General features: G+C 39.8%; 53 protein-coding genes and 4 pseudogenes. 14 read left to right on the top strand and 43 right to left on the bottom strand.

The window, feature by feature from the left end; translation table 11 throughout:
* Positions 1-459: 459 nt before the first annotated feature.
* The 8 genes from sufB to K6V43_RS05060 all read right to left on the bottom strand — a co-directional run bounded on the left by sufB (position 460) and on the right by K6V43_RS05060 (position 8,876).
* Entirely contained in the window at positions 460-1,875 is a 1,416-nt protein-coding gene (gene sufB, locus K6V43_RS05095) for a Fe-S cluster assembly protein SufB (protein WP_024397013.1), read from the bottom strand.
* A 179-nt stretch (positions 1,876-2,054) separates the two neighbouring features.
* Entirely contained in the window at positions 2,055-2,495 is a 441-nt protein-coding gene (gene sufU / locus K6V43_RS05090; RefSeq protein ID WP_024391402.1) for a Fe-S cluster assembly sulfur transfer protein SufU, read from the bottom strand.
* Positions 2,482-3,708 carry a cysteine desulfurase gene (locus K6V43_RS05085; RefSeq protein WP_222382046.1) on the bottom strand — a complete coding sequence of 409 codons (1,227 nt, stop codon included), beginning with the start codon at positions 3,706-3,708 and terminating at the stop codon, positions 2,482-2,484. The genes sufU and K6V43_RS05085 overlap by 14 nt, the downstream gene beginning before the upstream one ends.
* A 4-nt stretch (positions 3,709-3,712) precedes the next feature.
* Entirely contained in the window at positions 3,713-4,975 is a 1,263-nt protein-coding gene (sufD, locus tag K6V43_RS05080) for a Fe-S cluster assembly protein SufD (protein ID WP_222382044.1), read from the bottom strand.
* Between the two features lie 16 nt (positions 4,976-4,991).
* Positions 4,992-5,765 (bottom strand): Fe-S cluster assembly ATPase SufC, encoded by a 774-nt coding sequence (gene sufC / locus K6V43_RS05075; protein ID WP_044669162.1) that lies wholly within the window; start codon positions 5,763-5,765, stop codon positions 4,992-4,994.
* 173 nt (positions 5,766-5,938) lie between these two features.
* Positions 5,939-7,111, bottom strand: coding sequence for a glycosyltransferase family 4 protein (locus K6V43_RS05070; RefSeq protein WP_024404108.1), 1,173 nt, complete (start codon positions 7,109-7,111; stop codon positions 5,939-5,941).
* Positions 7,108-7,827 (bottom strand): adaptor protein MecA, encoded by a 720-nt coding sequence (gene mecA, locus K6V43_RS05065; protein ID WP_024404107.1) that lies wholly within the window; start codon positions 7,825-7,827, stop codon positions 7,108-7,110. The genes K6V43_RS05070 and mecA overlap by 4 nt, the downstream gene beginning before the upstream one ends.
* Positions 7,828-8,036: 209 nt before the next feature.
* Positions 8,037-8,876: an undecaprenyl-diphosphate phosphatase gene (locus K6V43_RS05060; RefSeq protein WP_222382047.1), complete on the bottom strand. Its 840-nt coding sequence runs from the start codon at positions 8,874-8,876 to the stop codon at positions 8,037-8,039.
* A 264-nt stretch (positions 8,877-9,140) separates the two neighbouring features.
* On the opposite strand from K6V43_RS05060, the gene K6V43_RS05055 reads away from it, so the two are divergent.
* Together K6V43_RS05055 and K6V43_RS05050 are read left to right on the top strand one after the other, a co-directional pair.
* A complete protein-coding gene (locus K6V43_RS05055) occupies positions 9,141-10,703 on the top strand; it encodes an ABC transporter substrate-binding protein/permease (RefSeq protein WP_222382041.1) in 1,563 nt (520 codons plus the stop codon).
* Entirely contained in the window at positions 10,696-11,439 is a 744-nt protein-coding gene (locus K6V43_RS05050; protein ID WP_024397007.1) for an amino acid ABC transporter ATP-binding protein, read from the top strand. Before K6V43_RS05055 ends, K6V43_RS05050 begins: the two co-directional genes overlap by 8 nt.
* A gap of 213 nt (positions 11,440-11,652) precedes the next feature.
* Here the strand turns inward: K6V43_RS05050 and K6V43_RS05045 are convergent, their stop codons facing one another.
* The 6 genes from K6V43_RS05045 to K6V43_RS05020 all read right to left on the bottom strand — a co-directional run bounded on the left by K6V43_RS05045 (position 11,653) and on the right by K6V43_RS05020 (position 18,168).
* Positions 11,653-11,862 (bottom strand): capsule biosynthesis transcriptional regulator, encoded by a 210-nt coding sequence (locus tag K6V43_RS05045; RefSeq protein WP_024391394.1) that lies wholly within the window; start codon positions 11,860-11,862, stop codon positions 11,653-11,655.
* 89 nt (positions 11,863-11,951) lie between these two features.
* Complete coding sequence (locus K6V43_RS05040) at positions 11,952-12,854, bottom strand: SPFH domain-containing protein (RefSeq protein WP_024397006.1); 903 nt, start codon at positions 12,852-12,854, stop codon at positions 11,952-11,954.
* Between the two features lie 9 nt (positions 12,855-12,863).
* Positions 12,864-14,114, bottom strand: coding sequence for a threonine ammonia-lyase IlvA (gene ilvA, locus K6V43_RS05035; RefSeq protein ID WP_222382039.1), 1,251 nt, complete (start codon positions 14,112-14,114; stop codon positions 12,864-12,866).
* Positions 14,115-14,833: 719 nt separating this feature from the next.
* On the bottom strand, positions 14,834-15,856 hold the full coding sequence (gene ilvC, locus K6V43_RS05030; protein WP_024391391.1) for a ketol-acid reductoisomerase: 1,023 nt from the start codon (positions 15,854-15,856) through the stop codon (positions 14,834-14,836).
* 139 nt (positions 15,857-15,995) lie between these two features.
* Positions 15,996-16,472, bottom strand: a complete 477-nt coding sequence (ilvN, locus tag K6V43_RS05025; RefSeq protein WP_024391390.1) for an acetolactate synthase small subunit — start codon at positions 16,470-16,472, stop codon at positions 15,996-15,998.
* Positions 16,465-18,168, bottom strand: a complete 1,704-nt coding sequence (locus K6V43_RS05020; RefSeq protein WP_222382038.1) for an acetolactate synthase large subunit — start codon at positions 18,166-18,168, stop codon at positions 16,465-16,467. The genes ilvN and K6V43_RS05020 overlap by 8 nt, the downstream gene beginning before the upstream one ends.
* Before the next feature lie 239 nt (positions 18,169-18,407).
* Between K6V43_RS05020 and K6V43_RS05015 the strand changes: the two genes are divergently transcribed.
* From K6V43_RS05015 to K6V43_RS04995, 5 genes are all read left to right on the top strand, one after another.
* On the top strand, positions 18,408-19,460 hold the full coding sequence (locus K6V43_RS05015; protein WP_172006954.1) for a bifunctional glycosyltransferase family 2/GtrA family protein: 1,053 nt from the start codon (positions 18,408-18,410) through the stop codon (positions 19,458-19,460).
* Positions 19,447-20,382: a phosphodiester glycosidase family protein gene (locus K6V43_RS05010; protein ID WP_222382036.1), complete on the top strand. Its 936-nt coding sequence runs from the start codon at positions 19,447-19,449 to the stop codon at positions 20,380-20,382. The genes K6V43_RS05015 and K6V43_RS05010 overlap by 14 nt, the downstream gene beginning before the upstream one ends.
* Positions 20,363-20,773: a hypothetical protein gene (locus K6V43_RS05005; RefSeq protein WP_222382034.1), complete on the top strand. Its 411-nt coding sequence runs from the start codon at positions 20,363-20,365 to the stop codon at positions 20,771-20,773. The genes K6V43_RS05010 and K6V43_RS05005 overlap by 20 nt, the downstream gene beginning before the upstream one ends.
* A 168-nt stretch (positions 20,774-20,941) precedes the next feature.
* Entirely contained in the window at positions 20,942-22,657 is a 1,716-nt protein-coding gene (ilvD, locus tag K6V43_RS05000) for a dihydroxy-acid dehydratase (protein ID WP_172024819.1), read from the top strand.
* 55 nt (positions 22,658-22,712) lie between these two features.
* Positions 22,713-23,108 (top strand): DUF6176 family protein, encoded by a 396-nt coding sequence (locus K6V43_RS04995; RefSeq protein WP_222382033.1) that lies wholly within the window; start codon positions 22,713-22,715, stop codon positions 23,106-23,108.
* Between the two features lie 34 nt (positions 23,109-23,142).
* On the opposite strand, the gene K6V43_RS04990 is transcribed toward K6V43_RS04995, so the two are convergent.
* The 3 genes from K6V43_RS04990 to K6V43_RS04980 all read right to left on the bottom strand — a co-directional run bounded on the left by K6V43_RS04990 (position 23,143) and on the right by K6V43_RS04980 (position 25,270).
* Positions 23,143-23,484: a metal-sulfur cluster assembly factor gene (locus K6V43_RS04990; RefSeq protein ID WP_222382032.1), complete on the bottom strand. Its 342-nt coding sequence runs from the start codon at positions 23,482-23,484 to the stop codon at positions 23,143-23,145.
* A gap of 90 nt (positions 23,485-23,574) precedes the next feature.
* Positions 23,575-24,024 (bottom strand): pyridoxamine 5'-phosphate oxidase family protein, encoded by a 450-nt coding sequence (locus tag K6V43_RS04985; RefSeq protein WP_002937365.1) that lies wholly within the window; start codon positions 24,022-24,024, stop codon positions 23,575-23,577.
* Between the two features lie 398 nt (positions 24,025-24,422).
* Positions 24,423-25,270, bottom strand: a protein-coding gene (locus K6V43_RS04980; protein WP_172016537.1) for an IS630 family transposase whose coding sequence is annotated in 2 segments (ribosomal slippage) — positions 24,423-24,967 and positions 24,967-25,270 — 849 coding nt in all. Because the reading frame shifts where the segments join, the coding sequence is not laid out codon by codon here.
* A 201-nt stretch (positions 25,271-25,471) separates the two neighbouring features.
* Between K6V43_RS04980 and K6V43_RS11490 the strand changes: the two genes are divergently transcribed.
* Entirely contained in the window at positions 25,472-25,633 is a 162-nt protein-coding gene (locus tag K6V43_RS11490; protein WP_261311778.1) for a hypothetical protein, read from the top strand.
* A gap of 145 nt (positions 25,634-25,778) precedes the next feature.
* Here K6V43_RS11490 and K6V43_RS04970 read toward each other — a convergent pair.
* The 8 genes and pseudogenes from K6V43_RS04970 to K6V43_RS04935 form a co-directional block, all read right to left on the bottom strand.
* Positions 25,779-26,812: pseudogene (locus K6V43_RS04970) on the bottom strand (ATP-binding protein); the annotation flags it as partial.
* A gap of 414 nt (positions 26,813-27,226) precedes the next feature.
* Entirely contained in the window at positions 27,227-27,619 is a 393-nt protein-coding gene (rpsI, locus tag K6V43_RS04965; RefSeq protein ID WP_002942223.1) for a 30S ribosomal protein S9, read from the bottom strand.
* Between the two features lie 19 nt (positions 27,620-27,638).
* The gene (gene rplM / locus K6V43_RS04960) at positions 27,639-28,085 is read right to left on the bottom strand and encodes a 50S ribosomal protein L13 (RefSeq protein WP_024381069.1); all 447 of its coding nucleotides are present in this window, start codon (positions 28,083-28,085) and stop codon (positions 27,639-27,641) included.
* 319 nt (positions 28,086-28,404) lie between these two features.
* Positions 28,405-29,274, bottom strand: coding sequence for a DegV family protein (locus K6V43_RS04955; RefSeq protein ID WP_222382031.1), 870 nt, complete (start codon positions 29,272-29,274; stop codon positions 28,405-28,407).
* Complete coding sequence (locus tag K6V43_RS04950; protein ID WP_222382029.1) at positions 29,271-29,792, bottom strand: NYN domain-containing protein; 522 nt, start codon at positions 29,790-29,792, stop codon at positions 29,271-29,273. Before K6V43_RS04950 ends, K6V43_RS04955 begins: the two co-directional genes overlap by 4 nt.
* Positions 29,793-30,521: a 23S rRNA (guanosine(2251)-2'-O)-methyltransferase RlmB gene (rlmB, locus tag K6V43_RS04945; protein ID WP_222382028.1), complete on the bottom strand. Its 729-nt coding sequence runs from the start codon at positions 30,519-30,521 to the stop codon at positions 29,793-29,795.
* A 51-nt stretch (positions 30,522-30,572) separates the two neighbouring features.
* Positions 30,573-30,791: pseudogene (locus K6V43_RS04940) on the bottom strand (transposase); the annotation flags it as partial.
* A 126-nt stretch (positions 30,792-30,917) separates the two neighbouring features.
* Positions 30,918-32,135 carry a PASTA domain-containing protein gene (locus K6V43_RS04935; RefSeq protein WP_222382027.1) on the bottom strand — a complete coding sequence of 406 codons (1,218 nt, stop codon included), beginning with the start codon at positions 32,133-32,135 and terminating at the stop codon, positions 30,918-30,920.
* A 193-nt stretch (positions 32,136-32,328) separates the two neighbouring features.
* On the opposite strand from K6V43_RS04935, the gene K6V43_RS04930 reads away from it, so the two are divergent.
* The gene (locus K6V43_RS04930; protein WP_222382026.1) at positions 32,329-32,718 is read left to right on the top strand and encodes a DUF1761 domain-containing protein; all 390 of its coding nucleotides are present in this window, start codon (positions 32,329-32,331) and stop codon (positions 32,716-32,718) included.
* Positions 32,719-32,740: 22 nt separating this feature from the next.
* Here K6V43_RS04930 and K6V43_RS04925 read toward each other — a convergent pair whose 3' ends face one another.
* Complete coding sequence (locus K6V43_RS04925; protein WP_222382025.1) at positions 32,741-34,732, bottom strand: KUP/HAK/KT family potassium transporter; 1,992 nt, start codon at positions 34,730-34,732, stop codon at positions 32,741-32,743.
* Positions 34,733-34,888: 156 nt separating this feature from the next.
* Here K6V43_RS04925 and K6V43_RS04920 point away from each other — a divergent pair, with 156 nt between their 5' ends.
* Together K6V43_RS04920 and K6V43_RS04915 are read left to right on the top strand one after the other, a co-directional pair.
* Entirely contained in the window at positions 34,889-35,848 is a 960-nt protein-coding gene (locus K6V43_RS04920) for an FUSC family protein (protein WP_222382024.1), read from the top strand.
* A 257-nt stretch (positions 35,849-36,105) separates the two neighbouring features.
* The gene (locus K6V43_RS04915; protein WP_222382023.1) at positions 36,106-36,693 is read left to right on the top strand and encodes a cadmium resistance transporter; all 588 of its coding nucleotides are present in this window, start codon (positions 36,106-36,108) and stop codon (positions 36,691-36,693) included.
* A gap of 73 nt (positions 36,694-36,766) precedes the next feature.
* Here the strand turns inward: K6V43_RS04915 and K6V43_RS04910 are convergent.
* From K6V43_RS04910 to K6V43_RS04875, 8 genes and pseudogenes are all read right to left on the bottom strand, one after another.
* Positions 36,767-36,902 (bottom strand): annotated as a pseudogene (locus K6V43_RS04910) (group II intron reverse transcriptase/maturase); the annotation flags it as partial.
* Between the two features lie 166 nt (positions 36,903-37,068).
* Complete coding sequence (locus K6V43_RS04905; RefSeq protein ID WP_024392618.1) at positions 37,069-38,199, bottom strand: ABC transporter ATP-binding protein; 1,131 nt, start codon at positions 38,197-38,199, stop codon at positions 37,069-37,071.
* Positions 38,200-38,308: 109 nt separating this feature from the next.
* Positions 38,309-39,163, bottom strand: a complete 855-nt coding sequence (locus K6V43_RS04900; protein ID WP_222382022.1) for a helix-turn-helix domain-containing protein — start codon at positions 39,161-39,163, stop codon at positions 38,309-38,311.
* A 298-nt stretch (positions 39,164-39,461) separates the two neighbouring features.
* Positions 39,462-39,650: a 50S ribosomal protein L28 gene (gene rpmB / locus K6V43_RS04895; protein WP_001140948.1), complete on the bottom strand. Its 189-nt coding sequence runs from the start codon at positions 39,648-39,650 to the stop codon at positions 39,462-39,464.
* A gap of 202 nt (positions 39,651-39,852) precedes the next feature.
* Entirely contained in the window at positions 39,853-40,491 is a 639-nt protein-coding gene (gene trmB / locus K6V43_RS04890; RefSeq protein WP_024392616.1) for a tRNA (guanosine(46)-N7)-methyltransferase TrmB, read from the bottom strand.
* A complete protein-coding gene (gene ccrZ / locus K6V43_RS04885) occupies positions 40,488-41,282 on the bottom strand; it encodes a cell cycle regulator CcrZ (protein ID WP_024404742.1) in 795 nt (264 codons plus the stop codon). The genes trmB and ccrZ overlap by 4 nt, the downstream gene beginning before the upstream one ends.
* Before the next feature lie 49 nt (positions 41,283-41,331).
* Positions 41,332-42,372 carry an ABC transporter permease gene (locus tag K6V43_RS04880; protein WP_222382021.1) on the bottom strand — a complete coding sequence of 347 codons (1,041 nt, stop codon included), beginning with the start codon at positions 42,370-42,372 and terminating at the stop codon, positions 41,332-41,334.
* On the bottom strand, positions 42,369-43,103 hold the full coding sequence (locus tag K6V43_RS04875) for an ABC transporter ATP-binding protein (RefSeq protein ID WP_172019571.1): 735 nt from the start codon (positions 43,101-43,103) through the stop codon (positions 42,369-42,371). The genes K6V43_RS04880 and K6V43_RS04875 overlap by 4 nt, the downstream gene beginning before the upstream one ends.
* A gap of 62 nt (positions 43,104-43,165) precedes the next feature.
* Here K6V43_RS04875 and K6V43_RS04870 point away from each other — a divergent pair, with 62 nt between their 5' ends.
* Positions 43,166-43,579 (top strand): HIT family protein, encoded by a 414-nt coding sequence (locus K6V43_RS04870; protein WP_024392613.1) that lies wholly within the window; start codon positions 43,166-43,168, stop codon positions 43,577-43,579.
* Between the two features lies 1 nt (position 43,580).
* On the top strand, positions 43,581-43,883 hold the full coding sequence (locus K6V43_RS04865; RefSeq protein ID WP_222382020.1) for a chemotaxis protein: 303 nt from the start codon (positions 43,581-43,583) through the stop codon (positions 43,881-43,883).
* Positions 43,884-44,024: 141 nt separating this feature from the next.
* On the opposite strand, the gene K6V43_RS04860 is transcribed toward K6V43_RS04865, so the two are convergent.
* The 9 genes from K6V43_RS04860 to K6V43_RS04820 form a co-directional block, all read right to left on the bottom strand.
* Complete coding sequence (locus tag K6V43_RS04860) at positions 44,025-45,197, bottom strand: LCP family protein (protein ID WP_222382019.1); 1,173 nt, start codon at positions 45,195-45,197, stop codon at positions 44,025-44,027.
* Positions 45,194-45,721 carry a GNAT family N-acetyltransferase gene (locus tag K6V43_RS04855; protein ID WP_172019572.1) on the bottom strand — a complete coding sequence of 176 codons (528 nt, stop codon included), beginning with the start codon at positions 45,719-45,721 and terminating at the stop codon, positions 45,194-45,196. Before K6V43_RS04855 ends, K6V43_RS04860 begins: the two co-directional genes overlap by 4 nt.
* The gene (gene tsaE / locus K6V43_RS04850) at positions 45,714-46,154 is read right to left on the bottom strand and encodes a tRNA (adenosine(37)-N6)-threonylcarbamoyltransferase complex ATPase subunit type 1 TsaE (RefSeq protein ID WP_172129881.1); all 441 of its coding nucleotides are present in this window, start codon (positions 46,152-46,154) and stop codon (positions 45,714-45,716) included. Before tsaE ends, K6V43_RS04855 begins: the two co-directional genes overlap by 8 nt.
* A 105-nt stretch (positions 46,155-46,259) precedes the next feature.
* Positions 46,260-47,924 (bottom strand): DAK2 domain-containing protein, encoded by a 1,665-nt coding sequence (locus K6V43_RS04845; RefSeq protein WP_222382016.1) that lies wholly within the window; start codon positions 47,922-47,924, stop codon positions 46,260-46,262.
* Positions 47,925-47,926: 2 nt separating this feature from the next.
* Positions 47,927-48,292, bottom strand: coding sequence for an Asp23/Gls24 family envelope stress response protein (locus K6V43_RS04840; RefSeq protein WP_024392607.1), 366 nt, complete (start codon positions 48,290-48,292; stop codon positions 47,927-47,929).
* 346 nt (positions 48,293-48,638) lie between these two features.
* Positions 48,639-51,290 carry a bifunctional acetaldehyde-CoA/alcohol dehydrogenase gene (gene adhE, locus K6V43_RS04835; protein ID WP_024392606.1) on the bottom strand — a complete coding sequence of 884 codons (2,652 nt, stop codon included), beginning with the start codon at positions 51,288-51,290 and terminating at the stop codon, positions 48,639-48,641.
* Positions 51,272-51,457 (bottom strand): hypothetical protein, encoded by a 186-nt coding sequence (locus tag K6V43_RS04830; RefSeq protein ID WP_222382013.1) that lies wholly within the window; start codon positions 51,455-51,457, stop codon positions 51,272-51,274. Before K6V43_RS04830 ends, adhE begins: the two co-directional genes overlap by 19 nt.
* Positions 51,458-51,493: 36 nt before the next feature.
* Positions 51,494-52,777, bottom strand: coding sequence for a histidine--tRNA ligase (hisS, locus tag K6V43_RS04825; protein ID WP_172007218.1), 1,284 nt, complete (start codon positions 52,775-52,777; stop codon positions 51,494-51,496).
* 112 nt (positions 52,778-52,889) lie between these two features.
* Positions 52,890-53,537: a hypothetical protein gene (locus K6V43_RS04820; RefSeq protein WP_261311777.1), complete on the bottom strand. Its 648-nt coding sequence runs from the start codon at positions 53,535-53,537 to the stop codon at positions 52,890-52,892.
* Between the two features lie 59 nt (positions 53,538-53,596).
* Between K6V43_RS04820 and K6V43_RS04815 the strand changes: the two are divergent.
* A pseudogene (locus K6V43_RS04815) lies at positions 53,597-54,225 on the top strand (helix-turn-helix domain-containing protein); the annotation flags it as partial.

The following is a 54,225-nucleotide window of genomic DNA, read 5'->3' as shown; positions in this document are numbered from 1 at the left end:
TTGAGGCTCACAAAAGGGAAAAATCGCTACTTAACGTGGCGATTTTTCTTTTTATAGGGTGCTAATCCGGTGATAGGACGGGAATAACTAACTATGGGAATGATTCGTCTAGTTTTGAGAAAACTTTCACATATCTTTTCATGAAAATGTAATCTGGTAGTATAACTTTTATGCAATCAGCCTTGTAATCTACAAGAGACGTGCCAATAATCAAAAGAAAAATACCTTAGAGAAACTGCAGTCACTCCTCATCTCCCACCTCGGTTGGAGAGAGTTCCTACGGGAACTCCTTACTACATATCATTTTCTTGCAGAAAATGACGAGCGTAGAAGGCACAGAATTGTTATAAGGTCATTAAGATTACAAAGAAGAGCGATTTCCATCGCTCCCTATTTCCAACGTCGGTTGGAGATTTTTTGGCAATTTAGCAAACTCATGTTTGCTAAATTGCCAAAAATCTAACCAACCGAGCCCTCCATTTCATAGGCAATCAGTCTGTTGAGTTCGACTGCGTATTCCATTGGGAGTTCTTTGGTGAATGGTTCGACAAAGCCCATGACAATCATCTCTGTGGCTTCTGATTCGGACAGGCCACGGCTCATGAGGTAGTAGAGCTGTTCTTCTGAGATTTTTGATACCTTGGCTTCGTGTTCGAGGGCCACCTGTGAATTGTGGATTTCATTGAATGGGATTGTATCTGATTTAGAAATTCCATCCATAATAATGGTATCACATTCAATGTGGCTAATCGACTTGGCTGAATTTTTTGCAAAGGTTACTTGGCCACGATAATTCACTTCCCCACCACCACGAGCAATAGATTTGGATACGATAGAAGATGAAGTCCGTGGTGCATTGTGGATCATCTTGGCACCGGTATCTTGGACCTGACCCTTATTGGCAAAGGCAATGGACAGCATGGTACCACGAGCTCCTTCGCCTTCCAAGTAAACCGCAGGGTATTTCATGGTCGTCTTAGCACCAAGGTTACCGTCAATCCACTCAACTGTAGCATTTTTCTCAGCACGGGCACGCTTGGTTACCAAATTATAAACGTTGTCAGACCAGTTTTGAATGGTCGTGTACCGCATATAGGCACCTTCATGGGCAATGATTTCCACAATGGCAGCGTGGAGGCTGGCCGTTGAGTAAGTCGGAGCGGTACAGCCTTCTACGTAGTGAACGCTTGCTCCTTCATCTACGATGATAAGGGTACGTTCAAACTGACCTGTTCCTTCATTGTTGATACGGAAGTAGGTTTGGAGTGGAATATCCAATTTAACCCCTTTTGGTACATAGATGAAGGTCCCGCCTGACCAAACCGCTGAGTTGAGGGCGGCTAGTTTATTGTCTGACGGTGGAACGAGTTTTCCAAAGTATTTTTTGAAAAGTTCAGGGTGTTCCTTAAGCGCTGTATCTGTATCTGTAAAGATAATGCCGTGCTTGTCGTACTCTTCCTTCATGTTGTGGTAAACCACTTCTGATTCATACTGGGCAGAAGCACCTGCCAGGTAAGCACGCTCAGCTTCTGGAATACCGATGCGTTCAAAGGTTTCCTTGATTTTGTCTGGTACATCATCCCAGCTACGTGCTGGCTTATCCGACGGTTTTTGATAGTAAACGATATCATCGAAATCTAGTTCGGATAGGTCGGCTCCCCAAGTCTGCATCGGCATTTTCTTGAAGGTTTCATAGGATTTCAAACGGAATTCCAACATCCATTCAGGCTCGCCTTTGATACGGGACATTTCACGAATAACTTCTTCGTTCAACCCCTTACCAGTCGAAGCCACCAGTTCCACGTTTTCATCATGGAATCCAAATTTGTATTCCCCAAGATCAATCGGGGTTGGTTCAATTCTTTCTTCTGACATAATATAAGATACTAAGCCCGTTATGAAAGCAAATGAAAAATAGAGAATCGATTTCGTGTGCAAACACACGAGGAGATTTATCTTTTTTCAAAAGCTTTTAGGGCGAGTTCAATTTCAATTCCAATCAGAAACTGAACAATCCTTTCTGTATGATTTTCGTTTTTGTTATTTTTTTGTTTTTAGTCAGCACTCTCACTGCGTTCCAGTGCTTTCTTCAGGGCATTCCATGGTAAAGTAGCACATTTGATGCGTTGAGGGAATTTTGCGACACCAGCTAATAATGAGGCATCTTCCAGCTCCTTTTGGCGTTCATCTTTTTGACCTTGGACCATTTGTGAAAAGACTTCTGCTAATTCTTGCACGTGAATCTTTTCTTTTCCAATAACTGCATCTGTCATCATTGAAGCCGATGCAGTTGAAATAGTGCACCCTTCTCCATCAAACGCAATGTCTGTAATAACACCATTTTCAACTTTGACAGATAATTCGATCACATCTCCACAGGTTGGATTGTGAAGTTCTAGCTTTTCCACTCCGTCCAAACTCCCATGGTGATGAGGCGACTTGGAGTGCTCAGACACAACTGCCATATAAAGAGAATCTAATCTAGATAGGGCCATTGAAAAACTCCTTCGTCTTTATCAAAGCCTCGACCAACTTGTCGCAATCAGCCTTTGTATTGTATATGTAGAAACTTGCTCGAACTGTAGCAGGTACCTGCAAATACTTGAGGAGAGGCTGAGCACAATGGTGGCCTGCTCTCACGGCAACTCCTTCATAATCCAGAGCCGTAGCCACATCATGAGGATGTAGATGATCTAAGTTAAAGGCAACAAGTCCGGTTCTTTTGGCTACATCTTGACTTCCATATATTGTTAAGCCAGGAATGGCCTTTAGTTTCGGCCAAAGATAGGTAATGAGTTCTTCTTCATGCTCACGAACTCTATCCATACCAATTTGATTCAAATAATCAATCGCCGCTGCAAGACCAATCGCACCTGCTATATTCGGAGTTCCTGCCTCAAACTTCCATGGCAATTCTTTCCACGTAGCTGATTGCTCATAGACAAAGTCAATCATTTCACCACCAAATTCAACAGGAGACATCTGGTTCAAAATCTCTTCTTTACCATAAAGTACCCCTATTCCAGTTGGTCCTAACATCTTGTGGCCTGAAAAAGCAAAGAAATCAACATCTAACTCTTGAACATCAATAGCTATGTGTGGTGTTGATTGTGCTCCATCCACTACCAAATATGCTCCTACTTCGTGTACCAAAGTTGCAATTTGCTTAATGGGTGCAATTGCCCCCAAAACATTGGAAATATGGGCAATGGAGACAAACTTAGTTTTAGAAGACAAAAAAGATTTCAAGTGATCTACATCAATTTCACCATCTCGTAGATAAACATAGCGGAGCTGTGCACCGGTTTGTTGACAGGCTTGTTGCCAAGGAATGATATTTGAATGATGCTCCTGAACGGAAATGATTACTTCATCGTCTGGCTGTAGAATTTCTCTAGCAAACTGAGCAACCCAGTTTAAACTCGTTGTTGTTCCGCGAGTAAAGAGAATTTCCTTGCTTGATTTTGCATGAATAAAATCTGCAACCGTCTGACGAGCAGCTTCATACCGGGCTGTTGCCCGCTCTGAAAGGGTATGCACCCCTCGGTGAACATTGGCATTATCCTGATGATAGTAGTCAGCAAGTACGTCCAGAACCTGCTGAGGTTTTTGGGTGGTCGCAGCATTATCCAAATAAACCAAAGGCTCATCATTGACAAACTGGTCTAAAATTGGAAAATCCTTGCTAATACTATTCAATTCCTTCATAAACTTATCTCTTTGTTAATATTTCATCAATTACTGCGACTAGTTCATCACGAACTTCCTTCACCGGAATTTCTGTAATAACAGCCCCAAGGAAACCACGAACAACTAAACGCTCAGCTGTTGCACGATCCAAACCACGACTCATGAGATAATACATGTCCTCTGGATCAACCTGACCAATGGAGGCCGCGTGGCCCGCAGTTACTTCATTCTCGTCAATAAGGAGTATGGGATTAGCATCTGATCGCGCCTTATCCGACAGCATCAACACACGGCTTTCTTGTTGAGCATCCGCACCTTTGGCACCACGAATAATGTGGCCAATCCCATTAAAGGTCAACGTTCCACTCTCTAAAATAACACCGTGTTGAAGAATATGCCCCACCGAATTATGGCCGAAGTTGGTTACCCGTGTATCCACACCTTGCACTTGACGACCAGACGATAAAGCTACCACTTTGAGGTTTGCATGACTTCCATTTCCTTTTAAGTCACTATCAAAATCAGCGACGACATTTCCTTGGTTCATTAAGCCGATTGCCCAATCAATACTTGCATCATTACCAAGTAAACCACGACGTGCGATATAGGTATCTAGGTGCTTTCCTAAGCGATCAATCGCAGCAAACTTAATTTGACTCCCCGCTTGTGCAATGATTTCAACAACAATGTTGGCGGAACTAGCCACATTTCCATCACCCAAACTTTCAAAACGTTCTAAATAATTGAGCTTGGCATTTTTCCCAGCGATGATTAAAACCCGCTTGTTAAAGGCAACCGGACTGGAGCTGTCTTGGTAGAATAAAGCTTCAACAGGTTGCTCAATTTCAACATGGTCTGGAACATAGAGTACTGCAGTTGCATTAAAATAGGCTGTATTGTAAGCTGAAAGTTTGTGTTCATCATAGGCAACAGCTGCACCTAAGTATTTCTCAATGACATCTGGAATCACATCCATGGCAGATGCAAAATCTGTAAAGACGACACCCTGTTCCACCAAATCCATCGGTAACTGCTCTAAAACAGTTTGACTGCCAATTTGCACCAATTTTGGATTATCGCCAAGCTCTGTAAAATCTGGAACTGAACCAATTGCATCATTGGTTTCCAAACGTCCATCTCCTAAATTCCAACGGTGAAATTTAACGCGCTCAACAACTGGCAAGTCTAGCTCAGCTACTTTTTCAAAGGCCTTGAGACGGAGATCTGTCAACCAAACTGGCTCTGCCTGTTCTAATGAAAATTCTTGAATTCTATCTTTGGTCATATATCCCTCCAAAGACTTAAATGTCATCTTCTTTGTAGTCAATGCCAAGTTCGGCAGCTACTTGTACGTAACCTTCTTTTTCCAAACGTTGTGCCAATTCTGGTCCGCCTGAAAGAACAACACGTCCTTCCATCATGACATGAACAACATCAGGTGTAATGTAGTTCAACAAACGTTGGTAGTGGGTAATGATCATTGCACCAAAGCCTTCGCCACGCATAGCATTGATTCCTTTTGAAACCACTTTAAGCGCATCAATATCCAACCCTGAGTCAATCTCATCAAGAAGTGCAAAAGTCGGTTCCAACATAAGCAATTGCAAAATTTCGTTACGTTTCTTTTCACCACCTGAGAAACCTTCATTGAGGTAACGCTCTGCCATTTCTTCTTTCATGTTTAAAAGTTCCATTTTTTCATCCAGCTTAGTGATGAAATCACGAACTGAAATCTTGTCCTCATCTTCCTTACCAGCATTCATAGCTGCTCGGAGGAACTCTGCATTAGTGATGCCTGGAATTTCTGATGGGTATTGCATAGCCAAGAAGAGTCCCTTACGGGCACGTTCATCAACTTCTAATTCCAAAATGTTTACACCATCAAAAAGAATCTCACCTTGGGTAACTTCATAGCTTGGATTACCCATAATCGCTGCTGAAAGGGTGGATTTTCCTGTTCCGTTAGGTCCCATGATAGCTGCAATTTCACCTGTTTTCAAGGTCAAATTCACACCTTTTAGGATTTCTTTTCCTTCAATTTCCACATGAAGGTCTTTGATTTCTAATACTGACATACTACACTCCTTATATTGTTCATCCTCGTTAAAAACCATACGTATCTTTACATTGTGTTTTTATCGGGCATGGATTTATTTTTATAGTCTTTTCTGACAATTTTAATAAATCATATCTTTTATATTATATCAAAAAAAGAGCCAAAGGGCTCTAATCTTGTTTAGAAAGACTCTTATTTCCGCTTTTTTTCATTATAACATTTTTTATATTGATCAAGCCTTTCTTGTCGGTAACTACTATTACCAATGAATCGCAATACGTTTAGAACAGGGGTCCTATTTTCTCCAAAAATCCCTATTAATTCACACAAAATTTCTACTCCAAATGCAAGGGTTATTACAAGCAAGACCCCCCCTACTCGACTCGAAATATTCAAGAGTAAGGATGTAAGTGAAAAAATAAAGGAAATTGCATAAATAACTAAAACAGTCCCACGATGTGTTAAACCCATTGAGAGAAGACGGTGATGCAAATGCATCCGGTCAGCTTCATAAATCTTTTGTCCCGACAATTTTCGGCGTATAATTGCCACCACAGTATCAGTGATTGGAACTCCAAGAATAATAATTGGCGTCACAACCGCAACTGCCGTAGAGTTTTTTAATCCCTGTAGAGAAAAGACACCAATCATAAACCCTATGAATAGAGCTCCTGCATCACCTAAATAAATAATAGCCGGATTGTAATTATAGGGAAGAAAACCTGCAATCGCTGCAACTAACACAAAAATAGTTAAGCTCAAGAAAATATTGCTATCGTACAAAAAGAAATAGGATACTATCCCCATTGTCATAAGTGATATAATGGATACCCCTGCAACCAAGCCGTCTAAACCATCGATTAAATTAACTGCATTTGTAATCGCAACAATCCACAAAACAGTTAAAAAGAAGGCTAACCAAGTTGGAAATTCGATCAGTGGACCTCCAAATGGAACTTTGAAACTATCGAAATGAAAGTCCGTAAAAAACCAAATAATGACTGCTGCAACGACGATTCCTAGAAGCTTGGGAAGAGGATCTAATTCTTTTATATCATCAATAAGACCCGTTAAAACAACAATCGCACCAGCTATCACCACTGGTAAAATATAGTCTACATAGGTAGTATAAAGATGAATCCGTGTGACTATCATTGGTAAAAAGATCAAACTAGCCACAGCAAAAGCTATAAAGATGGCTAGGCCCCCACCTGATGGCATTGGTACCTTGTTAATCCGTCTCGCATTAGGATTGTCAACGGCACCAACTCGAAAAGCCAACGAACGAACTAGAGGGGTCAAAATAACAGCTATAACAACTGTTGCAATTAAGACCATCACATATTTTAGCGCAAAAGGAATCATACCATCTGCACCTTCCTAAGCTCATCAATTGCTCCAACACCCAAAAGCAACACTCCATGTTCTTGTAGGAATGGCCTCGTCAATTTTGTATCATTCGTAAATTCTAGCATCCGTGAGAGGATGTACTCCGGATACTGTTTTGAACGCTCAGCTACATTTATTAGAACAGTCATATAATAACGATTTTCTAATTTGTATAGCTCAGATTCTTCCACAGGATAATCAACTGTTTGAACAAAGTTTATAACATCAATCAAATCAGGAAATTCTAAGATATAGTAAATATACGGTTCTTGATAATCCTCATTTTCTTCTGCCTGTTCCGTCTCTTCCAACCGTTGAACAGCTTTCGTATCTTTTGCACTTTTTGCACGTACCGTCTGTTCCAAACTTTTCAACAATTCATCTGGAGTCATTCTTGATACATCACCTAATTCCGATAAATCTGTAAATTCATCAAAATTTAAATGTTGATCCATTTCAGATTTTGTGACAAAGATATCCACTTTATCCGGTTTTGGAGTCACTCTAAAACTTAACATCCCACTTTCACGAAAAGTGGACGGTAAGTCCAATTCATCTAAGACAGTATAAAAAAACTCTTCCGTCTTTTCTTGAGGAATAAGGAAATCCGCGATTTCCATCCCGCGCTCCTCTAAATCTTCTAATTGAATAGTGATTTTTAGAGTCGAATCACTAATTTGTTTTACTTTCATACATACCTCATTCATTTATCTATTAGACTGTCAACAGTATAGATATCGTAAGCTCTCATACAAATCTCTTCCCATTATACTAAAATGCCACTCGAAAAACAAAAAAAAAGCAAGTTTCTAAACTTTCTGCCTCAACTATAGAAAAACGGCACAAGAAAAGCCTAGAACTATAATCTAGACTTTTTTGCCGATTTAACAACTAAATTATCTTATAAAATAAACGTGAAAAATGAATAAATCAGTAAGATAGCACCCAAAACAATCCGGTAGTAACCAAAGACTGTAAAGTCATGTTTTTTCACGAAATCTGTCAACATACGAATAACAACTACAGATACTACGTAAGCAGTCACACTTGCCACTAATAAAATAATAACCTGTTCAAAAGACAAACTATTACCATCTAAAAAGTATTTAACTGCTTTTAATCCACTGTAGCCAAACATCGTTGGAATTCCCAAAAAGAAAGTAAAGTCCGCGGCAACAGAACGACTTGTCCCAAGAATAATTGCACCCAGAATAGTTGCACCAGACCTACTTGTACCCGGTACAATACTTAAGACTTGAAAACATCCAATCAGTAAAGCTGTTTTATAGGACATTTTTGCCAAATCCGTCACTTGTGGCTCAACATCTTTGTTACGTTTCTCAATCCAAATAAAGGCAATACCATAAACAATCAGAGCAATTGCAATCGGCACCATAAAATTGAAATGCGCTTCAAACCAATTATCTAAGGGAACTGCAATGATAATGGACGGAATACAAGCCAAAACTACTTTTGCCCACAATTGCCAGGTCAAACGGACCTCTCTTTGCGTTTTTCCAGGCTGAAATGGATTAAGTCTTTGGAAGTAAATTGTAATAACCGCTAGAATTGCTCCCAATTGGATCACAATATTAAACATCTCAATAAAACTAGTACTTTGTTTTAATTGAATAAATTCTTGCACTAATATCAAATGGCCGGTAGATGAAACTGGCAGCCACTCAGTTATCCCCTCAATAATACCCAAAAAGATGGCTTTCAAAATCTCAATTATCATGATAACTCCTTAAGATAAATTCTATCTATTATACCACAAAATAAATATTCTCAAATAAAAAATAATCATTCACTCAGTAAAAATTCTGTAAAAAAACTAACTATCACTGCTAGCTGAGTAAATATCAGTAAAGTATTCCAATCTACTATTTTCATACATTTTCATACGATTTTTTCATACAATTTAAGTGAATAAATAAAACAAGCATATTGAAATTTTTCAGAATTTTTTATACAATAGTATAATACATTTTACTAAGGAGATTTTATGAAACATAAAATTAGTATACTCCTGCTAAGCTTATTAGCTGTTTTTTCGATAACAACTGGAGTAAAAGCAGATGAATACCTTCGTGTCGGAATGGAAGCTGCCTATGCTCCTTTTAACTGGACACAGGAAGATGATAGCAACGGTGCAGTTCCAATCGAAGGAACCAATCAATTTGCCAACGGATACGATGTTCAAGTAGCGAAAAAGATTGCTGAATCGATGAATAAAGAATTGCTTGTTGTCAAAACCAAATGGGAAGGCTTGGTTCCTGCCTTAACATCTGGAAAAATTGACATGATTATCGCTGGTATGAGTCCAACTGAAGAGCGAAAAAAAGAAATTGCCTTCTCAGATAGCTATTATACTTCTATACCAACCCTTGTTGTCCGTGCGGATAGTCAATATGCAGATGCAACTAGCTTATCAGATTTTGCTGGTGCCAAAATCACAGCTCAGCAGGGTGTCTATCTTTATGATTTGATTGATCAAATTGAAGGGGCTGATAAACAAACTGCGATGGGTGATTTCTCCCAAATTCGCCAAGCACTTGAAGCTGGCGTGATTGATGCCTATGTTTCTGAGCGACCAGAAGGACGTACCGCTGAGGCTGCTAACAAAGCTTTCAAAATGGTTGAATTGACAGATGGCTTTGAAACAAATGCCGAAGATGTTACGATTGCAGTTGGTATGAGAAAAGATGATACTCGTATCACACAAGTAAACGAAGTGTTAGCAGCTTTTTCTGAAGCAGATCAAATCGCACTCATGGATAACATGATTGAAAACCAACCTGTTGAAGAAGCGTCAGCTGAAAATCCAAATTTCTTTTCTCAAGTTTGGAAAATTATCGTTAACAACTGGCAACAGTTATTACGCGGAACAGGAATGACCCTATTAATCTCAATACTTGGTACAATTATTGGTACAATTATTGGTCTTCTCATTGGTGTATTCCGTACCGCACCAAAAGCAGCTAATAAAGTTTTAGCAATCGGACAGAAACTCTTAGGTTGGATTATCAATGTCTATATTGAAGTGTTCCGTGGCACCCCTATGATTGTACAATCAATGGTTATCTACTATGGTACTGCCCAGGCTTTTGGTCTCAACCTTGACCGTACCTTAGCGGCTATCTTTATCGTTTCTATCAATACCGGTGCTTACATGAGTGAAATTGTACGTGGTGGTATCTTTGCTGTTGATAAGGGGCAATTTGAAGCGGCAACAGCTCTTGGATTTACCCATAATCAAACCATGCGTAAAATCGTACTCCCTCAAGTTGTTCGTAACATTTTACCGGCTACTGGTAATGAGTTTGTTATCAATATCAAAGATACTTCTGTTTTGAATGTAATCTCTGTGGTAGAACTATACTTCTCTGGAAACACGGTTGCAACCCAAACCTATCAATATTTCCAAACATTTACTGTTATTGCTATCATCTACTTTATTCTAACCTTTACTGTAACACGTATTCTACGCATAGTTGAAAAACGCTTTGACATGGATACGTATACAACAGGCGCAAATCAAATGCAAACGGGGGTCCTCAATGACTAATAATACTATCTTGGAAATTAAAAATCTTAAAAAGTCATACGGACAAAATCAAGTACTTAAAGATATTTCTATTACAGTTGAAAAGGGCGAGGTTATCTCTATCATCGGCTCTTCTGGTTCTGGAAAGTCCACCTTCTTACGTTCTATCAATCTCTTAGAAACACCAACTGATGGACAAATCCTTTACCACGGACAAGATGTTTTGGCAAAGGGGTATAACCTACCTCATTACCGAGAAAAACTTGGGATGGTGTTTCAATCCTTTAACCTCTTTAACAATTTGAATGTTTTAGAAAATGCGATTGTAGCTCAAACAACCGTCCTAAAACGCGAACGGTCAGAAGCTGAGCGCATTGCTAAGGAAAACCTTAACAAGGTAGGGATGACTGAGCAGTACTGGACAGCTAAGCCAAGTCAATTGTCTGGCGGTCAAAAACAGCGTGTTGCTATTGCCCGTGCTCTTTCTATTGATCCCGAATTGATTCTATTTGACGAACCAACCTCTGCTCTCGATCCTGAAATGGTTGGTGAAGTTCTCAAAACGATGAAAGACCTAGCAAAATCTGGTCTAACCATGATTATCGTAACTCATGAAATGGAATTTGCGCGTGACGTTTCCGATCGTGTCATTTTCATGGATAAAGGGATTATTGCTGAAGAAGGTAGTCCAAAACAAATTTTTGAGAATCCACAAGAAGAACGTACCAAAGAATTCCTCAAACGTTTCTTAGGATAATTGATACTCAATGAAAATCAAAAGTAGCCTAGGAAACGAAGTCGAAGATAGAACTGAAGTTCATCAAGGCAAGTTGACAACGGATAATTTTGATTTTCGAAGAGTATGAGATTTTTGAATAGGAACACATTCACGATACCAGGTCACTCTGGTATCTTTTTTATGGAAAAAAAGAGGCTCCTCATCGGAACCTCTATTTTAAAACTACATAGATTAGTTTTCAAATTTTTTGTGGTTTTTATCGTAAAAGTCAATCAAACCCAATGCAGTTGCAAATGAGATGTTATCAATCTTAGCACGGCCTTGTGCAAGAGCGATGACTGACATTTCACGAGCATTAGTTTCTTTACTAATACGGTAGCCAGTGATTTTCTTTTCACGTACCCAGTTAACAACTGCAGCAACTTTTTCGTAACTTGTCATGAGAAACCCCTTTCCATTTTATTCGTGCAATTTAGTATAATACAGCTTTGCACTTTTTGTCAAGCAAAACATTCGGTTTTTGCTAAAATTTACTTAACCTTTAGAGCGGATAGTATTTGAGTCCGAATGTCCTCAACTCCTTCTGGATTCCCAGGAAGGAAAATTGTATTATTACCTCCTTGTGCAAAATTATTTAAAGTGTCCAAATATTGGTTTGTCAACAGAATCGACATGATTTGTTCTTCCGTCAAACTGACATTGGATTCCTTCAATTCACGAATCGAATCTGCTAATCCATCCACTATGGCTTTACGTTGATGAGCAATCCCCACACCATGTAGGCGATCTTTTTCAGCTTCTGCCTCTGCGGCAGTAACAATTTTAATTTTATCTGCTTCCGCCAATTCCTGAGCTGCAACCCGTTTGCGCTGAGCTGCGTTGATTTCATTCATTGATTGTTTCACCTCTGCATCCGGTTCAACCTTTGTAATCAGGGTTTTTACAATAACATAACCATAGGTTGACATCTCTTCAGCTACTTGTCTTTGAACTTCTAGGGCAATTTCATCTTTCTTTTCGAACAATTCATCCAAAGTCAGTTTAGGAACTGATGAGCGCAAGGCATCTTCAATATACGATTTGATTTGTGCCTCTGGATGCATGAGTTTATAGTAAGCATCCGTCACATTATTCTCATTAACTCGGTACTGAGTTGCTACATTCATTGTTACAAAAACATTGTCCTGTGTTTTTGTTTCAACAATAATTTCACTTTGTAGCATCCGTAACTGAATGCGGGCCGCAATGACATCTACACCAAATGGAATTTTAAAGTTAATACCAGACGTTGATGTTTTTTGATACTTACCGAATCGTTCAATGATAGCGACAGTCTGTTGCTTGACCACATACAAACCTGAAAAGAGTAAAATCAAAGCGATAAATAATACAAATAGCACTACAACAATAAAAATAATTGAACCAGTAGACATAATAGCCTCCTAAACTAGCATTTTATAAAGCGAATCATTCTCATGCAAATTGATATATTGAGGATCAAATTGTTCTAGTCGTGCAATAAACTCAGCGTAATCCCTCTTATCACCCAATGCAATCCCAATTAAAACCGGACCCGTTCCTTTATTCGCACGTTTTATGTATTCAAACCGTGTAATATCATCATTCGGACCTAAAATGTGGTTAACAAATTCACGAAGAGCTCCCGGTCTTTGAGGAAAATTGACCACAAAATAATGTTTAATGCCCTCATAAATTAGAGCACGCTCTTCCATTTCTGGCATACGGTTAATATCATTATTTCCTCCAGAAATGATACAGCAAATCGTTTGTCCCTTTATTTGATCCTTGATTACTTCAAGTGCCGCAATTGTTGCTGCGCCAGCAGGTTCAGCAACAATTCCCAATTTTGAATATAGATCTAAAATGGTTTCCGAAATCCGACCCTCGTCAACGCCAATCAGTTGATCAACATTTTTGCGCGCCACCTCATAAGTTGTTTTCCCAACTTTTTGAACAGCAATACCATCTGCGAATTTATCAATATGCTCCAACTTAACAGGGCGACCTTTATCAAAAGCAGCCTTCATTGACCTTGCACCACTCGCCTCTACGCCAACAATTTTAATCTCAGGCGCTTGGTCTTTCAGATATTCAGAGACCCCAGCAATTAGACCTCCTCCACCAACTGGGACGAGTAGCTGATCAAAACTCACAAACTGCTCTTCGGCTTCCTCAAGAATTTCATAAGCAACAGTACCTTGGCCAGCTTGTACATTGGGATCATCGAAGGGATCAATAAATGTTTTTCCCGTTTCCTCAGTATACTTCATCGCCGCTGTAGCCGACTCATCAAAGGTATCCCCAACCAAACGAATCTCGACAAACTCTCCACCAAAAAACTTAACTTGTCCAATTTTTTGTTGAGGTGTCGTTATTGGCATAAAAATTGTTGCCGGAATCTGCATTTCTTTACAGGTATACGCTACCCCTTGGGCATGGTTACCAGCAGATGCGCAAACAACTCCATTCGCTTTGTCTGCATCTGTCAGTTGTGAAATGGCATAATAAGCACCGCGAATTTTAAACGAGCGAACTCGCTGTTCATTTTCTCTCTTGATATAGATGCTTGCTCCATATCTTTCAGATAAATAGCGGTTAAAATCCAATGGAGTTCGGACGACAACGTCTTTCAGAACTGAATACGCTTGTTCAATATCTCTTGCTGAAATCATAATGCACTTTTTTCTTTCTATTTATATCTATTGTACCAATAATGCAAAAATAAATATAGTATTTATACTTAAATATTCTATTTTTTATTATACCAGTTTTTTAATCACTTCAAAAATAAATTTCCAAATCAATGAACCGCCATAGAGAGAATGACATTGCATCCAATAAATGATCTAGTCACTTGAATTAGCTTTGATACTCCGTCACTTTCGGCTTGCTGTACTCTAGTATTGCCTGCACCTCAGTTCCTTGTCTGGAAACTAATTCATTCGACTATACAAACTGCTTTTCATTTATTTCTTTTCATTACAATGTTGAGTTAATTCTCGGAAATATACTGAAAACATTCTTTTAATTTTCTAAACAACTTTCCAACAATGACCAAAAGAGCCGGGCAAGCCAGCTCTTGTAGTTCTATCAATTAAACAGAGGATTGGAATCTGGCAGTTTGAGAAACTGTCAGAGGGGAGATATCGGACTTGACGATAGGCAAGCCTCTCTTTTGCCTAGCCATAGACTTCCTCGCTCTTTCATTTTCAGGCGAGGGCTAAAACAGTCCAAACATGTCTTTCCTCGCTTTTCAATTTCTAGGCGAGGGTTAAAATAGTCCCCTTCCCTTACCTCGCTTTTCAATTTCTGGGCGAGGGCTAGAATAGCCTACTGGACTTCCTCGCTCTCTCTTTTTCAGGCGAGGGTTAAAATAGTCCCCCGGACTATTTTAATTATAAATCTTGAAGGCGTCGTCGTCGTTGCGTCCGACAAATGGCATTGCTTTGCGGAGTTCCGCACCAACTTTTTCAATTTCAAGATTTTCTGCTTCTTTACGATATGCTTCCATACGTGGGCGACCCGCTTTATAGTCATTTACAAAGTCATTTGCAAATTTACCAGATTGAATATCCGCAAGAACTGCTTTCATGTTTTCTTTCACTTGATCAGTAATCACACGCGGACCTGATACATAGTCACCAAACTCAGCAGTGTTTGAAATAGATTGGCGCATTTTCTTGAAACCACCTTCGTAAACAAGGTCAACAATCAGTTTCATTTCATGCAATACTTCAAAGTAAGCTAATTCTGGTGCATAACCAGCTTCTGTCAATACTTCAAAACCGGCTTCCATCAGTGCAGTTAAACCACCACAGAGAACTGCTTGTTCACCAAACAAATCTTCTTCGGTTTCTTCCTTGAAAGTCGTTTCCAAAAGACCTACACGTGCTGAACCCACACCTTTTGCCCAGTCCATCGCAATATGTTTCGCGTTTCCAGTAGCATCTTGATATACTGCGTAAAGAGCAGGCACACCAAAGCCTTCCTCAAATGTACGACGAACCAAGTGACCTGGACCTTTTGGTGCACACATGAAGACATCCACATCAGCCGGTACTTTGATAAATTCAAAATGAATATTGAAGCCATGAGCAAAACCAAGCGCATTTCCAGCTTCCAAGTTTGGAGCAACTTCGTTCTCATATAAATCTGCTTGAATTTCGTCTGGAGCCAAAATCATAATGACATCAGCTTGTTTTGTTGCTTCTGCAACTTCAAATGTTTCAAAACCATCTTCTTTTGCTTTGTCAAATGACTTACCTGCACGCACACCGATGATGACATCATGGCCTGTATCACGCAAATTTTGTGCATGTGCATGACCTTGCGAACCATAACCGATAACGGCGATACGTTTGCCATCAAGTGCTGCTACTGTTACATCTTTTTCATATTGCATTTCTACTGTCATAATCTTTTCTCTTTTCTATTTTATTTGAAGTTTTGGATGCTCAAAGTAAATGAACGCTAGACTAAGCGACGGAGGCGAAGGTAGAACTAATGTTCATCAAGCCAAACCAAGGCAGTCTAGTGTTTATTATCGAAGAGCATTAGTCTCTACTAAAGCCAGTCGCGCCCGTTCTTGCGATATTCTTGATTCCATAAGGTTGAATGACGCGTAAGAGTGCTTCTATCTTATCTCCATCACCGGTCATTTGGATGGTAATAGAGTGCGGTGCTACATCCACAACATTTGCTCTAAATGGCTGAATAATTGCTAAAATTTCTGCTCGTTTTGTAGGTGGAGCTGAAATCTTAACAAGAATTACTTCGCGCTCTAGGTGAGGTATTTCGGTCAAGTCGCGGACACGGACCACATCAATCAAACGATTAAGTTGTTTTATAATCTGTTCTACTTCATCATGACTTGCAACATCAACAATTACCGTCACTCGTGAGATATCGCTTACTTCAGTCGGTCCAACAGATATGGACTCAATATTGATTTGACGGCGAGAGAGAACACCTGTAAAGCGGTTAAGAACACCAGATGAATTTCGTAATTTAGCTGTTAACATTCTACGCATTGAACTTCACCCCCAACATTTCCGCATTACTCTTACCTGCTGGCACCATCGGTTGAACATGCTCCCGATTGGAAATATGTATTTCAATCAACATTGGCTTATCTTCTAGGATAACTTTCATATCTTCGCTCAGTGTCGCTGGATTGTCAAAACTATAATGACTGATGCCATAAGCTTCTGCCAACAATTGGAAATTTGGTTCATCATCAAAGACGGATTGACTGCGACGTTTTTCATAGAATGATTCCTGCCATTGCCGAACCATTCCAAGAGAATGGTTATTGATCAATACAACCTTTATCGGTACGCCATAGCCATTCAAAATAGCCAATTCTTGGTTGGTCATTTGGAATCCTCCATCACCAACAAAGACAATTACTTCCTTATCTGGATTAGCTAATTTGGCACCGATAGCTGCCGGAATACCAAATCCCATGGTACCCATGCCACCTGATGTTATCAGCTGTCGAGCATGTTTGTAAGGATAAAATTGGGCAGCCCACATTTGATGTTGACCAACGTCTGTCACGACAATGGCATCCCCTTGCGTCAACTGACCAATTAATTCAATGGCCGCCTGTGGCTTAATAACCGTTTCATCTTCATCGTACCAAAATGGCGCCCGACGTTTGTTTTCCAATACTTGTGCCGTCCAATCAGCATAGCCTGTTTCAACTGTTTCTAAAGCAAGCAGAGCTTTCAAGGTTGCCTTAGCATCGCCCACTACTGGAATAGCCGTTTTGACAACTTTACCAATTTCAGCGGGATCAATATCAATATGTGCTACCGTTGCATTTGGCGCATAGGTTGTTGGATTACCAGTTAGGCGGTCATCGAATCGCGCTCCAATATTGATGATATAATCAGCCTGATCCATAGCTATATTGGCAGCGTAAGAACCGTGCATACCACCCATTGCTAAGGATAGTTCGTGCTCAATTGGCATCGCCCCCAAACCTAGAAGGGTTGAAACAACTGGAATACGGTAGCGTTCTGCAAAGGCAACTAATTCGTTATTGGCATCTGCATAGTTGACACCACCACCAGCCAATATAACTGGTTTCTGAGCTTGGCTAAGCTGTTTCAAAATTTTCTTAACCTGCAAACCATTTGGTTCAACTGTCGGTTGGTAACTTGGTAAATGCAGAGCAGGATCATGGTAAGATTCTACGATCTTCTCTTGAATATCTTTCGGAACATCAATCACAACTGGTCCAGGACGACCTGTAGTCGCAATATGTAGCGCTTCTGTAATCACTCGAGGAATATCTGCCGTGTCACGGATCTGATAATTATACTTGGTAATCGGCATGGTCATACCTAGTACATCCGCTTCCTGAAAGGCATCTTTACCAATCCCTCTTGTTGCTACTTGCCCACTAAATACCAAAAGTGGCACGCTATCGCCCATGGCATCAGCAATCCCTGTAATGGCATTTGTAGCCCCCGGTCCTGAAGTGACAATCGCTACGCCCACCTTTCCTGATGATTTAGCGTAACCTTCTGCTTCGTGTACGGCACCTTGCTCATGACGAGCCAAAATATGCTGAATGCCCTCATACTGATGGATAGCATCATACAGTGGCAATACTGCTCCCCCTGGATAACCAAAAACAAGGTCCACTCCAAGTTGATGCAAGGTATCTAAGATTAGAAACGATCCCGAACACGGTTGATCCAATTGAATTTCTTGCACAAATATTCCTCCTCCCTACAAACGTGGTATCTACTATAATAACACACAGTGTTAGAATGTCAAGGAATATTCTGAAAATTCCTACATTTGTTCGACCTTTTTGCCTGAATTCTTAACGATTTCCTAATATTTTCTTAAGGAAAACTTAAGTAAAACCCAGTACCAGCTTGCTTTCAGCTTGGTTTTAGAAAACTCCCGTATAGTATAACCATCAAGAAAAATAAATGAGGTTTATGGATATGTATTACGTTACGATACCGGCTTATCAGCCAGATGAAAAATTAATCCAATTACTAAAAGGGATGAAAAACAGGCTAAATTGTCAAGTGATTGTTGTCGATGATGGGAGTAGCGGTGAATCTGTAGAAATCCTAGAAGCAGCTAAACAATACGCAACAGTCCTCCATCATGAGGTCAATAAAGGAAAAGGTCAGGCCTTACGTACTGCCTTCCAATACATTTATGAATTAAATAAACCAGGAGTGGTTGTCACTGCGGATGCTGATGGCCAACATGCCATTAATGATATTGATCGAGTTGCACGCGCCGCAATGAATCTCCCAAGCCGATTAATACTAGGTGTTCGCCAATTTACAAATGATATTCCCTTGCGCAGCCGCTTCGGAAACAAGTTGACCCGGGTCTTATTCAAACTCCAAACCGGTGTTAGCGTTAGCGATACACAAACTGGTTTACGTGGTTTTCATTCCGACCTAATTCCTTTTATGTTAGAAATAGAAGGTGATCGCTATGAATATGAAATGAACATGCTTACGCAAGCGAGTCAGCGTTATCAGATTACAGAAGTTCCTATCCAAACAATTTACATTGATGATAATACTAGCTCACACTTTCGACCAATCAAAGATGGTTTATTAATTTATAAAAACTTATTTAAATTCGCCCTCGCATCCTTTGGTGGATTTCTAGTTGACTACTGTGTATATGCCTTAGCCTTACTGGTTTTTACAACTTTTCCGACCACCCTACGGTTACTTTTAGCGAATACCATCGCTCGAATTTGTAGCGCCATTTGTAACTTTACTTTGAATAAAAAATTGGTTTTTAATAATAAGGACAGTGTTACAAGAACGGGAGCAGGCTATTTCACACTCGCATTCATTCTCTTCTTATGCGACACTACTCTCCTTTACTTATTCAATCAACTGTTAGGTCTAAATCTTTATCTGGTTAAATTAGCAGTTGGACTCCTTCTATTCCTAGTATCTTGGTTTATTCAAAAGAATATTATTTTTAAAGAAAGGAAATCATTATCACATGAAATTGCTTAAAAAGCCCTTTGCCTACGCCACTATCTTCGGAATGCTTTTAACAGGAGGATTTACTTATTCCATGTTAAAAACCTTCGTGATTTCCGAAGCCATCTCAACTGTCTCTGCAAGCAATACTACTACGAGTAGCCAAAATACTACCACCGTATCATCATCTACTGCTGCAACAACTGCAACCAATGTATCTACAACTGATACGAGCTACTCAGATGACAATATCCAGATTAATCTAGAGACAATCACTACAAATAACACAACCGTTTACATCGCAGATATTCAAGTTAGTTCAGCTGAATATTTGAAAACAGCTCTTGCACAAAATACATATGGAACCAACATAACGGCTAAAACCTCTGAAACTGCCGCAGCAAACAATGCCATTTTAGCTATTAACGGTGACTATTACGGGGCCAACTCAACAGGTTATGTTATTAAGAACGGTACCCTCTACCGTGATACTGTTCGCGACAATGCTTCCTATGGGGACCTTGCTATCTATGCCGATGGTTCCTTTGAAATCGTCTACGAGGACGAGGTTACTGCACAAGAATTAATTGACCAAGGGGTTGTCAACTTACTTGCCTTCGGTCCTGCCTTAGTCGAAAATGGTGAAATTGTCGTAGATACTTCTACTGAAGTCGGACGTGCCATGGCTTCAAACCCGCGCACAGCTATCGGGATCATTGACGAAAATCATTATATCATCGTTGTCGCTGATGGACGAACTACCGAAAGCAAAGGATTGTCACTTTATCAAATGGCTGAAATTATGAAAGAGTACGGCGCAACTACTGCCTATAACCTTGATGGTGGTGGCTCATCAACTCTTTACTTCAATGGTCAAGTTATTAACAATCCAACAACAAACGGAAACACTATTTCAGAAAGGGCGGTGAGCGACATTGTCTACATCGGTTACTAATTCAACAACGAGATTCTCAAGAACATTTATCTCCTACTTAGCTATGACAGCCTTCCTATTCATCTTCAGTCGTATTTACGAGAGCCTTAGTTATGGAGAAGTTTCAGTCTTTATGCACTATATGTTCTGCGCAACTTTAGTGGGAGGCATTCTACTATTGGGCCTTCTGCAAGTCAAGCCCAAGTTATCACGAATAACTTATAACTTGTGGAACTCAGGCATTGCTACCATTACAGCCGGATGTCTCCTCCGAGGTATCATCAATCTATCAGGTCGCTCAACCACCTTAGATCAACCTTACTGGTATGTTGGTGCTGGCTTCCTGGCACTTTCACTCATCACACTATTCATCAGTGACACAAGAAGAACTCGTCAAAAATCGACAGCTTAACAGACACACCGACTTTTAAGACATTTGGTATAAACCATCTGTCTTTTTTGTATTTCATCGAGGATTGCTTTTACAGAATATTCAGAAATTTACATTTCTTTATCCATTCTCTTATCAATTCCGCTATTTCTGTGATATAATGGGTAAAATAAGATAGGGAGAAGAGAAATGACCGAAAAAGACACACTAAAAAATCTCCGTCACCGTAGTTCTGTCTACGATTCGATGGTCAAATCACCTAACCGAGCTATGCTTCGTGCAACTGGAATGACTGATGATAGTTTTGAAAAACCTATCATAGGGGTTATTTCAACTTGGGCTGAAAATACACCCTGTAATATCCATCTACATGACTTTGGAAAATTAGCTAAAGAAGGTGTAAAAGATGCTGGCGCTTGGCCTGTCCAATATGGAACCATTACCGTTGCTGACGGAATCGCTATGGGAACACCCGGCATGCGCTACTCCCTCACGTCACGTGATATCATTGCTGACTCTATTGAAGCTGCAATGGGTGGACATAACGTAGATGCCTTTGTAGCAATCGGTGGATGTGATAAGAATATGCCTGGCTCTATGATTGCAATTGCCAATATGGATATTCCTGCAATATTCGCCTATGGTGGAACCATTGCTCCAGGAAAATTAAATGGCAAAGATATTGATCTCGTTTCAGTTTTTGAGGGAATTGGTAAGTGGAACCACGGAGATCTAACAGCGGAGGAAGTCCGTGAAATTGAATGCAATGCATGTCCTGGACCTGGTGGTTGTGGCGGTATGTACACTGCTAATACAATGGCAACAGCCATCGAAGTTTTAGGTATGTCTATCCCGGGTTCCTCATCTCATCCAGCGGAATCTCCTGAGAAAAAGGCTGACATCGAAGAAGCTGGTCGTGCAGTTGTTCGTATGTTAGAACTCGGACTCAAACCATCTGACATTCTGACTCGTGAAGCTTTTGAAGATGCGATAACTGTTACGATGGCTCTAGGGGGCTCAACTAACGCCACCCTCCATCTCCTTGCTATTGCTCATGCCGCAAATGTCGATCTAACTCTTGAAGATTTCAACGATTTCCAAGAACGAGTACCTCATTTGGCAGACTTAAAACCATCTGGTAAATATGTCTTCCAAGATTTATATAACGTTGGTGGCGTACCTGCCGTTATGAAATACTTGTTGAAGAACGGTTTCCTTCATGGTGACCGCATCACATGTACTGGTAAAACAGTGGCTGAAAACTTGGAAAACTTTGCCGATTTGACCCCCGGTCAAGATGTCATCATGCCGCTTGAAAATCCAAAACGTGCTGATGGACCTCTGATTATCCTCAAAGGTAACCTAGCTCCCGAAGGTGCTGTCGCTAAAGTATCTGGTGTAAAAGTCCGTAATCACACTGGACCTGCGAAAGTCTTTAATTCCGAAGAAGAAGCAATTGAGGCTGTATTGACCGATGAAATTGTCGACGGAGATGTGGTCGTTGTCCGTTATGTTGGTCCAAAAGGTGGACCTGGTATGCCTGAAATGCTGTCCCTTTCTTCTATGATTGTCGGAAAAGGCCAAGGTGACAAGGTAGCCCTTCTAACAGACGGTCGTTTCTCTGGCGGCACCTATGGACTGGTTGTTGGTCATATCGCTCCTGAAGCTCAGGATGGTGGCCCAATCGCCTTCCTCCGCACTGGCGATTTGGTAACAGTTGATCAGGATACCAAAGAAATCACCATGCATGTGTCTGATCAAGAAATTGAAGAACGCAAGCAAACAACAGTGATTCCACCACTCTACTCTCGTGGCGTGCTCGGAAAATATGCCCATACAGTGTCATCAGCCTCTAAAGGAGCTGTTACAGACTTCTGGAGACCTGAACGTACTGGTAAACAATAAATCATATCACAAAGCCTTGTCTAACCGACTGGGCTTTTATAAGGAGGAAATGAAGTTGAAATTAACTGTTGAATTATCTCGTTTTCGTGTAAAAGAGGGTAAGACTGCAAAAGTAGACGAATGGATGGCCTTCCTCAACAATCACATGAAAGACACACTGTTGACACTCGAAAATGAAAAAATGTATGTCGAAACAATTTTCCGTGAAATACTAGATGGACGCGAATACCTCTACTGGTATTCTGTTCAAGCCGAAGGGAGGATCGAAGTCGAAGATTCAGAATCCTACATCGACAAAAAACATTTAGAATACTGGGAAGAATGCATTGATCCAAGCTATGATATGGTCGACCTGGATCCTCAAGTCCTTATGATCCCCAAACCCATTTATGAAACGATGGAAGAATTAGACAGACAATACGATGACACGTTTAAAAAAGAGCTGCAGTAAAAAAGAGCTGCAGTAAAATAAAACTGCAACTCTTTTATTTGGGCCTTATCCCCAGAGTAATTCGACCTAAGCGACTAATTCTTGTCATTTTCCAAGCAGGAGACCAGACAATCTCGACCTGAGCATCTTCTATTCCGTCAATAGTCTTCAAAGCTGCTACTAACTCTCCAGGCATCGTATCTGCACATGAGCAACCTGCATCAGTAAAGGTCATCACTACTTTACAAAACCCGGTTTCATCTAGATGAATTTCATAGACAAGTCCTAAATTGTATATATCCAATTCAATCTCGGGATCGTAAATGGATTCCAATACCTCCACCAATTGATCTGACAAAACAAGGGCTCGCTCATTGATCTGAATATCTTCTCTCATTTATCCAAACACTCCTAAAACATTTATAAAAAGTATTGTATCATAATTATTGGAAATATACTTGTCTTATCAAATGTTTTCAACTAGTTTTCAAAGTGCACGAACCTCTGAATGCTCACCTTGACCAATAGAAAAGATATACTTATGACCTTGAGTCAAGCTATGATAGAAGCCATGACCAGCATAAATCTGAAATACTTGCATTGTATCACTAGACTCATCTTTATAGATATGTTGATAATAAGGATTATCCGCAAAAACTGTCTTTAGATAGTCGTTCTCCACAGGTCTGGCAGTCCCTTCTACACGCACTACCTGGATAAGGTACCCTTCCTCAGAAATAGCCGTCATCGCAACTCTTTGATCCCCCATCAATTGATCATAGAAATGCGTTTCTGGGCTTGTCATAAAGAAAATCCCTTCTTCGTTTGCTGCAGTGATATGAGCATGACGAGCATGTGGATTTCCATACTCATCCAGAGTTGCAAAAACTCCAACCTTCATATCTTCCAAAATATGCATAATATCTTTTAGTTCCATGGTATCACCCCTTGAAAACACCTATTTTCTAAAGTATATCAAAAACAAGCGAAAATGTTAAGTGGAATATTGATAAAAATAGTGAAAGTGTTTCATGAACAACTCCCTACTGACGGAACCAATTAAGAAGGTAGCTATGTTTGCTTCATTTTCAACCTTCAAAGGTTCCTCAACCCTTTTGATTTCCAATTGGTATGGATTTGACTACTGAACCGATTATGACAACAATCAAAATCCGTCGTAACTATAAAAACTACCTAATTATAAAAAAGCGACTCTTGAGTGCTTTGAAACGTTGATATATTGCGGTATATTAACGTATACTAAACAGGCTTGCTTTACGTGCTTTCTTAAGATCTGGTTGGAACATCTTTTGTTTCAATCAATTTCAACTATAGTTAATTGAAACAAGAACAGGACAAAAGTGCCTCAAGAAAAGTATCGCAATTTGGCAATACTTTTCTGAGGTGTTTTTTAATTTGAGCCCATGTTTTCTCAATGGGATTATACTCAGGTGAGTAAGGAGGAAGTGGTAAAAGTCTATGACCCTGCTCCTTGCATAACTCTTTTAGCTTACTCATCCGATGAAACCTTGCATTGTCCATAATGATAACAGATGGTCTATCTAAAGTGGGTAGTAAGAATGTTTTAAACCAAGCTTCGAAAAAGTCACTAGTCATGGTTTCTTTGTAGGTCATTGGGGCTATAATCTCACCGTTTATAAGACCTGCGACTAAAGATAGCCGCTGGAATCTTCTTCCAGAGACCTGACCAGTGATCAACTGACCTTTCAAAGATCGACCATATTCTCGATGAAAATATGTCTCAAACCCTGTCTCATCAATATAAACAGGTGTCAAGTGACTTAAGTTATTAAATTCTTTTAGGAACTGATTTACTTTCTCAGGGTCTTGTTCATAGTAGGTACAGCTCTTTTTTTTCGAGTATACCCCATAGCTTTGAGAGCGTAATGAATAGCTGTTGGATGACAGCCAAATTCAGAAGCTATTTCAGTCAAAAAAGCATCTGGATGAGCTTCAAGATAGTTCTTTAATTTTTCTCTATCAACTTTTCTTGGTTTGGTTCCCTTAACTTGGTGATGAAGCTCGCCTGTACTCTCCATTAATTTTAGCCATTGATAGATGGTGTTGCGGGAAATATCGAAAACAACAGATGCTTCAGTAATACTGCCGGTTTTCTCACAGTATGCGAGAACTTTTTTACGAAAATCTAATGAATATGCCATAAGTACATTATACAACAAATGAACTTTTTTTGTTTCATTTTACTATAATTTCATCAAAATAAGCAAAATCGAACGAGAATATACAAAAGTTTACCTTATTATTTATTATTGTTCCTAGAAAATGGGGTAAATCAATGTACACACTTTTAATTTTCATACCTAACATGTATAATATGGTTACAAAATTAGGAGGCGTATCCGATGATTTTTCCATTGTATAGCAGTACTGCAAAAGTTAGTAAAGAAGAATTGAGTATAGAAACTAGTATTCTCAAAGATGAGTCGATAATTAACTTTGACAAAGAATTAGAAAAAGCTATGAATCAATACGATGAATTATTGAATGAGTTGGTAGATAAATGAGATCCCTACCTGAACAAATTTGACATATTCACAACTGATTTTTGAAATAAAGTTTAAAATAAAAAGGTGGTTATCGACCTGATCGTTGATATCCACTTTTCTATATCCTACTGCGTTCTACTGCGTTCTCAGTATAAAATGAAATCTATTTTGAAGCAAGAGTGTAGTATTGATTTTTGTCATTTTTACTATTGCCATACCATTTCAAGAGTCCTTGATCTGTCAATTTTTGCAACACTTTTCCTATATGACGTCTGCTTCTACCAGTCAATTCAACAGCTTTTGCCGTTGTCATTCTCTCGCCTGAATTATACATATAGTGGATAATAGCCTGCTCGTCTGAGTTTAGGTTATCAAAATCAGAGAACTGTTTTTCCAAGCTGTCTCTTGTACGGAGATGTCGGCTGACAATGTTGTTCTCAAGCGTCAGGACAACCTTATTCCCTGGTTCTGAGTATTTTGGTTCATGGAGAAAAGCAGATTCCATCTCAGAATAAATACGCTTTACACCTTCATTCATCTCGCGTACCCAGCCAAACTCGGTCAGAGTTCGGGCAATACGTGGATTTCTCGAAAAGCGTTCATTCTTGATGTTTTCAACCGTTACGATATTAGGTAATTTCTCAGGACTATGGATTTCTAAACGATCATCAAACATCAATATACGAATATGATCTCCATAAACAGAATAATCACGGTGAGTTACTGCATTGACAACACCTTCAAACCAGGCAAAATCTGGAATTGACCATCATTATCAAGATATTGAAATTCGCGAAGCTGAGTACGGATAAAGTCCCTAACCTGGGTAATCAAAGTTGGGAGAGCCTCATCAAAAGTCACTTCCTTGATAACATTAAAACTACTTCCAGTCCCCATATCGGTACCATCAAATCGCTGAAAACGAACACGAGCTTGAGGAAAGAAAGCTGATGGAAATTTGCCAAAAAGCAAAATGGCTGCCTTGGTTAATTTACCATTTACAAGAAAACGTCGAGCTTTGAGAATTTCCACTGTCGAACGACTTGAAATATCAAACCGATTTTTGAAGTCCTGGACTAACCTATCCTCAATATCTTCCAAGGTCGCATCAGGCACGACTTCATCTTCAAAGAAACGTTGTCCTTTATCATAACTGAGTTGAGTTCGTTGCTCATAACTCAACTTGACAGTTTCATCACGTATATCTTCATCAGGTACATCAATTTCAAAAAAATAGTTGGTAACATCATAAAATACTAAGGTTCCAGTTCGATTCGTTAATTGGCTAACTTCTTGATGTAAGTGCTGTTGGATTTCTGATTGAAAGGTGTTTAAGATATCAAGTGACCGATAAACTGAATTATATGGAACATTCCAATCTCCGAATAGGGAAGCTTGGTGGTAGAAAGTTTTATATTTACTTCCCGGATTAAGAATTCGTTGAAAGATTAGAAGTTTTATAGCTGTCGGCGAAATCGCCTATCGAAACCTTAAAAAAATTTATGGTAAATTTAGGGCAACTTTTAGGGCAAACTTTCGTAAAATGCATAGAAAAAAGCACCCATGAGGTAAACTCTTGAGTGCTTTGAAACGTTGATATATTGCTGATAATTAACGTTTACTGAATTGTGAAGCTTTACGTGCTTTCTTAAGACCTGGTTTCTTACGTTCAACCATACGAGCGTCACGTGTAAGAAGGCCTGCGCGTTTCAATGAATCGCGGAAGTCTGGGTCTACTTGAAGCAATGCACGCGCGATACCGTGACGGATCGCACCTGATTGACCACCGTAACCACCACCGTTCACGTTAACGAAAACGTCGTATGAACCTTGTGTTGAAGTTACTGCGAATGGTTGGTTGATAACCAAACGAAGGTCAGCGTGTGGGATGTACTCTTCTACATCTTTTTTGTTTACTGTGATTTTACCAGTACCTGGGACCAAACGTACGCGTGCTACCGCGTTTTTACGACGACCAGTACCTGTGTATTGTGCTTGTGCCATTTAGATTACGTCCTTTCCCTTAGATAAGACCTGAAATATCAAGTACTTCTGGTTGTTGTGCAGCGTGAGTGTGCTCGCCACCCACAAACACTTTCAATTTCATGCCTTGTGCACGACCAAGTGTGTTGTGTGGAAGCATACCTTTAACTGATTTTTCAATCAAACGAACAGCGTTTTTAGAACGCAATTCACCAGCTGTGATTGATTTCAAACCACCTGGGTGCAATGAGTGAGTGTAGTACACTTTATCAGTTGCTTTTTTACCAGTCAATTTCACTTTCTCAGCGTTGATGACGATAACAAAGTCACCAGTATCAGTGTGAGGTGTGAAAGTTGGTTTGTTTTTACCACGAAGAACGCTAGCAACTACTGCTGAAAGGCGTCCAAGAGGTACATCAGTAGCGTCTACTACATACCATTTACGTTCAACTTGGCCTGGTTTAGCCATAAATGTTGTTTTGTTCATGATTTCTCCTATACGAATCGTTTTTGTTTACTAGGCGGATGTTCCGTTCCGCCGGTATTTGGAAGGTTCCGGGGCCTTTCAAATGGGGTAAACAATACCGTCTACCATTCTATCAAATATGGTGGTTCTCGTCAAGTTATTTTACTTTACTTTTTTTATTTTTTGACCAATAGCAGAGCTTTGAATCATGTGAACGATTGCAGATGAGTTTACCAAAATAAACAGTCGTTCTAGTCCTCAAATTGGCTTGATTGGTTGTCCTATTCTACAGTAGATTGCTGTTACACAAAACGAAATGCATCTTTGCAAGAAATATCCCTTAGAATCTAGCTCTCTTTTCTGTCCCAATTGATAAAATTGCTAAGACCCCTGTTCCTGTATGAGTCGCAATAACTGGTCCTAATTCTGTCAGTAGAACATCAGCAACACGATCATCTTCTAATAAACTAAATTTGATACTCTCTGCAGCCTCTCTATCACCAGTATAAGCAACCATGACTGTAGAATGATCCAAATTATCCAAGGTCATGTTCAGCATTTCCTTGATTCCTTTTTTACGACCACGGATTTTAGCTATTGATTCTAGTTTTCCATCAGCATTGAGCGAAATGAGGGGCTTGATATTCACTAAACCACCGATTAAACCTGCCGCTTTAGACAAGCGTCCACCTCGCACCAAATGATTAAGGTCATCGACTAAGAGGTAGGTCCGTAAGCGCGGCACCAAATCTTCTACGATTGCCTTGGTTTCTGCCAGAGTCTTACCTGCAGCACGCGCCTCAACGGTTTTCATGACTAAGTAACCTTCACCAATGGTCGCCGCCTTCGTATCAATAATGGAAATCACTGCTTCCGGGTATTGATCCAAGACCATGTCGCGTGCAATGACAGCACTCTGATAGGTACCAGAAAGGGCCGCAGAAAAAGCAAGATAAAGCACTGCCTCTTCTTTTTTGACCGCGGCAGAAAACACTTCTTCAAACTGGCCGACATTTACTTGACTGGTCGTCGGCTGGCTACCACTTTCCATCTTCTCTAGTAAGGTAGCACTAGTAAGGCGATTGTCCCCTACAGTCTCATAGGTTTGACCATCTAGATTGATGGTCAAACCTAGTACATCGACCCCATGTTCTTCCGCCCATCCTTTTGGCAAATCCGAGGTAGAATCCGTTACTATTTTAAAACTCACTCAGTCATATCCTCCATCATTTCTATTAAGGCTTGAAAATTCCCATCTGACCAAGGATTCAGACGCGGAGTGTACAATTCAACTTGATCCACAAATTTGTCCAAATCCCTTTTGATTACATTTGTCCGTTCTTCTAGCTCACGCGCAGATATTCGTAAGGCTCCCTGTGAAAAAACAACCCATTGCTCATTTAAATCACTCGTTGCCACCGAAACCTGTTTGCGAGGATTACTATTTAAGTCTGCACTCAAGCGTTCAATATAGCTATCTGCCGTTTCTTCCTCTTCAGTAAATACCACTTGAACATTAAATTCATCATAATGCTGACGATTTCCCGGGACATGATGAGCATCAAAAACGCAAATGATGTCTATATTCTCAAATGAAGCATAGTGAGAAAGAATGCGAAGCAAGGTTGTTCTTGCAGCATCTAAATGACCTTTTTTGAAATCTTGTTTAGTTGATTTCCAAAAAGCAATCATATTATAACCATCAACAAGCAGAATCTTTTCTTTCATCTATAGTTTCTTCCGAAATACTTCGTACATCAACACAGCTGCTGCTACGCTGGCGTTGAGAGATTGGACATGCCCCTTCATAGGAATAGTGATCATCTCATCCACCTGCTTTTTGATATTACTGGAAATCCCTTTACCTTCGTTGCCGATAATAAGAGCTAGTTTGCCAGCCGTATTCCACTTGTGGCTTGGGGTTCCATTCATATCCGTGCCAAAGACCCAGAAACCAGCCTCCTTGAGTTTGTCGAGGGTTTGGCTAAGATTGGTCACTCGGGCAATTGGGACATGGGCCACCGCACCTGTGGAGGTCTTAGCCACAACTGGGGTCACGCCAACCGCTCGGTGCTTGGGAATGATGATGCCAGCTACCTGAGTGGCATCTGCGGTCCGCAAAATCGAGCCGAAGTTGTGGGGGTCTGTCAGACCGTCCAAGATGAGAATGAGGGGATTATCTTCCTGCTCTGCCTTTTCCAAAATCACCGAAAGGTCCGCATAGGCAAACTCAGAGACCCGCAGGACAAAACCTTGGTGAACGGCACCTTCTGTCATGTCAGACAGGGTCTTCTTGGGCGTCCAAGAAATCGACACCTTCTTCTCTGCCGCTAGCGCCTTGATTTTTTCTACATTTTTTCCGCGCAAATCATCCTGGATGTAGAGCTTGTTGCCGGTGTTGGCCTCCAAACTCTCTACCACAGCATGTACACCATATACTATATCATTTTGTTCCATAGGAGTATTATAGCATATTTTTGAAAAGGAAAAGAGGCTGGGCAAAAACTAGCCAGTAAATAAAAAACACAGATAGGCGAACAGTGTCATTTTAAGCAACATAGCTGGATGAAAGGCTGGACGACCTGTGTGGGAAGTTTCTTCCAGTAGAACGGATTGAGGAATGGTATCCACAAACTGACTAATCAGACGTGCCTCATGTGTAGTAGGTAAGTCCCAAGCAATATTTAATTCCAAACTAAGCTGATTTGTGTTATACTGTTTATACATTTTCATGACTTTCTAGTTGTTTTGTCGTTATTATAATTATAAAGCATGAAGTGGAAAACGAGCAACTCCTAATTGGAACTGCTCGTTTTTTTTATTGTGAGAAGCTAGTTTTTGCCCAGCCTCTTCTTAGTTCACACTGTTTTCCAGATAATAATGTTGGGCAACATACCAGTTGACACCCCCTTGTTCCGGATCTGTATCATACTCACTAGCTTCCAACTCCCCACGACTATTGATCCGATAACTCCAATCTCGTGGTTCAAAATTAGGGTCTGATGGTACAGTTACATCTGCATAAACTAAACCATCCTCAGCCATACGAACACTTATGACAACTTGGTCTTTTCGATACTTTTCAATTATGACGCTACGGCTAAATAAATCATCCATGACCCAAGCTTTTACCTGATCTGTCGTTAAGTTTTTGGTATCAACCTGCGGTACAGGATTATGCAAATCTGTCAACGAAATCCAACCCTGTCCTGACTTTAATCTGCCCCAACTATGTCCTTCCTTTTGTGTCGTCTCAACTATCGTGTACGTTCCAGGTTCTACATTGGTCACAACTTCTCCAGATAAACTAGGTTCCTGACGAATAACCAGTCCTTGTTTTTTAATATCCACAGTAAACAATTGAACGGCGCTACCTACCTGAGACTGGCCAGAAGCTTGCGAACTTCCAGCAGTCTTACTAGTGGCTACCTCACTAGTTGAACTATCCTCAACTACGGTAGTATCCTTTGCATCTACATTTTTAGCAATAATTAAGTTAACCGCACTTCCCCGCTTTACCTTCTTCCCACTACTTGGAACAGATACACTAACCATCCCAGGCTGAACTGGCTGTCCACCAACTTCTGTTATTGTACCAACTTTTAACCCCTCTTCATACAGTAAATCCTTAGCTTCAGATAGCTCAATACCATATAATTCAGGAACTGTAACTTGAGAAATATCTTGGTATAAAAAATATAAGCCAGCCATTCCTAACACAGCCACAACACTTGAAATGATTAGCCATATCTTTCGTCTTTTTGCATCTGCCAAACGTTTCTCAGCTTGCTCTCTTTGATAATTCTCATAATCTTCCTCAGCTTCGCTAAGCATTTGCTGGATGACAAATCGTTGACTCTCATCCGTAACCTGTGCTAAGTGCAATCGTAATTGAAAAATTCTATCCTTAAACTCTTTTTCAATTTGACGCTCATGCTCTTTTTGCAAAATGTTATTTTGTTTTTGAAGCGCTATTACTTGAGAGTTCATAGCAGAGGTTTGAGCATCCATTTTTTGCTTCAATTCATCATGTCTCTGCCGCTCTTCAAAATCTCGCATCCATTGATCCATAATAATCATCTCCTCATAAAATGTTGGTTATTATCTATAAATGAAGTCTATTTTATTTTAGTATAGCATAACACCTTAATTTGTCAATCCTCATTTTCACCCCGTTTCAATCTAACTTTTGACAAATAGTAAAGCCTATGATATTCTAATGTCTACTATTTGTCCGTACAATCGGACGAGAAAAGGAGACAAAATGACACTTATTTTAGGAATTTTAGCAGGCTTGATTGCCTTTGCGATTGGTGGTTTGTGGTATGGTTTGATTTTCCGTGATGCTTGGATTGTAGCCTCTGGCATTGACATGGCCAAGGTAGAAACTGACCGTCAAGCTGGGAAAAACGGTCAAAAAGAAATGATGATTTCTTTAGCAATTGAAGTTGTTACAGCCGTTGTTGCAATTTTCTTTATCAAAACTCTTGATGTTTCACCACTCCACGCAGCTGGCGGCATGGGCGTGATTGCGGTACTTGCTTCATTGAAGAACTATGTCTTTGAGCAACGTCCAATCAAGCTAATCCTTATCAATGAAAGCTACAAATTGGTCTGCTACTTGGTAGTAGGAATCATTGCTTTATTTGCTTAAATTAAAAAGTTCTCTGAAATTTTCAGAGAACTTTTTGCTTTCTTTCTCGAATTGGTAACGGCCGAACATCTGACAGAATGATCGGAATTCGCTCTACTGTCACTTCAGAGAATTGCAAACCAAACCAACGAACTGGTGAGGCAGTATAACGCTTAATAAATGCTTTCACACCTAAAATAAAGCGATCAAAGCCATTTAGTTCAGGTGAGTTTGCCATCATTTCTTCTATAACAACAAATCGAAAATCACCAATCTGTTTCTCATCTTGGAGACTATACACTTGCTTCTGCTTGGGAATCCTTCCTTGCTGCATTAGATCTCCAACAATTGTTCTCAAGTAGCGCGAAACATCTTGTCTCACCCTGAATCCTAAATAAAGATCCACCTTAATCAAAAAGTTTGTATCCATGGTATCAACAGTATATTCTTTTGTGTATGGTTGATCGGTTACATGGACACGTACAAACCAGTATTGATTTGCTCTTTTCGGCTTTTTCTCCAAAATAGAGTATAAAATAGAATGATTGACGAAATGTCCTTGTAAATGTCTACTGAGATAAACTAGATTGCTTGCATATAAAGGTACATTTGTATCCTGTGACAAGGCCTGTAACTGATCTATATATTTAGTTAGAGGTAACCAATTTGTATAGTGAGATAAAATTTGGTTGCTTTTGTGCCAGACAAACATGAGGAGTAAAATGAGTAAGGAAATAAAAACAACTACATACCCACCATGAATAAATTTTACAGCTGACGACAAGAAAAACATCCCTTCAATGGACAAGAAGAATGCTAGACCCAGATAAGCTTGCCAGGGCTTAACACCCGATTGTCGCACAAACTCTGTTAATAAAATAGAGGTCATTAACATCGTCACAGTTATCGCCAAACCATAAGCAGCCTCCATTTTTTCTGCACTCTTAAAATAGAGAACAATAAGGGAGGTTGTCATCCAGAGAAGCCAATTCAATCTAGGAATATATAATTGACCTAAATTCGCTCCAGGATAGGTGATTCGTAATCTAGGAAATAATTTTAAACGCATTGCCTCAGAAACGAGCGTAAACGATCCAGAAATCAAGGCTTGCGAAGCAATGATAGCAGCCAGAGTAGCCAAAATCACAGCAACCATACTAAATCCTTGAGGAACACTCGCGAAAAATGGGTTTAAAGTAGTGACCTCAGCTTTGTGTGATAAAATCCATGCCCCTTGGCCAAAGTAAGACAGTAAAATAGAGACTTTTACAAATGGCCAACTGACATAAATATTCCCTCTTCCTACATGTCCCAGATCCGAATAGAGAGCCTCCGCACCTGTTGTTGCCAGAAATACTGAACCCAGAATGAAAATACCCTCCTTGTTTTCAGGACTCATTAAGAGGGAAATCGCATAGATCGGATTGAGGGCCTTAAAGACTTCAAGATAGGAAAGAGTATTAAACAAACCGACAAGTCCTAAAAATAAGAACCATACAAACATAACCGGTCCAAATACCTTACCAACAAAACCAGTTCCAAAACGTTGAATGCTAAACAATGCGGTCAATATTGCTAAACTAGTTACAATCACAATTGATTCGCTTTGATAAAAGTTTTCCAGCAAGGGAACACTGCGCAAACCTTCTATAGCCGATGTAACCGTTACAGCTGGTGTTAAGGCTCCATCAGCCAACAAAGTAGATCCACCAATCATAGCCGGAATAATGAGCCATTTTGCCCTTTTCCTTACGAGTGTATAAAGTGAAAAAATCCCGCCCTCATGATCATTATCTGCTTTTAAGGCAATCAAAACATATTTTATCGTAGTGATAATAGTGAGCGTCCAAATAATTAATGAGATAGAGCCAAGAATAAAGTCCTTATTAACGGCACCCATGCCACCTTGACCTTTAACCAAAGCCTGCATGGTATAAAGGGGACTTGTACCAATATCTCCATAAACTACCCCGAGTGCAATTAAAAAACCAGCCTTAGTAGCGCGTTCAAAGCTTAAACTATCTTTTTGAGTCACTTTTCTATTCTCCTATCAAAATCAACACAGTATAGCACCAAGTGAATAGAATAGCAATACCATGTTCTAAAATGAAAACTTTCTAATAACTCCAATTTTTTCACTAAAATTTCAGTTTGTGTTACAATATTTTTATCAATTAGAAAGAAGTCGAATATGCCTCTTTTACACAGAACAATAAAACTTATTCTAGCAACTGTTCTCTCTATTTATCTGGCAGATTGGCTGGGATTATCGTATGCAACTTCTGCTGGGATTATCGCAATCTTAAGCATTTTGGACACTCGAAAATCCAGTTTTAAAATGGCCCGTAATCGTCTCTACTCTACTTTAATAGCACTTACGATTGCAACCATCACCTTCTATCTACTAGGCTTTGAAATTTGGACTTTGGGAATATACCTTGCTATATACGTTCCAACTGCCTATCATTTCCGATGGGAAGCAGGTATCGCTCCTGCAACTGTCCTCGTGACACACTTAATGCTCGAATCAACTCTTTCTATCTCACTTTTAAGCAATGAAATGGGCTTGTTTCTCATCGGAGCAATCACCGCCCTTCTGTGCAATCTCTATATGCCCTCACAAGAACAAGTGATTGAGGATTATCATTTACGCGTTGAAGACCAACTAAAGCAAATCCTCCTACGCTTTGAACAATTTTTAATTGAGGGTGACGGCAGAAATGAAGCAACACTGATTAATGAGTTAGACCAAATGCTTGACGAAGCACTGAAAGTCGTTTATTTAGACCGCCACAACCAAGTCTTTCAACAAACAAATTATCAAGTCCATTATTTTGAAATGCGGGCTGCACAAAGCAAAATATTACGGACCATGGCAACCAATATCAATATGTGTTTACTGGAAGCCCGAGAGAACATCATCCTAGCCAGCCTCTTTGAGCGAACAGCCCAGCAACTCAGCAGAGAGAATTCAGCAAAAGAATTGTTATTGGATATTGAATTATTCCATGCAACCTTCAGAGAGCGACCTCTTCCTCAAACTCGAGAAGAGTTTGAAACCAGAGCCATCCTTTTCCAACTCCTGCACGATATGGAGCATTTTATCCAACTCAAAGTCGATTTTTACCAAGCTTATTCAGAAAATAAATGACCTAATCATTGAAAGATCTACTATGTTTTACTTTTACTTATCAAAATTAATGTGCCTCTGTGTTTTGAACCTAGATTGATCATTTAACACTTCAATCTAGGACTTGTTGTCACCTACTCATATTTTTGCAAAATACAGTCAGTAATTTCTCAATAAGTTGCCTTTATTGCGATTGAATAGCTATTGCATAAAAGCACTCTACTTGTGAATACAGATTTTTAGGTAAATTCAGTCAACAATTTTAAATCGGAGGAACCATGATATTATTTATATCTGCAATTATTCTTAGTATTTCAACAAGTATTGACTACTTGCTTCTGTTAGTACTCCTCTTTTCAAAAGCTAAAAATAGAGGCGATAAACAACACATCTATCTGGGTCAATTACTTGCAAGTTTCATCCTGATAGTATCTAGCTTTATCATCAGTCAATTCGCCAATTTACTACCTTCTGAGTGGATGATTGGCTTACTTGGAATCTTCCCAATTTTTTTGGGAGTTCGCATCCTATTTGAATCTGAAGAAGACGTTCAAATCTCAGACAAAACAATAGGAGTCCTATCAGTTTTACTCCTTTCATTAGCATCTGGCGCTGATAATTTAGGGATTTTCTCGCCCTATTTCACAACCTTAACAATGCCAGAATTTATCGTAACAGCTATCGTCATTTTGTTGGGGACAACCGTTATTTGCTTCATCGCAGATGCTTTTGGCAGTCTCTCTCCTATCTCTGAATTTGTTGAAAAATACGAGCGTATCATTCTACCATTAGTGTTTGTTCTCTTAGGAGTCTATATTTTGATCGAATTCGGTACGCTAAATTATTTACTCGCATTTTTTCATTAAGTGTTCTTAATCGAGTAGGGACTAAGACTAGTCCCTCTCACACCACCGTGCGTGCCGTTCGGCGCACGGCAGTTCAACTAACTTTTAACGCATGTCGTTTTAGATAATAATCTAGGCAAGAAACCAGTCCACGTTTAGCGAGGACTGGTTTTGATTATGGCACGTTTCAGTACTGACCTCTGAGCCACTAATTGATAATGGTCTCCCCAGACCGTTTTAATCCGCTACCTCACGATAGTCAGGCTTGGGAGTCGCTATAGGGTTCACCGGTAGCGGGTGCCCGTGGAGGACTTTCACCTCAGATGTACGACATGCCCGTCGTACTTCAAAAAATACCCCGTCAGTGACGGGGTATTTTGATGCCATCAATCATGATTAAACGATTGCTTGGTCTGTTTCATCATTAAAGAAATGTGCTTTATTGAGGTTGAAAGTAAGACGAACTTTTTCACCTGGATTGTGGTAATCACGCGCATCTACACGAGATACAAATTCTGTATTTCCAACTTTAGAATACAACATTGTTTCTGCACCAAGAAGTTCAGATACTACAACTTCAGCTTCTACGATAGAAGATGGATAGGTATCTAATTCCAATTGAGAAGCTTTAATATCTTCTGGACGGATACCCAATGTAAATGACTTACCATTGTAGCCTTTTTCTTCCAAGTGTTTGCGACGACCTTCTGGAAGATCTACTTTGAAACCATCTCCGATAAGGACACCATCTTGAAGGGTAACTGTAAAGAAGTTCATAGCAGGGCTACCGATGAAGCTAGCAACAAACTTGTTAACTGGATGGTTGTAAAGTTCTTCAGGGCTACCGATTTGTTCAATACGACCGATTGTACCTGTACCTGCTTCGTTCTTCGTAGCAGACATGATTACGATACGGTCTGCCAATGTCATCGCTTCTGTTTGGTCGTGCGTTACGTAAATAGTTGTTGCACCAATACGACGGTGAATTTTAGCAATCTCAGTACGCATGGATACACGAAGTTTCGCATCCAAGTTTGACAATGGTTCGTCCATCAAGAATACTTTAGCATCACGGACGATAGCACGACCCATGGCAACACGTTGACGTTGACCACCAGAAAGATCTGCAGGTTTGCGTTGCAAGAATTCAGTCAAACCAAGGATTTGCGCTGCTTCTTCAACACGTTTTTTGATTTCATCCTTGCTGTATTTACGCAATTTAAGACCAAAAGCCATGTTGTCAAATACAGTCATATGTGGATAAAGCGCATAGTTTTGGAATACCATAGCGATGTCACGGTCTTTTGGAGCAACGTCATTCATCAATACGCCGTCAATGTATGCTTCACCTTCTGTGATATCTTCCAAACCAGCAATCATACGAAGAGTAGTTGATTTACCACAGCCTGAAGGACCTACGAATACGATGAATTCTTTATCTTTAATATCTAAGTTAAAGTTTTCAACTGAGTAGTGTTCGCTATTTGGATATTTTTTATAAATGTTTTTTAAATTAAGTTGAACCATGTTCAAGCCTCACTTTCTTTGATAGTTATATTGTAAATGAAAGCGTTTTTAAATGCTAGGTCAAGTTGAACAAAAAGAAAAAAATCTTTTGTACAACTTGCACAAAAGATTAAATACTGATTCCCAAGATAGCCTGATGGCAAATAGCTAAATCATTTAAATCTTTCAATTGAAGACCTGTCATCTCCTGCCATTTATCAAGCCGATATTGCAAAGTGTTTCGGTGGATGTAAAGTTTCTGAGCTGCTTTTGTTAACACTGCCCCTTCTTCCCAAAGAGCCTCAACAATCGCTTCCATCTGTTGGTTTGAAATCAACTGCCTCAATCCCGATTGTAGCTGAGGGTAAGACTGCCCGCTCCACAAATACAGATAGCTAAATGCCAAGAGGAAGGATTGTTGGTGACCAGCACACCACTTTCTAAACAGATCTTGCTCAGCTTGAACTAACAGTGGCCACTGTGACTCTAGCCATTCAGGCCACAACTGACCAAGAAAAATAGTCATACGAAGTCCAAAATCAAACTCCATAGTGGCGAGCGTGTCTCCTAAAATTTCTCGAACATCCAACAAGGTCGATTGGTCTAAAATAAAAATATGATGGTTGGACTCCGGAGAATAGCTTGCTTGAAGATTTGGTAATAGTTGCTTCATCATATCCAACCAGGCCGTTTGCCCCTCCTGATCAATTGATGACCAAATATGTACATGAAGGACTTGCAATAGGCTAAAGGCTGTTGGTCGAATGCCGTCATTTTCAAAATAGGATTGCCAAGGAGAACGAGCGTATGTTTCTGCTTGATTCTGCAATAGCTCAATCAACAGTTTCTCCCTTTCAGTCAATGTCATCCTATCCAAAGAAAAATAGCCCATTCCTGGCACATCAATAGTAATATCATCTCCATTTGCGTTTCTTTCGTTCCATCTCCCCTGTGGGAAAAAGGCTAATACACTGTCTCTATCCATTGCACTTCCTCTCTATTATTTTGGATAAGGATTGCTACCCATACTTTCCATCACCATTCCTACTCTTTAAAAATCAAAATGCACCATTGCCAATCGTCTTTGATGAATGGAATCGGCAAAGAACTCGACCATTAACCATTAAAAAACTGATGGAAACAAGCCATTATTTCTACTTTCGATTTTCATTGAATATAACTCTATTATCCTTCAAAAGCAGCACAACGTCAAGATTCAACCTATATCTCCTAATGTCAAAGCATGATAAACGAAATAAAAAAAGCCTTACGGCTCTTTAACATTATACACGTTCAACTTTACCTGATTTAAGTGCACGAGCTGATGCCCAAACTTTTTTAGGCTTACCATCAATCAAAACAGTAACTTTTTGAAGATTTGGTTTAACTGCGCGTTTAGTTTGGTTCATTGCGTGTGAACGGTTGTTACCAGATACAGTCTTACGACCAGTAAAATAACATACTTTAGCCATTGTATATTCCTCCTCATTTGATCAAATATTACGGATGTGCTAGCACCACATACCATACTAGTCTACCAAAAAATAGAGTGGTTGGCAAGGATTTTTTTTAATATTTTACAAGGGCTACTGGCAACATTGACTTTTCATCAGCTATTACTTTATTGAAAATCAATAAAACTTCTAGATTTAAAGACAGTTCTAAAACAACAGTTTATTGAAATATAGCCTCAACTCGGTAAATGACCTGACCTTTGTTTGAGAATTTTTCCTCATACTCAGTCATAATATTGCCTTCTAGGCCGTCCGCATGTAAGTCTAACCAAACCTGTTTCAATACCATACCGTACTGTGAAAAGCTAGCCAAGCTATACTCAAACAGTCCACGGTTATCCGTTTTAAAATGAATTTCCCCACGTTCAGGTAGGATTTCTTTATAGGTGTCCAAAAATGTCTTATAGGTCAAGCGACGTTTCTCATGACGTTTTTTCGGCCATGGATCAGAGAAATTTAAGTACAATCTATCAATCTCTGCTGGCGCAAAATAATTTGTCAAACTTGAACCATCTACTTGCAATAACTTTATATTCGGTAAATCTGCTTCCAGAACTCGATCCAAGGCATAGCTTAGAACGGTCATCTGAATATCAATCCCAATATAGTTCACATTTGGATTTTGTGCAGCCATTCCTGTCACAAATCGACCTTTTCCAGACCCGACTTCAATGTGAATAGGGTTATGATTTCCAAAAATTTCTGCCCACTTCCCCTTACATTCTTCCGGATTGGAAATAACAAACTGAGGATTGGTTGCTAAGAGCTCACTAGCTCCCTTTCGATTTCTAACTCTCATATATCTTTCTTGAAACTCTGACGAAATTGACGCAGAGCATATATTTCTTTGTTTGCTGCCAGCACGTTGTAGCTTTCAACATGCTTCACAATTTGGTTTAAATACCCAAGTTGACCATACCAATAGATCTTACTGAGTACGGTTTGATTGTATTTGTACCCATATGCTTGAAGCCATTCTTTCCACTCATGACGAGGAATATAATGCGTTAACAGATAAGCAACATCTAACATACGGTCCGTCAAACAAGCTGTTTCCCAGTCAGTCAAGTATACTAATCCACTCGTTGTTTCTACCCAGTTTGTATGATGTAAGTCTCCATGGACAAAAGTAGCTACTTCTTGACGGAAATTTGGCAAGTGATTTAATAATTCTTGACAGACAGACTGTAGATATGAGTTCTGCGCTAATCGAGCAGGTGCCTCTTTTTGCCAACGATATACCAAATCCTGTGGTTCCATGTAAGTATAATTCATCTGAAGAGCCTGATTTAGCAAAATACGAGAGTAGTGCATGCGCACCAGAATCTGACGCACCTGTTTACTCCTCATATCTTGGCGATCTAACGTCCTACCATTCAACCACTCTTGTTCTACTCTATGCCCCATGCCAGCCTCACGATTTGCTGATAAAATCGGTGGGGTAATTTGTTCCCGTGCTAAAACCGAAACAATAGGAGGCATCTCATACTTTACAAAAACTGGCGTTCCGTCTGACCGCTGGCCCTTGAACGCTTTGCCACTATTTCCTGCAATAGACTGTAATTGTAGCCCACTGGTATCAAACTGCATGCCATTCCTCCTTAAAAAATTCCTTACTATTTTACTAGTTTTCAGCTATTTAGTCAATCAATTTTTTTATTTTGGCTGGTAAATATCCCTCGTGCAAAAAAATCCCAACCAGCAGTAATAGCACCACCATTATACTTTCTTTAGAAAATAGCAGAGCTAAACTCACTTCGATTCCTAAAAGTCCGTAAAGTACAATGCGCAGAACCTTTTGGAAACCACGCCTTTTTTCATCTTTTCCCAACGGATATAACTGAGTCAAATATTGATAATCATAATGCCTGAAGAGCCCTAGCAACTGGAACAGGAGTAAATAATGAAAAATGAGGACCAAGCCAATTGACAACCATGATTCGTCAATCGCAACCAATGATAAGGTGGCTAACAAAAGCAAGCGCAATGCTAAGGCTAAGTAATCCCCTGCCCTCATAAAAGCACGTAGGTACAGATAAAACCACGTTTTTTGATCATGCACAAGGCGCAATATCCCATTTAGATAGGTTCTCGGTTTAACAGGTACACTAATTCCTTTCACCGTGGTAAACAGGGCAAAGAAACGCAAAATTGACTGTTTTCTCTTCTGCTCATCCTGAATGGCTTTGGACCAATCCAACACTCCCTGTGTCTGATATTGTGCCATTTGGTGCTTGACTAGAATGTATTTTAGCCCCAACAGCAAAAGGATATAGCAAACAATCATCCAAACAGCTAAACCCAACATTAAGTAAATAGGAACCAATAACATTTGTACCAGCACCTGAATTCCAGACCAGAGGATATAATTCCGTCTAGCTGCTACATGGATAATTTGTAGAACTTCTTTTTCCTTTGGTAAAAGGAAAATCTCATCTGCCTCTTCCAAATAAGTGGCGATTTTCCCAGAAAATAACACCAACAAACTGACCACTAGAAGCAACAAGTAGATTGGCAGGGAGTTTTCAGGGAAATTCAGTAGTAATTGCCGATATTGCAAGCTTAAAAAGCCGATAAATACCATTAGCACTAACACAAAATGGTCATTCAATACATAGCGCAAATACTTGGAACATTTAGTTAGGAAGTCCCTTCTGCGTTGTTGAAATACTGCCTTCATCTGGCCACTCCTTCTTGTGTCAAGGCCAGATAAATTTCGTTGAGACTTGCACCTTTCATGTTAAAGGCATGTTGCAATTCCTCTAAATTCCCTGTCGCACGAACCTGACCCTGATGTAAGATAACAAAAGAATCACACATTTTCTCCGCAGAGTCAAGAACATGAGTAGACATCAGAATTGAAGTTCCTTTAGCTTTCTCCTCTTCTAATAGGTTTACTAAGTCCGAAATCGCTACAGGATCCAGCCCTAAAAACGGCTCGTCAACAATCAGCAAACTCGGTTCCACCATGAAAGCACAGATAATCATAACTTTCTGTTTCATTCCCTTAGAAAAACGAACAGGGAACCAGTCCAACTTTTCATCCAACCGAAAAATCGTTAACAACCCCTGAACTCGACTCCAGGCTTGATCCCAAGTCAAATTATAGGCTAAAGCTACTACCTCTAAATGTTCCTTAAGCGTCAATTCCTCATACAAGCTAGGTGTTTCAGGGATAAATCCAATTTTCTTCCGATAATGCTCTGCATCCTGTACAAGACTTTTCCCATCAATTAAAATTTCTCCCTGATAAGGAGTCAAAAGGCCAATAATTTCCTTTATCGTCGTTGATTTCCCAGCACCATTCAATCCAATCAAGCCAACTAACTGACCATTCTCAACAGTGAAAGATACATCTTTCAATACGGGAATATTGATGTAGCCTCCTGTAATATTTTTTACTTCTAACATACATTTCTTCCTATAATTTGATATAATTATTATATCAAAAATTCTAGAAAGAGGTTGTCATTATGTCGGATTGTATTTTTTGTAAAATTATTGCTGGAGAAATCCCAGCTTCTAAAGTCTATGAAGATGACCATATCCTTGCCTTTTTAGATATCACCCAAGTCACCAAAGGACACACTTTAGTTGTTCCTAAGAAACACTACCGCAATATGCTTGATATGGACGCAGAAGCAGCAGCCACACTCTTTTCTGTCATTCCTACTATCTCCAGTCATTTGAAGGAGACACTCGGTGCTAATGGCCTAAATATTGTCAATAATAACGAAGAAGTGGCTGGTCAGACTGTCTTTCATACCCATATCCATCTCTTACCACGATACGATAAAGAAGACGGACTGGAAATCCATTTCAAGACCAACGAACCTGATTTCCCAGCATTAGCCCAGCTAGCGCAAAGCCTCTATTTAGGAGAATAAGATGAAACTTAGCAATATTATAGTGGCTGTAGGTGCTGCCAGTGCAACCTTCCTTGCTATTACCAACCGAGAAAAAATTTCAAAAGAAGTCAAGGAAACACAACAACTCCTGACTGATATGCAGACCAGCAAATCGAATATCCAGCATCAACTAGCCATTATCCAAAGTTTTCAAAAACCTTTGCAAGAATTAACAGCTGATCTCCAGTATAAAACACGCATCTACCAACAAAGTATAGCAGGCAACTTACAAGAGATCAAAACCATTCAAGAAAAATACGCTTCAAAAGACCCCCAAAAATAATAGAAGGCTGGGTAAAAAGTCTTAATACCAAAAAATAGCTTTGAATTACGTTATCAAAAACGTTGATTCAAAGCTATTTTTGTTATGCAAATTTAAATCATAGTAAGTTTTGCCCGATTTCTTTAACGATATTATCTGAGCTCATTCCCCATCTGAACTATAGGTATCTGTAGTTGTGGTTTCTGAATTCATCTCTGCTGTCGTATCATATGTGGTCGAATCTTCAGTTGACGTTTGGGCCCAAGGACTTGCTTCAAGCACCAATTCATTTGTATATGCATTATATACATTAACTGGACTTGGAAGATACATTACACTTTCATCAACTTGGACATTGGTCACTAAATCAGTAGCAGTTGGTTGCCCAATCGATGCTTTCAAAACATTTTGCATTTCCAACAGATGCTCACTAGTAGGCAATTGATAGCTGAGTTCATCTATGGTCTGATCTACCCCTTGCAATTGATATGATTTAAGATTAGACAAGGCATCTTTATAACCCAGAAGCGATGGTATGGTTGAAGTCGTTATTTCAATATTTGTCCGCATATTATTTGAAATGGCTGTAAGAATCTTCTTGTACTGAGTCAAACCATCTAAATTCAATATTTTCTTGACAATTGCTGTTATAACTTCTCGTTGACGTCTTTGGCGTCCAATATCACCTTCAGGATCATCATAACGCATTCGGGAATAAACCAATGCTTGATTACCATTTACTAATGATTTTCCTTCAGGAACAACTGCTGTATAGGCTGGCTCATGTTCGGAAATAGAAATTGGGAATCCCAGTGTATTATTTACTTCAATACCTCCAAGGGCATCTACCAACTCAACCAGTCCATCCATATTAATCTCAACATAACGATCTATTGTTATGTCCATCATCTTCTCAATTGTGGCAACAGCCATTGGTGCCTGCCCGTAACTATAGGAATGATTTAATTTTTCGATCATTCCGCTGGATGTACCATCTGCTTTAGCAATCTCAACCATTATATCCCTTGTCAGACTCATCATGGTAGTTTCCTTCGTGACAGGGTTAACAGTTACTAAAATCATCGAGTCACTACGTCCCTCTTCCCATTGTCCCCCTCGAGAAGCCTGGTCCATATCAACACCCATTAAGAGAATGGTCAATGGTTCAGTTGCGTCAATCGGCTGTATCGTATCTTCATTACCCAAAGATTTAAATGTTTTTGAGATTGCTCCCATCGAGAATCCCAACAAACTATTACTGTAAATTCCTCCAGCCACTACTGTCAAAGTTACAATTGATAGTAACATGATTACTATTTTTTTCCAAATTTTCATAGATCACCAATCAACATACCCATATAATAGAGATCTAGCCATTCCCCTTGATCAGTTCTAGCACCTCTATATTGAGTTCCTTCTATCTGAAATCCTAATTTTTTATAAAGATGTACTGCGGCTTGATTGCGAACTTGGACTGTCAACTCTAATCGACTCAGCAAACCAATTTCCCGTACCCAATGTAAAACTTCTTCTAAGAGTATAGTGCCAATTCCATGCCCCCAATATTCTTTCTTAACTGCAATAAAGATATTTCCAATATGGCTAATTCGAAATTGTTTAGAAGACTTAACAGTAATTGCACCGATAACCTCATTCTCCAGTTTTGCCAGCAAATGGATTTCCCTAGGATTTTCAATCCCAGCCGCAAAAATCATTTCCATCTGCTCTTGATGATATGCAAAACCAGTTTCGTCCATGACCAAAAAATCTGTTTCTGAGGCTACTTGATGCATAAATCGGATAAACGCCTGTGCATCACTGGGATCTGCTTCACAAAATTCAATCTCTTTTCTACGCATTTGGAATCTCCGCAAGTAAACTTTGGCTTTGTCTTCCAAGGGCTTCAAAAGACAGAGAGCGACCTTCTTCAACCTTTTCAATGTAGATTCTTAGATAATCATCGAACAAAGATAAATCCAATAACTCTCCCCATTCGATGACAGTAATTCCGTCACCAAAAAGAAAATCATCCAAATCAATAGAGTCAGGATCATCTCCAATTCGATAAACATCTAAATGAAATAATGGTAGACGTCCTTCATATTCGCGTACAATCGTATAGGTTGGACTTTTGATCATTTGCTCAATACCAAGACCCTTCGCAATACCTTTTACCAATGTTGTTTTTCCAGCACCAAGATTTCCAGATAACAGTATCACTTGCCCCGCTTGACAAACACTACCGAGGTTTTCACCAATTGAAATCAATTCATTTTCATTTCGACTTAACATACATTCCATTATACCACAGGCCAATTTGTTTGTCATAAGCAGACCAGAAAATCCCAAACGAAAGAGAAAAAATCGTGAGCATGATCACATACTCACGATTCATTTTTATTCAACACTGAACAGATATGGGTAGACTGGCTGATCTCCCTGGTGGATTTCAACTTCGATGTCTTCAAATTGTTCTTCCAATTTTTCAGCTACGGCTTGAGCTAATTCTTCGTCACCTTCTTCGCCAAGATAGATAATAACAATTTCACTATCTTCATCAAGCATTCTTTCAAATGTTGATTCAAGGGTCTCCATCATATCTGGATTAGATACAACAATTTTTCCATCAACCATACCAAGATTATCATTTTCATGAATTTCAAGGCTATCAATTGTTGTATCACGAACAGCTGTCGTAATGCTACCACTTTTCACATCAGCTAGTGAGGCTGTCATGGCTTGTGCGTTACTTTCCAAATCACGACTAGGATCAAATGCCAACAAACTTGTAAAGCCTTGTGGAAGGGTCTTAGTTTCTACTACTTTTACAGCAACTTCCGCCACTTCAGCCGCAGACTGAGCTGCCATTAAAATATTTTTGTTGTTCGGTAGTAAAATTACATTACGCGCATTGACCAAATCAATAGCTTTCAAAAAGTCTTCTGTTGATGGGTTCATGGTTTGACCACCAGAAATGACATAGTCAACACCTTGTGATTTGAAAATCTCAGTTAACCCTTCCCCAGCTGCTACAGCAATAATAGCATATTCTTTTTGCTCAGCTGGTTTTTGGAAAGAACCCTCTTTCTCAACCTGAGCTTCATGTTGCTCACGCATATTGTCCACTTTAACTTTAACCAAGCTACCATATTGAAGACCAGCCTGCATTACCAAACCAGGATCTTCCGTGTGAACGTGTACTTTTACAATCTCATCATCGTTGACAACTAGGAGTGAATCACCCAGGTCATTGAGATAATTACGGAATTCTTCATAATCAAAGTCCTTGACATAAGTAGGACCTTGGCGTAGAGCTACCATGATTTCTGTACAATAACCATAAGTGATATCTTCCGTAGCAACGTGACCAGCTACAGACTTGTGGTGTTCTGCATTTATCATCTCTGACATAACTGCTGGAGTCGCCTCAAAGTCTTCAGAAGCAATGTACTCACCTGTAAGAGCTGACAAGAAACCTTCATAAATATATACAAGTCCTTGACCGCCTGAATCGACAACCCCAACCTCTTTCAAGACTGGAAGCATATCAGGTGTTTTCTTTAGGGCGCGATTAGCACCATCTAGTGTTGCGCGCATAACTTCGATTGCATCATCTGTTTCTTCAGCTTTTTTGAGCGCTGCAGTTGCAGCACCACGAGATACAGTAAGAATAGTACCCTCAACAGGTTTCATAACAGCTTTATAAGCTACCTCTACACCATGTTGAAAAGCCTGTGCTAAATCCTTACCATCCAATTCAACCTTACCCTTAACAGATTGACCGAAACCACGGAATAACTGAGATGTAATAACACCAGAGTTCCCACGCGCTCCCATTAGCAACCCTTTGGACAAAATTTGTGCAGCTTCACCTACTGTAGAAGCAGGCTTATCCGCAACTTCCTTAGCACCATTTGTAATGGTCATCCCCATATTGGTACCTGTATCCCCATCTGGTACAGGGAATACGTTTAGTGAGTTGACATATTCAGCTTGTTTATTCAGACGAGTTGATGCAGCCTGCACCATTCCTTGAAATAAACTAGTAGTAATTTTAGACACAATTATTCTCCTACGACTTTAATATTTTGGATAAAAACATTAACGGCATCAACAGAGATACCCAATTGACTCTCCAAGTTAAACTTCACGCGTTCTTGGATATTGCGAGATACTTCACTGATTTTTACACCATAACTCATCACAGTATAAACATCGACTGCAATACGACCATCTTCTAAAGTCTTGATAACAACACCTTTGGAATAGTTTTCTTTTCTCAAAAGAGCCTGAAAATTGTCCTTAATCGCAGATTTACTAGCCATCCCAACAACACCGAAAATTTCAGTCGTAGCACCGCCGACAACTGTGGCAATCACGTCATCAGTCAATTCAATTTGGCCGTCTTTTGTATTGATCTTTACAGTCATATTCCTTACCTCAAATAGTTTTATCACTCCATTTTACCATATTTTCAGTATTCTGTAAAAAACAAGCTTGTGACATCTGATATCTTCTTGTGTTCTGGAGTATAATTCTTCTATATCTGAAAGAATGAGTAGCAACCCCCATGCTTTCTAACAGTCTATCTCTTTCATCTGCACTTTTGACGTATATTCCTCTCAGCTTTTATAAAATTGAGTTCTGTTTCAAAAAAAATTGAGGTAGCTAAGAATCAACTTAGCAACCTCAATCCTATCAGCCAGTTTTAGTTGGCAAATCTAATTATCTCCGAGAAGGTACTTTCAAATATTGTTGCACGAATAAGGAAAGATATTATTTAATCCGACCCGGACGTTCTTTGTAACCATAATATGCGTCATTCATGATTTCTTCCATGTCTGCTACCATTGGCAAGCGTGGGTTAGCAGGTGAACATTGGTCTTCATATGCTAGAAGAGCCAATTCATGAGTGTATTTCTTCCATTCTTGTTCGTCAATACCTTGATCTTTAAAGTTCATCTTGATACCAACTTTTTCACCCAATTCGTAAACTGCTTTAGCATAAGCTGCAACAGCTTCTTCTGGAGTAGAATGTGGCAAACCTAACATACGAGCGATGTCTTGGAATTTTTCATCCGCTTTCCAGTAATTGTACTTAGGCCATGTAGTTGTCTTAGACGGACGAGTACCATTGTAACGGATAACGTATGGCAACAAGATTGCGTTTGTACGTCCATGAACTGTGTGGAAGCGACCACCAATCTTATGGGCCATAGAGTGACTCATACCCAAGAAGGCATTTGCAAAAGCCATACCAGCCATTGTAGAAGCGTTGTGGATTTTTTCACGTGCTTCTGGGTCACCAGTCAAGACAGATTTTTCAAGATATTGGAATACCAACTTAATTGTTTGAAGGGCAATACCATCAGTGTAGTCATTCGCAAAGTTAGAAGTGTATGCTTCTGTCGCATGAGTCAATACGTCCATACCAGTATCAGCTGCGATGAAGGCTGGAACTGACTCAACCAATGCTGGGTCTACGATTGCAATTGTTGGTGTCAATGAGTAGTCAGCAAGTGGGTATTTGCGGTTATTTTTCTTATCAGAAATAACGGCAAACGGTGTTACTTCTGAACCTGTACCAGATGTAGTTGGGATACCGATGTATTTAGCTTTTTGACCCAATGATGGGAATTTGAAGGCACGTTTACGGATATCCATGAATTTTTGAACAAGGTCACGGAAGTCGATTTCTGGTTGTTCATAGAAGAGCCACATTACTTTAGCAGCATCCATTGGTGAACCACCACCGAGCGCAATAATTGTATCCGGTTGGAATGCACGCATTACTTCAGCGCCGCGTTCAACTGTTGTAATATCTGGATCTGGTTCAACATCTGAGAAGACTTGAATAGTCACTTGATTTGAACGAGCATTCAATTGATCGATGACACGTTGAACAAAACCTAGACGTTCGATTGATTTGTCTGTTACGATCATAACACGTTCAAGGCCTTCTGCTGTTTGAAGGTATTGAATAGAGTTACGTTCGAAGTAAATTTTTGAAGGAACTTTAAACCATTGCATATTATTTCTACGTTTCCCTACTTTCTTGATGTTAAGAAGGTTGATAGCAGATACGTTATCACCAACTGAGTTACGTCCATATGAACCACATCCGAGTGTTAATGATGGAATAAATGCATTATAAACGTCACCGATACCACCGAAAGTAGAAGGTGAGTTCCAGATAATACGCATTGCTTTCATTTCAGTACCGAAACGTTTTGCAAGTTCTTCATCTTTAGTATGGATTGCAGCAGAGTGTCCAAGACCGTTGAACTCTACCATTTGACGAGCTTTTTTAAGACCATCTTCTACGTCTTCAGCTTTCAATACAGCAATTACTGGAGAAAGTTTTTCACGTGTAAGAGGCTCATTTGGTCCAACTTCAGCACATTCAGCAGCCAAGATATTTGTTCCTTCTGGAACTTTGAAGCCTGCTTGTTCCGCAATCCATGCAGCTGGTTTACCAACGATATCAGCATTCAATTTACCTTCTGCACAGTTTTTGCTATTTGCTTTTACACCGAAGCAGTACTCTTCAAGGAGTGCTTTTTCTTTTTTGTTAACAAAGTAAGTTTTGTATGATTTAAACTCTTCAACGAATTCATCATAAATTTCTTTGTCGATGATGACTGCTTGCTCAGACGCACATACCATACCGTTGTCAAATGATTTTGACATAACGATATCGTGAGCTGCTTGACGAATATCTGCAGATTTTTCGATATATGCTGGAACGTTACCTGCACCAACACCAAGAGCTGGTTTACCACATGAATACGCTGCACGTACCATTGCGTTACCACCTGTTGCCAAGATAGTTGAGATACCATCGTGGTTCATGAGTGCATTTGTTGCAGCAATAGATGGCTCAGTAATCCATTGAATACAGTTTTCAGGGGCACCTGCTTTTACAGCAGCTTCATAAACGATACGTGCTGCATGTGCAGAAGATTCTTGTGCAGATGGGTGGAAACCAAATACGATTGGGTTACGAGTTTTAAGTGCGATAAGTGATTTGAAAATAGCTGTTGAGGTTGGGTTAGTTGTTGGAGTAACACCACAGATAACACCGACAGGTTCTGCAATTTTTGTCAAACCAGTAATAGGATCATCTTCGATAACACCAACTGTTTTTACACCGCGCATGTTATTTACAACGTGTTCACACGCAAACAAGTTTTTTGTAGCTTTGTCTTCAAAGACACCGCGTCCTGTTTCTTCTACAGCGTGTGCTGCCAAGATACCATGAGCGTCAAGCGCTGCTACAGATGCTTTCGCAACGATGTAGTCAACTTGTTCTTGGTTCAATTTGCGAAACTCATCCAAGGCTACCAAACCTTTTTGAACAAGTTCGTCAACATGTTTTTGAGCTGCCACCAATTTTTCTTCAGGTGATACTACTTTCTGTTCAGCCATTTTAGTCCTCCATTTACAAAACAGATGTTTGTTAATTTTTTCACATGTTTATAATACAATAACTTTTTAATTTTGTAAAGCATTTTTGTTAATTTTTTCACAATTTTTTCGCAAAAACCGGATAAAGCGCTTTCATTTTTCGTTTTTGATAAACCATCTTCTTTCAAAGATGGCTCATCAATACACTATCATAGGTTACAACACTAATTTTCACTTAGTTTTTCTAAAATACTAGCAAATTCTGTTTTAACTATTTCAAGACTTGTTTCAACCTCTTGTCGAGTCTGGTTATTTTTCACCACGACTTGACCTGATTCGATTTCACTACCACCTAAGGTAATGATTGTCTTGGCTCCAAATACATCTGCTGACTTAAACTGGGCTTTGAGCTTGCGGTCAAGGTAGTCTCGCTCTGCTCGGAACCCTTGCTTGCGGATGGCTTGAACCAACTCAAGCGCTCCGCCATTGGCCTCCTGACCTAAAACTGCGATGTAAACATCTAGCTGAGTGTCGATCGGAAGCTCAATACCTTGCTTTTCAAGTACGAGAATCAGACGTTCAATTCCCATGCCAAAGCCGAAGGCTGGTGTTTCTGGTCCACCAAAATAGCTAACCAAACCATCATAACGACCGCCGGCACAGATGGTCAAGTCACTGCCACCTACTTCGGTCATGAATTCAAAAATAGTATGATTATAGTAGTCTAGACCACGTACCATGTTGGTATCAATCACATAAGCAATGCCTAAGCTGTCCAACATTGTCTTAACCGCTTCAAAGTGAGCAGTACTTTCCTGATCCAGATAGTCCAAGATGGATGGTGCATTTTCTACAGCAACCTTGTCTTCTTTTTCTTTTGAGTCTAGCACGCGGAGAGGATTTTCTTCCAAACGGCGCTGGCTATCTTTAGACAGTTGATCCTTGAGCGGTGTCAGATAGTCAATCAAGGCTTGGCGATAGGCTGCGCGACTTTCTGGATTCCCCAAACTATTGAGATGCAAACGAACATCTTTAATCCCCAACTCTTCAAAGAAATGATAAGCCATGGCAATAATTTCTACATCTGTTGCTGGATTATTTGAGCCGAAGCACTCTACACCAATCTGATGGAACTGACGCAAACGACCTGCTTGCGGACGCTCATATCGGAACATGGGCCCCATATAGTAAAATTTTGCCGGTTTTTGCACTTCTGGGGCAAAGAGTTTATTTTCTACGTATGAACGAACAACTGGCGCTGTGCCTTCTGGACGAAGAGTAATATGACGTTCTCCCTTATCGTAAAAATCGTACATTTCCTTGGTCACAATATCTGTGGTATCGCCAACAGAGCGACTGATTACTTCGTAATGTTCAAAGATAGGTGTGCGAATTTCCGAAAAATTATACTGTTTAAAAATAGAACGCGCGAAATTTTCTACATATTGCCATTTGGCAGAGTCCTGTGGAAGTAAATCTTGCGTCCCTTTTGGTTTTTGTAGTTTCATGGGCTTTCTCATTTCTCTAAATATTGCCCCTTATTTTATCATATTTTGGGATTTTTTGGAAATGGCAGAGCAAACAAAAAGCCGTGCCTACTGACACGACCTTGTTTAAAACCTATTTCTTGTCTACAATCTGGAAATTCAAGTCGGCCACTTCGATCTCAACCTCAAGTTTTTCTTCTGAATTGAGATTGAGGAGGTTTTCTAAGGCTGCTTCAGCAAAGGCCGCTACTTTTTCTTGGCGTTCCTCGTCATTCAATACTTTCTCACTTGTCTTGTAAATGGCTTCTTGGGATTTTTCATTTAGAAATTCCTGGGCCTTTAGTCCAGAAGTGAAAACATCGACCGCCTTGTCCAGCAGACCATTGCTATTATTGCTGATTTTTATTTCTCCATGTTGCTGAGAATCAACTTCGACAAGAACAGGTTTCTTGAAGGTTAAAGTATTGTTTTGAATATGGACATCTGACCGACCAATCCCTTCCAAGACCAACTTGAACTCTGTCTGCACAGGAATATCAACAGACATTTCACGTCCTACAAAGAGCTTGGTAATCGGTTCTGTCCAGTCTGGCCATTCTTGCAGACTATTATTATCAAAAGTATGGTTGGCAGTTGTGTCCACCTCGGCACCTGCCACAACCAGCTTGCTTTCCGCTTCAAACTTTTTAATGACAAACTCATATTGAACCTTGTGGGTCCCTTGGAACCATGCTAGAATACTATTTCTAAACCAGAAAATCCATATACTTAAAACTAGCAACAAGACCAAGAGGCTAGCTAATACTTAACAAAAATCAAAAATAGCGATATGATAGTATTATGACAAAAGAACTTACCCAGACACAAGTCGAAGAATTAAAGCAAGCACTTAAAGACAAAAATAATGCTCCGCATCATAGAAAAATACAAGCACTCATTCTTTATTCTGAATGCCATAATTTAACATCCGTAGCTAAATCGGTAGGTTTTGTCCATCAGACAGTCCGAAACTTATTGAATCGCTATCTAAATGGTGGCTTAGAGGCCCTATTAAAGGAAAATCGTGGTGGTCGCCGCCGTTCGTATATGACGCATGAGGAGGAAGAAGTTTTCCTTAAAGAGCATCTCTCTTCCTCTTTGAATGGAGAATTCGTTACCGTTAATACCCTCTTTAAAGCTTATCAAGAGAGAGTTGGGCACAAGACAACCCGAGAAGGTTTCTATGCTCTCCTGAAACGTCATGGTTGGCGTAAAGTTAGCCCACGTCCCCAACATCCGAAAAAATCAGACGCCGAAACCATTTTAGCGTCTAAAAATAAAATCTTTATTCGAGGAGAGAGCGAGTAAGCGCTTTATTGATGGGAAAGAATATCAAAAAATCCGCCTTATGTATCAAGATGAGGCGGGTTTTGGGCGTATCAGTAAACTTGGTTCGTGTTGGTCTCCTAAAGGTTATCGTCCTCACGTAG

This window comes from Streptococcus suis (assembly GCF_019794615.1).
Taxonomy (GTDB): domain Bacteria; phylum Bacillota; class Bacilli; order Lactobacillales; family Streptococcaceae; genus Streptococcus; species Streptococcus suis_AI.
The sequence above is the reverse complement of the archived record's forward strand: the minus strand, read 5'-3'. Positions and strand labels throughout refer to the sequence as shown.

Bases quoted from the DNA above. Each gene is read 5' to 3' on its own strand.
- K6V43_RS05010 (WP_222382036.1), top strand. From the start codon at position 19,447: ATGAAATTGCTTAAAAAGCCCTTTGCCTACGCCACTATCTTCGGAATG.
- rplM (WP_024381069.1), bottom strand. From the start codon at position 28,085: ATGAACAAAACAACATTTATGGCTAAACCAGGCCAAGTTGAACGTAAA.
- K6V43_RS04875 (WP_172019571.1), bottom strand. From the start codon at position 43,103: ATGTTAGAAGTAAAAAATATTACAGGAGGCTACATCAATATTCCCGTA.
- sufU (WP_024391402.1), bottom strand. From the start codon at position 2,495: ATGGCCCTATCTAGATTAGATTCTCTTTATATGGCAGTTGTGTCTGAG.
- K6V43_RS05045 (WP_024391394.1), bottom strand. From the start codon at position 11,862: ATGACAAGTTACGAAAAAGTTGCTGCAGTTGTTAACTGGGTACGTGAA.
- K6V43_RS04915 (WP_222382023.1), top strand. From the start codon at position 36,106: ATGATATTATTTATATCTGCAATTATTCTTAGTATTTCAACAAGTATT.
- K6V43_RS04930 (WP_222382026.1), top strand. From the start codon at position 32,329: ATGACACTTATTTTAGGAATTTTAGCAGGCTTGATTGCCTTTGCGATT.
- K6V43_RS04920 (WP_222382024.1), top strand. From the start codon at position 34,889: ATGCCTCTTTTACACAGAACAATAAAACTTATTCTAGCAACTGTTCTC.
- sufC (WP_044669162.1), bottom strand. From the start codon at position 5,765: ATGTCAGTATTAGAAATCAAAGACCTTCATGTGGAAATTGAAGGAAAA.
- K6V43_RS04990 (WP_222382032.1), bottom strand. From the start codon at position 23,484: ATGAGAGAAGATATTCAGATCAATGAGCGAGCCCTTGTTTTGTCAGAT.
- trmB (WP_024392616.1), bottom strand. From the start codon at position 40,491: ATGAGAGTTAGAAATCGAAAGGGAGCTAGTGAGCTCTTAGCAACCAAT.
- K6V43_RS05055 (WP_222382041.1), top strand. From the start codon at position 9,141: ATGAAACATAAAATTAGTATACTCCTGCTAAGCTTATTAGCTGTTTTT.
- K6V43_RS04840 (WP_024392607.1), bottom strand. From the start codon at position 48,292: ATGACTGTAAAGATCAATACAAAAGACGGCCAAATTGAATTGACTGAT.
- ilvC (WP_024391391.1), bottom strand. From the start codon at position 15,856: ATGACAGTAGAAATGCAATATGAAAAAGATGTAACAGTAGCAGCACTT.
- K6V43_RS05070 (WP_024404108.1), bottom strand. From the start codon at position 7,111: ATGATTCCTTTTGCGCTAAAATATGTGATGGTCTTAATTGCAACAGTT.
- adhE (WP_024392606.1), bottom strand. From the start codon at position 51,290: ATGGCTGAACAGAAAGTAGTATCACCTGAAGAAAAATTGGTGGCAGCT.
- K6V43_RS04905 (WP_024392618.1), bottom strand. From the start codon at position 38,199: ATGGTTCAACTTAATTTAAAAAACATTTATAAAAAATATCCAAATAGC.
- K6V43_RS04900 (WP_222382022.1), bottom strand. From the start codon at position 39,163: ATGGATAGAGACAGTGTATTAGCCTTTTTCCCACAGGGGAGATGGAAC.
- K6V43_RS04860 (WP_222382019.1), bottom strand. From the start codon at position 45,197: ATGAAAATTTGGAAAAAAATAGTAATCATGTTACTATCAATTGTAACT.
- sufD (WP_222382044.1), bottom strand. From the start codon at position 4,975: ATGACCAAAGATAGAATTCAAGAATTTTCATTAGAACAGGCAGAGCCA.
- rlmB (WP_222382028.1), bottom strand. From the start codon at position 30,521: ATGGAACAAAATGATATAGTATATGGTGTACATGCTGTGGTAGAGAGT.
- K6V43_RS11490 (WP_261311778.1), top strand. From the start codon at position 25,472: ATGATTTTTCCATTGTATAGCAGTACTGCAAAAGTTAGTAAAGAAGAA.
- K6V43_RS05085 (WP_222382046.1), bottom strand. From the start codon at position 3,708: ATGAAGGAATTGAATAGTATTAGCAAGGATTTTCCAATTTTAGACCAG.
- mecA (WP_024404107.1), bottom strand. From the start codon at position 7,827: ATGAAAGTAAAACAAATTAGTGATTCGACTCTAAAAATCACTATTCAA.
- ilvA (WP_222382039.1), bottom strand. From the start codon at position 14,114: ATGATTTCAGCAAGAGATATTGAACAAGCGTATTCAGTTCTGAAAGAC.
- ilvN (WP_024391390.1), bottom strand. From the start codon at position 16,472: ATGCGTAGAATGTTAACAGCTAAATTACGAAATTCATCTGGTGTTCTT.
- hisS (WP_172007218.1), bottom strand. From the start codon at position 52,777: ATGAAACTACAAAAACCAAAAGGGACGCAAGATTTACTTCCACAGGAC.
- sufB (WP_024397013.1), bottom strand. From the start codon at position 1,875: ATGTCAGAAGAAAGAATTGAACCAACCCCGATTGATCTTGGGGAATAC.
- K6V43_RS05040 (WP_024397006.1), bottom strand. From the start codon at position 12,854: ATGTCTACTGGTTCAATTATTTTTATTGTTGTAGTGCTATTTGTATTA.
- K6V43_RS04855 (WP_172019572.1), bottom strand. From the start codon at position 45,721: ATGCGTAGAAAAGAGATTGAATTTTGTGAAGCAGATCCCAGTGATGCA.
- rpsI (WP_002942223.1), bottom strand. From the start codon at position 27,619: ATGGCACAAGCACAATACACAGGTACTGGTCGTCGTAAAAACGCGGTA.
- K6V43_RS04985 (WP_002937365.1), bottom strand. From the start codon at position 24,024: ATGGAACTAAAAGATATTATGCATATTTTGGAAGATATGAAGGTTGGA.
- K6V43_RS04870 (WP_024392613.1), top strand. From the start codon at position 43,166: ATGTCGGATTGTATTTTTTGTAAAATTATTGCTGGAGAAATCCCAGCT.
- K6V43_RS04950 (WP_222382029.1), bottom strand. From the start codon at position 29,792: ATGAAAGAAAAGATTCTGCTTGTTGATGGTTATAATATGATTGCTTTT.
- tsaE (WP_172129881.1), bottom strand. From the start codon at position 46,154: ATGTTAAGTCGAAATGAAAATGAATTGATTTCAATTGGTGAAAACCTC.
- ilvD (WP_172024819.1), top strand. From the start codon at position 20,942: ATGACCGAAAAAGACACACTAAAAAATCTCCGTCACCGTAGTTCTGTC.
- K6V43_RS05015 (WP_172006954.1), top strand. From the start codon at position 18,408: ATGTATTACGTTACGATACCGGCTTATCAGCCAGATGAAAAATTAATC.
- K6V43_RS04880 (WP_222382021.1), bottom strand. From the start codon at position 42,372: ATGAAGGCAGTATTTCAACAACGCAGAAGGGACTTCCTAACTAAATGT.
- rpmB (WP_001140948.1), bottom strand. From the start codon at position 39,650: ATGGCTAAAGTATGTTATTTTACTGGTCGTAAGACTGTATCTGGTAAC.
- K6V43_RS04935 (WP_222382027.1), bottom strand. From the start codon at position 32,135: ATGGATCAATGGATGCGAGATTTTGAAGAGCGGCAGAGACATGATGAA.
- K6V43_RS04865 (WP_222382020.1), top strand. From the start codon at position 43,581: ATGAAACTTAGCAATATTATAGTGGCTGTAGGTGCTGCCAGTGCAACC.
- ccrZ (WP_024404742.1), bottom strand. From the start codon at position 41,282: ATGCAGTTTGATACCAGTGGGCTACAATTACAGTCTATTGCAGGAAAT.
- K6V43_RS05050 (WP_024397007.1), top strand. From the start codon at position 10,696: ATGACTAATAATACTATCTTGGAAATTAAAAATCTTAAAAAGTCATAC.